Annotated in this window: 49 protein-coding genes, 1 tRNA gene and 1 pseudogene (2 of these 51 cut by a window edge); 25 read left to right on the plus strand and 26 right to left on the minus strand. The window is 71.9% G+C overall.

Translation table 11 applies throughout. From position 1 onward, the window contains the following. Positions 1-621 carry the beginning of a sodium:solute symporter family protein gene (locus tag ABZ386_RS31490; protein ID WP_355714142.1) on the minus strand. Its footprint begins 1059 nt before the window's first position, so 621 of the gene's 1680 nt are visible here — the first part of the coding sequence; the start codon lies at positions 619-621; the stop codon falls past the left edge of the window. A 164-nt stretch (positions 622-785) separates the two neighbouring features. On the opposite strand from ABZ386_RS31490, the gene galT reads away from it, so the two are divergent. The 3 genes from galT to galK are packed head-to-tail and all read left to right on the plus strand — an operon-like array spanning position 786 to position 3997. Next, the gene (gene galT, locus ABZ386_RS31495; protein ID WP_351347597.1) at positions 786-1847 is read left to right on the plus strand and encodes a galactose-1-phosphate uridylyltransferase; all 1062 of its coding nucleotides are present in this window, start codon (positions 786-788) and stop codon (positions 1845-1847) included. After that, positions 1844-2806 carry a UDP-glucose 4-epimerase GalE gene (gene galE, locus ABZ386_RS31500; protein WP_355714146.1) on the plus strand — a complete coding sequence of 321 codons (963 nt, stop codon included), beginning with the start codon at positions 1844-1846 and terminating at the stop codon, positions 2804-2806. Before galT ends, galE begins: the two co-directional genes overlap by 4 nt. Positions 2807-2833: 27 nt before the next feature. Further along, complete coding sequence (gene galK, locus ABZ386_RS31505; protein ID WP_358966966.1) at positions 2834-3997, plus strand: galactokinase; 1164 nt, start codon at positions 2834-2836, stop codon at positions 3995-3997. Positions 3998-4088: 91 nt separating this feature from the next. On the opposite strand, the gene ABZ386_RS31510 is transcribed toward galK, so the two are convergent. Continuing rightward, the gene (locus ABZ386_RS31510) at positions 4089-4547 is read right to left on the minus strand and encodes a GNAT family N-acetyltransferase (protein ID WP_351347603.1); all 459 of its coding nucleotides are present in this window, start codon (positions 4545-4547) and stop codon (positions 4089-4091) included. Between the two features lie 303 nt (positions 4548-4850). Between ABZ386_RS31510 and ABZ386_RS31515 the strand changes: the two genes are divergently transcribed. Then, a complete protein-coding gene (locus tag ABZ386_RS31515) occupies positions 4851-5618 on the plus strand; it encodes a response regulator transcription factor (protein ID WP_033312082.1) in 768 nt (255 codons plus the stop codon). Here the strand turns inward: ABZ386_RS31515 and tamR are convergent. Further along, a complete protein-coding gene (gene tamR / locus ABZ386_RS31520) occupies positions 5577-6074 on the minus strand; it encodes a MarR family transcriptional regulator TamR (RefSeq protein ID WP_114257445.1) in 498 nt (165 codons plus the stop codon). The genes ABZ386_RS31515 and tamR overlap by 42 nt on opposite strands. Before the next feature lie 145 nt (positions 6075-6219). On the opposite strand from tamR, the gene ABZ386_RS31525 reads away from it, so the two are divergent. Both ABZ386_RS31525 and ABZ386_RS31530 read left to right on the plus strand, forming a co-directional pair. Then, positions 6220-7035: a trans-aconitate 2-methyltransferase gene (locus tag ABZ386_RS31525; protein ID WP_358966969.1), complete on the plus strand. Its 816-nt coding sequence runs from the start codon at positions 6220-6222 to the stop codon at positions 7033-7035. Positions 7036-7054: 19 nt separating this feature from the next. Continuing rightward, positions 7055-7241 (plus strand): annotated as a pseudogene (locus ABZ386_RS31530) (hypothetical protein). Here the strand turns inward: ABZ386_RS31530 and ABZ386_RS31535 are convergent. Both ABZ386_RS31535 and ABZ386_RS31540 read right to left on the minus strand, forming a co-directional pair. Then, positions 7238-7915: a TetR/AcrR family transcriptional regulator gene (locus ABZ386_RS31535; RefSeq protein WP_114253471.1), complete on the minus strand. Its 678-nt coding sequence runs from the start codon at positions 7913-7915 to the stop codon at positions 7238-7240. The pseudogene ABZ386_RS31530 and the gene ABZ386_RS31535 overlap by 4 nt on opposite strands. Next, positions 7912-8931 (minus strand): fatty acid desaturase, encoded by a 1020-nt coding sequence (locus ABZ386_RS31540; RefSeq protein ID WP_351347608.1) that lies wholly within the window; start codon positions 8929-8931, stop codon positions 7912-7914. The genes ABZ386_RS31535 and ABZ386_RS31540 overlap by 4 nt, the downstream gene beginning before the upstream one ends. Before the next feature lie 294 nt (positions 8932-9225). On the opposite strand from ABZ386_RS31540, the gene ppc reads away from it, so the two are divergent. Next, positions 9226-11958, plus strand: a complete 2733-nt coding sequence (gene ppc / locus ABZ386_RS31545; RefSeq protein ID WP_351347610.1) for a phosphoenolpyruvate carboxylase — start codon at positions 9226-9228, stop codon at positions 11956-11958. Positions 11959-12024: 66 nt separating this feature from the next. Here ppc and ABZ386_RS31550 read toward each other — a convergent pair whose 3' ends face one another. The 8 genes from ABZ386_RS31550 to ABZ386_RS31585 all read right to left on the minus strand — a co-directional run bounded on the left by ABZ386_RS31550 (position 12025) and on the right by ABZ386_RS31585 (position 18500). Then, the gene (locus tag ABZ386_RS31550; protein WP_351347687.1) at positions 12025-12714 is read right to left on the minus strand and encodes an LPXTG cell wall anchor domain-containing protein; all 690 of its coding nucleotides are present in this window, start codon (positions 12712-12714) and stop codon (positions 12025-12027) included. A 138-nt stretch (positions 12715-12852) separates the two neighbouring features. Further along, positions 12853-13356, minus strand: coding sequence for a hypothetical protein (locus tag ABZ386_RS31555; protein WP_351347612.1), 504 nt, complete (start codon positions 13354-13356; stop codon positions 12853-12855). Positions 13357-13398: 42 nt separating this feature from the next. Then, positions 13399-14001 carry an aminoacyl-tRNA hydrolase gene (pth, locus tag ABZ386_RS31560; RefSeq protein ID WP_114253463.1) on the minus strand — a complete coding sequence of 201 codons (603 nt, stop codon included), beginning with the start codon at positions 13999-14001 and terminating at the stop codon, positions 13399-13401. Between the two features lie 69 nt (positions 14002-14070). After that, positions 14071-14667, minus strand: a complete 597-nt coding sequence (locus ABZ386_RS31565) for a 50S ribosomal protein L25/general stress protein Ctc (RefSeq protein WP_351347689.1) — start codon at positions 14665-14667, stop codon at positions 14071-14073. A 185-nt stretch (positions 14668-14852) separates the two neighbouring features. Continuing rightward, a complete protein-coding gene (locus ABZ386_RS31570; RefSeq protein WP_030242738.1) occupies positions 14853-15833 on the minus strand; it encodes a ribose-phosphate diphosphokinase in 981 nt (326 codons plus the stop codon). Positions 15834-15968: 135 nt separating this feature from the next. Beyond that, positions 15969-17417, minus strand: coding sequence for a bifunctional UDP-N-acetylglucosamine diphosphorylase/glucosamine-1-phosphate N-acetyltransferase GlmU (gene glmU, locus ABZ386_RS31575; RefSeq protein ID WP_358966972.1), 1449 nt, complete (start codon positions 17415-17417; stop codon positions 15969-15971). A 132-nt stretch (positions 17418-17549) separates the two neighbouring features. After that, positions 17550-17625, minus strand: a tRNA-Gln gene (locus ABZ386_RS31580). A gap of 14 nt (positions 17626-17639) precedes the next feature. After that, on the minus strand, positions 17640-18500 hold the full coding sequence (locus ABZ386_RS31585) for a hypothetical protein (protein WP_358966975.1): 861 nt from the start codon (positions 18498-18500) through the stop codon (positions 17640-17642). Between the two features lie 167 nt (positions 18501-18667). On the opposite strand from ABZ386_RS31585, the gene ABZ386_RS31590 reads away from it, so the two are divergent. Continuing rightward, a complete protein-coding gene (locus tag ABZ386_RS31590; RefSeq protein WP_351347619.1) occupies positions 18668-19969 on the plus strand; it encodes a histidine kinase in 1302 nt (433 codons plus the stop codon). Between the two features lie 25 nt (positions 19970-19994). Here ABZ386_RS31590 and ABZ386_RS31595 read toward each other — a convergent pair whose 3' ends face one another. Continuing rightward, the gene (locus ABZ386_RS31595) at positions 19995-20489 is read right to left on the minus strand and encodes an SUKH-3 domain-containing protein (protein ID WP_351347621.1); all 495 of its coding nucleotides are present in this window, start codon (positions 20487-20489) and stop codon (positions 19995-19997) included. Positions 20490-20622: 133 nt separating this feature from the next. Continuing rightward, positions 20623-21264, minus strand: coding sequence for a YwqJ-related putative deaminase (locus tag ABZ386_RS31600; protein WP_358966978.1), 642 nt, complete (start codon positions 21262-21264; stop codon positions 20623-20625). A 397-nt stretch (positions 21265-21661) separates the two neighbouring features. Between ABZ386_RS31600 and ABZ386_RS31605 the strand changes: the two genes are divergently transcribed. From ABZ386_RS31605 to ABZ386_RS31620, 4 genes are all read left to right on the plus strand, one after another. Further along, positions 21662-22666, plus strand: a complete 1005-nt coding sequence (locus ABZ386_RS31605; RefSeq protein WP_351347625.1) for an SMI1/KNR4 family protein — start codon at positions 21662-21664, stop codon at positions 22664-22666. 8 nt (positions 22667-22674) lie between these two features. Continuing rightward, a complete protein-coding gene (locus tag ABZ386_RS31610; RefSeq protein WP_358966981.1) occupies positions 22675-25956 on the plus strand; it encodes an SUKH-4 family immunity protein in 3282 nt (1093 codons plus the stop codon). 217 nt (positions 25957-26173) lie between these two features. Then, a complete protein-coding gene (locus ABZ386_RS31615) occupies positions 26174-26635 on the plus strand; it encodes a carboxymuconolactone decarboxylase family protein (protein ID WP_351347629.1) in 462 nt (153 codons plus the stop codon). Between the two features lie 143 nt (positions 26636-26778). After that, positions 26779-27663, plus strand: a complete 885-nt coding sequence (locus tag ABZ386_RS31620; RefSeq protein ID WP_356505616.1) for a cellulose-binding protein — start codon at positions 26779-26781, stop codon at positions 27661-27663. A gap of 122 nt (positions 27664-27785) precedes the next feature. Here the strand turns inward: ABZ386_RS31620 and ABZ386_RS31625 are convergent, their stop codons facing one another. From ABZ386_RS31625 to ABZ386_RS31645, 5 genes are all read right to left on the minus strand, one after another. Then, positions 27786-29399 carry a cation acetate symporter gene (locus ABZ386_RS31625; protein WP_351347633.1) on the minus strand — a complete coding sequence of 538 codons (1614 nt, stop codon included), beginning with the start codon at positions 29397-29399 and terminating at the stop codon, positions 27786-27788. Further along, positions 29396-29830 carry a DUF485 domain-containing protein gene (locus ABZ386_RS31630; protein WP_358966984.1) on the minus strand — a complete coding sequence of 145 codons (435 nt, stop codon included), beginning with the start codon at positions 29828-29830 and terminating at the stop codon, positions 29396-29398. The genes ABZ386_RS31625 and ABZ386_RS31630 overlap by 4 nt, the downstream gene beginning before the upstream one ends. A gap of 193 nt (positions 29831-30023) precedes the next feature. Next, on the minus strand, positions 30024-32531 hold the full coding sequence (locus ABZ386_RS31635) for a hypothetical protein (RefSeq protein ID WP_358966987.1): 2508 nt from the start codon (positions 32529-32531) through the stop codon (positions 30024-30026). An 81-nt stretch (positions 32532-32612) separates the two neighbouring features. Then, positions 32613-33119: a GNAT family N-acetyltransferase gene (locus tag ABZ386_RS31640; protein WP_351347639.1), complete on the minus strand. Its 507-nt coding sequence runs from the start codon at positions 33117-33119 to the stop codon at positions 32613-32615. Positions 33120-33139: 20 nt separating this feature from the next. After that, positions 33140-34633, minus strand: a complete 1494-nt coding sequence (locus tag ABZ386_RS31645; RefSeq protein WP_355725364.1) for an MFS transporter — start codon at positions 34631-34633, stop codon at positions 33140-33142. A 472-nt stretch (positions 34634-35105) separates the two neighbouring features. Between ABZ386_RS31645 and ABZ386_RS31650 the strand changes: the two genes are divergently transcribed. Further along, the gene (locus tag ABZ386_RS31650) at positions 35106-35894 is read left to right on the plus strand and encodes an ABC transporter ATP-binding protein (protein ID WP_037758751.1); all 789 of its coding nucleotides are present in this window, start codon (positions 35106-35108) and stop codon (positions 35892-35894) included. After that, positions 35891-38470: an FtsX-like permease family protein gene (locus ABZ386_RS31655; protein ID WP_358966990.1), complete on the plus strand. Its 2580-nt coding sequence runs from the start codon at positions 35891-35893 to the stop codon at positions 38468-38470. Before ABZ386_RS31650 ends, ABZ386_RS31655 begins: the two co-directional genes overlap by 4 nt. Positions 38471-38574: 104 nt before the next feature. Here ABZ386_RS31655 and ABZ386_RS31660 read toward each other — a convergent pair whose 3' ends face one another. Next, positions 38575-40014, minus strand: coding sequence for a DUF2079 domain-containing protein (locus tag ABZ386_RS31660; protein WP_358966993.1), 1440 nt, complete (start codon positions 40012-40014; stop codon positions 38575-38577). A gap of 248 nt (positions 40015-40262) precedes the next feature. Here ABZ386_RS31660 and mfd point away from each other — a divergent pair, with 248 nt between their 5' ends. Then, positions 40263-43796: a transcription-repair coupling factor gene (gene mfd, locus ABZ386_RS31665; RefSeq protein WP_351347647.1), complete on the plus strand. Its 3534-nt coding sequence runs from the start codon at positions 40263-40265 to the stop codon at positions 43794-43796. 40 nt (positions 43797-43836) lie between these two features. Here mfd and ABZ386_RS31670 read toward each other — a convergent pair whose 3' ends face one another. The 3 genes from ABZ386_RS31670 to ABZ386_RS31680 all read right to left on the minus strand — a co-directional run bounded on the left by ABZ386_RS31670 (position 43837) and on the right by ABZ386_RS31680 (position 45846). Further along, positions 43837-44208 (minus strand): MerR family transcriptional regulator, encoded by a 372-nt coding sequence (locus ABZ386_RS31670; RefSeq protein ID WP_351347691.1) that lies wholly within the window; start codon positions 44206-44208, stop codon positions 43837-43839. 35 nt (positions 44209-44243) lie between these two features. Further along, complete coding sequence (locus ABZ386_RS31675) at positions 44244-45026, minus strand: SDR family oxidoreductase (protein ID WP_351347693.1); 783 nt, start codon at positions 45024-45026, stop codon at positions 44244-44246. A 217-nt stretch (positions 45027-45243) separates the two neighbouring features. Further along, complete coding sequence (locus ABZ386_RS31680) at positions 45244-45846, minus strand: TetR/AcrR family transcriptional regulator (RefSeq protein ID WP_356617448.1); 603 nt, start codon at positions 45844-45846, stop codon at positions 45244-45246. A 134-nt stretch (positions 45847-45980) separates the two neighbouring features. Between ABZ386_RS31680 and ABZ386_RS31685 the strand changes: the two genes are divergently transcribed. Next, positions 45981-46913, plus strand: a complete 933-nt coding sequence (locus ABZ386_RS31685) for a hypothetical protein (protein WP_358966995.1) — start codon at positions 45981-45983, stop codon at positions 46911-46913. Positions 46914-47067: 154 nt separating this feature from the next. Here the strand turns inward: ABZ386_RS31685 and ABZ386_RS31690 are convergent, their stop codons facing one another. Continuing rightward, positions 47068-47253: an antitoxin gene (locus ABZ386_RS31690; protein WP_356505602.1), complete on the minus strand. Its 186-nt coding sequence runs from the start codon at positions 47251-47253 to the stop codon at positions 47068-47070. 178 nt (positions 47254-47431) lie between these two features. On the opposite strand from ABZ386_RS31690, the gene ABZ386_RS31695 reads away from it, so the two are divergent. The 7 genes from ABZ386_RS31695 (at position 47432) to ABZ386_RS31725 (ending at position 54034) form a co-directional block, all read left to right on the plus strand. After that, on the plus strand, positions 47432-48208 hold the full coding sequence (locus ABZ386_RS31695) for an HNH endonuclease family protein (protein WP_358966998.1): 777 nt from the start codon (positions 47432-47434) through the stop codon (positions 48206-48208). A 50-nt stretch (positions 48209-48258) separates the two neighbouring features. Then, positions 48259-48963: a DNA alkylation repair protein gene (locus ABZ386_RS31700; protein ID WP_358967000.1), complete on the plus strand. Its 705-nt coding sequence runs from the start codon at positions 48259-48261 to the stop codon at positions 48961-48963. Positions 48964-49069: 106 nt separating this feature from the next. After that, positions 49070-49813: an N-acetyltransferase gene (locus ABZ386_RS31705; RefSeq protein ID WP_356505596.1), complete on the plus strand. Its 744-nt coding sequence runs from the start codon at positions 49070-49072 to the stop codon at positions 49811-49813. A 180-nt stretch (positions 49814-49993) separates the two neighbouring features. Beyond that, positions 49994-50623 carry a hypothetical protein gene (locus ABZ386_RS31710; protein ID WP_358967004.1) on the plus strand — a complete coding sequence of 210 codons (630 nt, stop codon included), beginning with the start codon at positions 49994-49996 and terminating at the stop codon, positions 50621-50623. Beyond that, positions 50620-52161: a protein kinase gene (locus ABZ386_RS31715; RefSeq protein WP_358967006.1), complete on the plus strand. Its 1542-nt coding sequence runs from the start codon at positions 50620-50622 to the stop codon at positions 52159-52161. The genes ABZ386_RS31710 and ABZ386_RS31715 overlap by 4 nt, the downstream gene beginning before the upstream one ends. Before the next feature lie 141 nt (positions 52162-52302). Then, on the plus strand, positions 52303-52953 hold the full coding sequence (locus ABZ386_RS31720; protein ID WP_351347663.1) for a SurA N-terminal domain-containing protein: 651 nt from the start codon (positions 52303-52305) through the stop codon (positions 52951-52953). A gap of 67 nt (positions 52954-53020) precedes the next feature. After that, positions 53021-54034, plus strand: a complete 1014-nt coding sequence (locus ABZ386_RS31725) for a nucleoside triphosphate pyrophosphohydrolase (protein WP_356505592.1) — start codon at positions 53021-53023, stop codon at positions 54032-54034. A 36-nt stretch (positions 54035-54070) separates the two neighbouring features. Here the strand turns inward: ABZ386_RS31725 and ABZ386_RS31730 are convergent, their stop codons facing one another. Continuing rightward, complete coding sequence (locus tag ABZ386_RS31730; RefSeq protein WP_356505590.1) at positions 54071-54454, minus strand: hypothetical protein; 384 nt, start codon at positions 54452-54454, stop codon at positions 54071-54073. A 115-nt stretch (positions 54455-54569) separates the two neighbouring features. Between ABZ386_RS31730 and ABZ386_RS31735 the strand changes: the two genes are divergently transcribed. Both ABZ386_RS31735 and ABZ386_RS31740 read left to right on the plus strand, forming a co-directional pair. Beyond that, on the plus strand, positions 54570-55829 hold the full coding sequence (locus tag ABZ386_RS31735) for a cytochrome P450 (RefSeq protein ID WP_358967009.1): 1260 nt from the start codon (positions 54570-54572) through the stop codon (positions 55827-55829). Positions 55830-56010: 181 nt separating this feature from the next. Further along, positions 56011-56932, plus strand: partial view of a transglycosylase family protein gene (locus ABZ386_RS31740; RefSeq protein ID WP_358967011.1) — the 5' portion only. It continues 56 nt past the right edge of the window; only the first 922 of its 978 coding nucleotides appear in the window; it begins with the start codon at positions 56011-56013; the stop codon falls past the right edge of the window.

Here is a 56932-nt window from a genome sequence, read left to right on the forward strand (position 1 = left end):
GGTGATGGGGATGAGCGCGGCGAGGATCACGAAGAACTGCAGGACCTCGTTGTAGATCGCCGAGGACAGACCGCCGAGCGTGATGTACGCCAGCACGAAGAAGCCGGCGACCACGATCGCCACCCACTCCGGCCACCCCAGCAGCGCCTCGACGACGATGGCGAGGGCGTAGAGGTTGACGCCGGCGATGAGGATCGCGGCGAAGGCGAAGAGGACGGAGCTGAGCAGGTGCGCCGCCTTGTCGAAGCGCAGCAGCAGGAACTCGGGGACCGAGCGCACCTTGGAGCCGTAGTAGAAGGGCATCATCACCAGGCCGAGGAAGACCATGGCGGGGATGGCGCCGATCCAGTACCAGTGGGTGGTGTAGACGCCGTACTGCGCGCTGTTGGCGGCCATGCCCAGGATCTCGGTGGCGCCGAGGTTGGCGGCGATGAACGCGAGACCGGTGACCCAGGCGGGCAGGGAACGGCCGGAGAGGAAGAAGTCGAGGCTGGTCTTCACCGAGCGTCTGGCGGCGAAGCCGATGCCGAGGACGACGACGAAGTAGATGCCGAGGATGGTGTAGTCGAGCCAGTTCGTGGGGAGTCGCAGCTCGGCTGCCAGATGTGTGGGGGTATGCACTAGCCCTCGCTTAGGTGCGTGAACCGATACCTGGCGGAATCTACGCCTCTGCGTTCAGTGACTGAACACTTCTGTTGATGCTCTTTGTTGGATTGTGATGTTGACGATTGAGGAGGCTGGTGTTTTGATATGTTCGGTTATGTTTGAAGGATGAGGAGTCCGGCGTGAAGAAGACCTCGACCCGGCTGGCCGACGGTCGCGAGCTCATCTACTACGACCTGCGTGACGACAGCGTGCGCGGCGCGGCCGACCGCCGCCCGCTGGACCGCACCGTCACCACGTCCGAGATCCGCCGCGACCCCCTGCTCGGCGACTCCGTCGCCATCGCCTCGCACCGCCAGGGCCGCACCTACCACCCCCCGGCCGACGAGTGCCCCCTGTGCCCCTCCGAGGGCGACCGGCTGAGCGAGATCCCGGACTCGTCGTACGACGTCGTCGTCTTCGAGAACCGCTTCCCCTCGCTCGCCGGCGACTCCGGCCGCTGCGAGGTCGTCTGCTTCACCTCCGACCACAACGCGTCCTTCGCCAGCCTGACCGAGGAGCAGGCCGGCCTGGTGCTGGAGGCGTGGACGGACCGTACCTCGGAGCTGTCCCATCTTCCCTCCGTCGAGCAGGTGTTCTGCTTCGAGAACCGGGGCGCCGAGATCGGCGTGACGCTCCAGCACCCGCACGGGCAGATCTACGCCTACCCCTTCACCACCCCGCGCACCGCCCTGATGCTCCGCTCGGTCGCGACCCACAAGGAGATGACGGGCGGGGAGAACCTCTTCGACGCCGTCCTGGAGCGGGAACTCGCCGACGAGCGGGTCGTCCTGGAGGGTGAACACTGGGTGGCCTTCGTGCCGTACGCGGCGCACTGGCCGTACGAGGTCCACCTGTACCCCAAGCGCCGCGTGCCCGACCTGCTCGGCCTGGACGAGGAGGCGCGCACAGAGTTCCCCAAGATGTATCTGGAACTCTTGAGGCGCTTCGACCGGATCTTCGGTGAGAACGAGCCCCCGACGCCCTACATCGCGGCCTGGCACCAGGCCCCGTTCGGCGCGCTGGAGGAGTTCGACGGCGTCGTGCGCGAGGACTTCGCGCTCCACCTCGAGCTTTTCACCATCCGCCGCACTTCCGGCAAGCTGAAGTACCTCGCGGGTTCCGAGTCCGGCATGAACGTGTTCATCAACGACGTGCCGCCGGAGCGCGCGGCCGAGCGACTGCGAGAGGTAGCGAGTTCATGAGCGGGAAGTACCTGGTGACGGGCGGGGCGGGTTACGTCGGCAGCGTGGTCGCCCAGCACCTGCTGGAGGCCGGTCACGAGGTCGTCGTCCTCGACAACCTCTCCACGGGCTTCCGCGAGGGCGTCCCGGCCGGTGCCGCCTTCATCGAGGGCGACATCCGCGACGCGGCCAAGTGGCTGGACCCCTCCTTCGACGGCGTCCTGCACTTCGCGGCGTTCTCGCAGGTCGGCGAGTCGGTCGTGAAGCCGGAGAAGTACTGGGACAACAACGTCGGCGGCACGATGGCCCTGCTGGCCGCGATGCGCGAGGCGGGCGTCCGCAAGCTCGTCTTCTCCTCGACGGCCGCCACGTACGGCGAGCCGGAGCAGGTCCCGATCGTCGAGTCGGCGCCCACCTCCCCGACCAACCCCTACGGCGCCTCCAAGCTCGCCGTCGACCACATGATCACCGGTGAGGCGGCCGCCCACGGCCTCGGCGCGGTCTCGCTGCGCTACTTCAACGTGGCCGGGGCGTACGGCGAGTACGGCGAGCGCCACGACCCCGAGTCCCACCTCATCCCCCTGGTCCTCCAGGTCGCGCAGGGCCGCCGGGACGCGATCTCCGTCTTCGGCGACGACTACCCGACGCCCGACGGCACCTGCGTGCGCGACTACATCCACGTCGCGGACCTGGCCGAGGCCCACCTGCTGGCCCTCAAGGCGGCGGCCCCCGGCGAGCACCTGATCTGCAACCTCGGCAACGGCAACGGCTTCTCCGTCCGCGAGGTCATCGAGACGGTCCGCCGCGTGACCGGCCACCCGATCCCGGAAGTGGTCGCTCCCCGCCGGGGCGGCGACCCGGCGGTCCTGGTGGCATCGGCCGCCACGGCCCGCGAGAAGCTGGGCTGGAACCCGTCCCGCGCGGATCTCGCGGGAATCGTCGCCGACGCGTGGGACTTCGCGCAGCGGCGCGGCAACTAGTACGTACGGAAGGTCAGGGGTCAGGGCATGAGCGAGGCTGTTGCCGAGAAGGTCGCCGAGCGGTTCGCTGAGCTGTACGGAACCGCGCCGCAGGGCGTGTGGGCGGCGCCGGGCCGCGTCAACCTCATCGGCGAGCACACGGACTACAACGACGGCTTCGTCATGCCGTTCGCCCTCCCGCACACGGCGGTGGCGGCGGTGTCACCCCGCGAGGACGGCGTCCTGCGGCTGCACTCGGCGGACGTGGAGGGCGGAGTCACCGAACTCCGCCTCGACGACCTCGCCCCCGAGTCGGACAAGAACTGGACGGCGTACCCGGCGGGCGTGGTCTGGGCGCTGCGCGAGGCCGGCCACGCGGTCACGGGCGCGGACGTCCACCTGGCCTCCACGGTCCCGTCGGGCGCGGGCCTGTCGTCGTCGGCGGCCCTGGAAGTCGTGGTCGCACTGGCCCTGAACGACCTGTTCTCCCTCGGCCTGCGGGGCTGGCAGCTGGCCCGCCTGTGCCAGCGCGCGGAGAACGTCTACGTGGGTGCCCCGGTCGGCATCATGGACCAGACGGCGTCGGCGTGCTGCGAGTCCGGCCACGCGCTGTTCCTCGACACGCGCGACCTCTCCCAGAAGCAGATCCCCTTCGACCTGGCCGCGGAGGGCATGCGCCTCCTCGTGGTCGACACCCAGGTCAAGCACTCCCACAGCGAGGGCGAGTACGGCAAGCGCCGCGCGGGCTGCGAGAAGGGCGCGGCCCTGCTGGGCGTCGACGCCCTGCGGGACGTCCCCTACGCGGACCTGGACGCGGCCCTGGCCCGCCTGGGCGACGAGGAGGAGGTCCGCCGCCTGGTCCGCCACATCGTCACGGAGAACGAGCGCGTCGAACGGGTCGTCTCGCTGCTGGAGTCGGGGAAGACCCGCGCGATCGGCCCGGTCCTGGTCGAAGGCCACGCGTCCCTGCGCGACGACTTCCGCATCTCCTGCCCCGAACTCGACCTGACCGTCGACACGGCCCTCGCCGCCGGCGCCCTGGGCGCCCGCATGACCGGCGGCGGCTTCGGCGGCTCGGCGATCGTCCTGGCGGAGGAGGCGGACGTGGACGCCATCACCAAGGCGGTGACGGAGGCCTTCGCCGCGGCGAACTTCACGACCCCCCGCGTCTTCGAGGCGGTCCCGTCACCAGGCGCCCACCGCCTCCACTGACCCCACCACGACGAGAGCGGCGCCCTCCCTCCAACGAACTGGCGTACGGTCCAGGTGGGGGAGGGCCGGCCACGACCACCGCAAGGCGTGTTCAGCCCAGCTTCTTCACCAGCAGGTACTCCGTGATCCCCGGCGGATAGTCCGGCACCGCGCACACCACCTCGTACCCCTGCTTCTCGTAGAAGCGCGGGGCCTGGAAGTCCCAGGTCTCCAGGCGGGACGCGCGGCAGGCGCGCCGGGTGGTGGCGAGGTGTTCCGCCTCCGCGAGCAGGCGGGCTCCCAGCCCCCGGCCCCGGTGGCGTTCGTCCACCCATAGGTACGTGACGTGCAGCCAGGTCGCCCAGGTGTAACCGACCAGTCCGCCGGCCAGGTCGTCGTCCGTGTCGTTCACAGCCCACACGTGCAACGGGACGTCCCGTTCGTCCGGTGTTCCGCGCAGGGCGCGCAGGATCGGGGAGGCGGCTGTATTCGCGTCCCGCAGGCGTGTGCGGAGCAGATCACGTCGGGCCTTGTCGACTTCTGTCTCAAGACGGAACATGCGGCACACCATAAACGCGTCGGACAGTCAGTTCTGCAAATAACCTTCCGCTCCGGGCCCCCGCCCGTACCCTGATGAACAGCACCGGTGGGGGCCGGTGCCGATCAGGGGGCGAGACAGCCGGGTACGACGCCCGGGGTGGGGGTAGCGGTTTCTGCACGGCGGCGGCCGTGCGGCTGCGGCGCCCGGCCAGACTGCGGCGAGGACGGACGGACAACCGCAGCGGCTCTGACACTCCGGCGTCGTACCCGCGCGGTGTCGTCTGCCGACGATGGGGTATCCCCTGCTCTTCAGGAGCGTGGGGAAGGGGGTTACGTGGTTCGCATCCGAGTCCTGGTCGTCGACGACCATCGCATCTTCGCCGAGTCACTCGCCGCGGCCCTGGCCGCCGAGCCTGATGTCGACGTCTCCGCGGCCGGCAGCGGCCCCGCCGCGCTGCGCAGCCTGGAGCGGGCGGTCGCCGAGGGGCGCCGGTTCGACGTACTGCTCGTGGACGCCGATCTGGGCGGCAAGGTGCCGGGCGCCCGGCCGGCCGTCCCCGTGCAGGAGGGCAACGAGGACGGGCTCGTCGACGGGATCTCCCTCGTCACGGGCGTGCGGTCCGCGCAGCCGAACGTACGGATCGTCGTGCTCGCCGAGAAGGACGACCCGCGGCGGGCGGCGCTCGCGCTGCAGGCCGGGGCCTCCGGCTGGGTCGCCAAGGACTGCTCGCTGTCCCGGCTGCTCACCGTCATCCGGGGCGTGCTGCGGGAGGAGACCCATCTGCCGCCCGCCCTGCTGACCGGCGTCCTGCGGGAGCTCACCGCCGCCCGCAAGCACCGCACCGAGAGCGAACGGCTCGTGGAGTCCCTCACTCCGCGTGAGCGGGAAGTGCTGCGGTGCATGGTGGCGGGGCTGGGGCGCAAGGCCGTCGCCGAGCGCCTGTATCTGTCACCGCACACCGTGCGGACGCATATGCAGAACGTCCTGGGCAAGCTCGGTGTCCACTCGACCCTCGCCGCCGTCGCCCTGGCCCGGCGGGCCGGGGTCGGGCCCGTCGACCTAGCCGGGGATGTTGTCGAACGGGGCGGTCAGCTGGCGTAGCAGCGCCGCCAGTTCGCTGCGCTGGGCGCGGGACAGCTCCGCGAGGATCGCGCGCTCCTGGTCGAGCAGACCGGCCAGGGCCTGGTCCGCGCGGTCGCGGCCCTCGTCCGTCAGCCGGACCAGGACGCCCCGGCGGTCACTGGGGTCGGGGAGGCGTTCCACCAGGCCCTTCTTGGCCAGGCGGTCGATGCGGTTCGTCATCGTGCCCGACGTGACCAGGGTCTGGGTGAGGAGCTGTCCGGGCGAGAGCTGGTACGGCGTGCCCGCGCGGCGCAGGGCCGTCAGGACGTCGAACTCCCACGGCTCCAGGCCGTGCTCCGAGAAGGCCAGCCGGCGGGCCCGGTCCAGATGCCGGGCCAGTCTGCTGACGCGGCTGAGCACCTCGAGCGGTTCCACGTCGAGGTCCGGGCGCTCGCGGCGCCATGCTGCGACCAGCCGGTCGACCTCGTCCTCCATGACGATCAGTGTAGTGGTTGTGTCGATGTAGAGTCTCTTGACGTCCATTATCTTGACATCGAGATATATCGAGGGTCACGCTGAGTGTGCGTCCCGTCCCGTGCGCGCCGTCGTACGGGCACCCCGAAGGACACCAGGAGGACCCATGCCCGCAGCCGCCACCTGGGACCCCGCCCAGTACCTGCGCCACGCCGGCCACCGCGCCCGGCCCTTCGTCGACCTCCTCGCCCGCGTCCCCGGCCTGCCCGACGAGCCGCCCCGCGTCGCCGACCTCGGCTGCGGCCCCGGCAACGTCACCACGCTGCTCGCCGAGCGCTGGCCCACCGCCCGGATCACCGGCTACGACAACTCGCCCGAGATGCTCGACCGGGCCCACGTCGAGCACGAGGGCCCCACCCCGGGCGGTGGGCACCTGGACTTCGCCCATGCCGACGCCCGCACCTGGACGCCCGAGGAGCCCTACGACCTGATCCTCAGCAATGCCACCCTCCAGTGGGTGCCGGGGCACGTCGAGCGGTTCGGCGACTGGGTGACCGGGCTGAAACCGGGCGGTACCTTCGCCTTCCAGGTGCCCGGGAACTTCGAGGCCCCCAGCCACCGGCTCATGCGCGAACTCGCCGGCTCACCGCGCTGGCGCGGCCGGCTCGCCGGCACCCTGCGCCACGCCGACGCCGTCCTCACCCCCGAGGCCTACATGGAGCACCTCACGGGCCTCGGCTGCACGGCCGACGCGTGGGAGACGACGTACATCCATCTCCTCCAGGGCGAGGACCCGGTGCTCGACTGGGTGCGGGGGACCGGCCTGCGGCCCGTGCTGACCGCGCTCGCCGACGACCCCGAGGCGCGGGAGGACTTTCTCGCCGAGTACCGGGCGGCCCTGCGCGCTGCTTATCCGGCCGGCCCGCACGGCACGCCGTTCCCGTTCCGCCGGGTGTTCGCCGTGGCGCGCAAGGAGGGCTGATGATCACCGCCGGGAGCGGCTGCGGGCGTTCCAGGCCGGTGTCCTCGGGATGACGGAGGAGCCGAAGCCGCCCGGGCTCGCCCGACGGGGCAGGTGCGGCTGCACCTGGGGGCGGAGGAGGACTTCCGGGCGGCGCGGGTCATGAACGGTTCTACTCGCGGGACCCGGTCGGCAGCAACCGCCTGGAGTTCCTCGAACCCCTTTAGGCCTTGCGCCGCCCTATCAGATGCGGCTTGGCCTCCAGGCCGTCCAGGCCGTGCCACGCCAGGTTCACCAGGTGCGCGGCCACCTCGGCCTTCTTCGGCTTGCGCACGTCCAGCCACCACTGGCCGGTCAGGGCGACCATGCCGACCAGGGCCTGGGCGTACAGCGGGGCCAGCTTGGGGTCGAAGCCGCGGCTCTTGAACTCGCGGCCCAGGATGTCCTCCACCTGGGTGGCGATGTCCGAGATGAGGGAGGCGAAGGACCCCGTCGACTGGGGGATGGGCGAGTCACGGACCAGGATGCGGAAACCGTCCGTGTACTCCTCGATGTAGTCCAGCAGGGCGAAGGCCGCCTGTTCGCACAGTTCGCGAGGGTGACCGGCCGTGAGCGAACTGGTGACCATCTCCAGCAGGCGCCGCATCTCGCGGTCCACGACCACCGCGTACAGCCCTTCCTTGCCGCCGAAGTGCTCGTACACCACCGGCTTGGAGACCCCGGCCTTCGCCGCGATCTCCTCCACCGACGTGCCCTCGAAACCCTTCGCGGCGAAGAGCGTGCGACCGATCTCCAGCAGCTGCTGGCGGCGCTCGGCACCGGTCATCCGGGTGCGACGCACTCGCCGCGGCTTGTCATTGCTGGGGGTGCTGCTCGAGTCGGTCGCCACAGCGACCATCATGCCGCCTCGACGGGCTCCTTCCCGCGCGGGGAGCCGCCTTCCCCGGTGTTACGGCGCGAATCGATACGCGAGCGTGACGGCCAGCGCACGTCGTACGCCCAGCCGAGCATCTCGAACCAGCGGATCAGCCGGGCGGAGGAGTCCAGCTGGCCGCGCATCACACCGTGCCGCGCGGACGTCGGGTCCGCGTGGTGCAGGTTGTGCCACGACTCGCCGCAGGACAGGACCGCCAGCCACCACACGTTGCCCGAACGGTCACGCGACTTGAAGGGGCGCTTGCCGACCGCGTGGCAGATCGAGTTGATCGACCAGGTCACGTGGTGCAGCAGGGCCACCCGGACGAGCGAACCCCAGAAGAACGCCGTGAACGCGCCCCACCAGGACATCGTGACCAGACCGCCGATCAGCGGCGGCAGCGCCAGCGACACCACCGTCCACAGGACGAACTGGCGGGAGATGGTGCGGAGCGTCTTGTCCTTGACCAGGTCCGGGGCGTACTTCTCCTGCGGCGTCTGCTCCTCGTCGAACATCCATCCGATGTGAGCCCACCACAGGCCCTTCATCAGCGCCGGGAGCGTCTCGCCGAACCGCCACGGCGAGTGCGGGTCGCCCTCCGCGTCGGAGAACTTGTGGTGCTTGCGGTGGTCCGCCACCCAGCGCACCAGCGGGCCCTCCACCGCCATCGACCCCGCGATCGCCAGCGCGATCTTCAGCGGCCGCTTCGCCTTGAAGGAGCCGTGCGTGAAGTGCCGGTGGAAACCGATCGTGATGCCGTGGCACCCGAGGTAGTAGAAGAACACCAGCAGGCCGAGGTCCAGCCAGCTCACGCCCCAGCCCCACGCCAGCGGCACGGCCGCCAGCAGTGCGAGGAACGGGACGGTGATGAAGAGGAGGAGGGCGATCTGCTCGATGGAGCGCTTCTGCTCGCCGCCCAGCGTCGCGGAGTCCGCTGCGGCGTCGGTGGTCTGACCGGGCGCCTTCGGGGCGTTCTCGATCACGTCGGAACTACTGGTCATACGCGTCCCCTGGGGGGTATGTGAATGGAGAAGGAGTCGCCGGGCCACGGGAATCCGTGCAGTGCTTCCTACGGTTCCGTAACCTACGGCATCGTAAGTATGGCAGTGCGTCGCTTCGCGGCAAGAGCCCGACAGCCTGCGCGTCCCGGCCGACACCTATCCTTGAGTCGGTCGGACAGCGCGGTCCGCTCTGATTTCTTCCCGGACGTCCGGCCCCGTAAGCGGCGCCCGCCGCGCGAGACGCCGTCCGGGTTCCCTCCCAGACGAGCTTCAACACTGCAAGGAGCCGCACCTGTGAGCAGTGCCGACGACCAGACCACGACGACGAGCAGTGAGCTGCGTGCCGACATCCGCCGCCTGGGTGACCTCCTCGGGGAGACCCTCGTCCGGCAGGAGGGCCCCGAGCTGCTGGAACTCGTCGAGAAGGTCCGCCGCCTCACCCGAGAGGACGGCGAGGCCGCCGCCGAGCTGCTGCGCGGCACCGAACTCGACACCGCGGCCAAGCTGGTCCGCGCCTTCTCCACCTACTTCCACCTCGCCAACGTCACCGAGCAGGTCCACCGCGGCCGCGAGCTGCGCGCCCGCCGCGCCGCCGAGGGCGGACTCCTCGCCCGGACGGCCGACCGCCTCAAGGACGCCGACCCCGAACACCTGCGCGAGACGGTCCGGAACCTCAACGTCCGCCCCGTCTTCACGGCCCACCCCACCGAGGCCGCCCGCCGGTCGGTCCTGAACAAGCTCCGGCGCATCGCCGCGCTCCTGGAGACCCCGGTCATCGAGTCCGACCGCCGCCGCCTCGACACCCGCCTGGCCGAGAACATCGACCTCGTCTGGCAGACCGACGAACTCCGCGTCGTCCGCCCCGAGCCCGCCGACGAGGCCCGCAACGCCATCTACTACCTGGACGAACTGCACGCCGGCGCCGTCGGCGACGTCCTGGAAGACCTCACCGCGGAGCTGGAGCGCGCCGGCGTCAAGCTCCCCGACGACACCCGCCCCCTCACCTTCGGCACCTGGATCGGCGGCGACCGCGACGGCAACCCCAACGTCACCCCCCAGGTGACCTGGGACGTCCTCATCCTCCAGCACGAGCACGGCATCAACGACGCCCTGGAGACCATCGACGAGCTGCGCGGCTTCCTGTCGAACTCCATCCGCTACGCCGGCGCCACCGAGGAACTGCTGAGCTCCCTCCACGCCGACCTGGACAACCTCCCCGAGATCAGCCCCCGCTACAAGCGCCTCAACGCCGAGGAGCCCTACCGGCTCAAGGCCACCTGCATCCGGCAGAAGCTGGAGAACACCAAGCAGCGCCTCGCCAAGGGCACCCCGCACGAGCCCGGCCGCGACTACCTCGGCACCAGCCAGCTCCTCGACGACCTGCGGCTCATCCAGACCTCGCTCCGCGAGCACCGCGGCGGCCTCTTCGCCGACGGCCGCCTCGCCCGCACCATCCGCACCCTCGCCGCCTTCGGCCTCCAGCTCGCCACCATGGACGTCCGCGAACACGCCGACGCCCACCACCACGCCCTCGGCCAGCTCTTCGACCGCCTCGGCGAGGAATCCTGGCGCTACGCCGACATGCCCCGCGAGTACCGCGCAAAGCTCCTCGCCAAGGAACTCCGCTCCCGGCGCCCCCTCGCCCCCACCCCGGCACCCGTCGACGCGCCCGGCGAGAAGACCCTCGGCGTCTTCCAGACCGTCAAGCGCGCCCTGGAGGTCTTCGGCCCCGAGGTCATCGAGTCCTACATCATCTCCATGTGCCAGGGCGCCGACGACGTCTTCGCCGCCGCCGTCCTCGCCCGCGAGGCCGGACTGATCGACCTGCACGCCGGCTGGGCCAAGATCGGCATCGTCCCCCTGCTGGAGACCACCGACGAGCTCAAGGCCGCCGACACCATCCTGGAGGACATGCTCTCCGACCCCTCCTACCGGCGCCTGGTCGCGCTGCGCGGAGACGTCCAGGAGGTCATGCTCGGCTACTCCGACTCCTCCAAGTTCGGCGGCATCACCACCAGCCAGTGGGAGATCCACCGCGCCCAGCGCCGCCTGCGCGACGTCGCCCACCGCTACGGGGTGCGCCTGCGCCTCTTCCACGGCCGCGGCGGCACCGTCGGCCGCGGCGGCGGCCCCACCCACGACGCCATCCTCGCCCAGCCCTGGGGCACCCTCGAAGGCGAGATCAAGGTCACCGAACAGGGCGAGGTCATCTCCGACAAGTACCTCATCCCGTCCCTGGCCCGCGAGAACCTGGAACTGACGGTCGCCGCCACCCTCCAGGCGTCCGCCCTGCACACCGCGCCCCGCCAGTCCACCGAGGCCCTCGCCCGCTGGGACGCCGCCATGGACGTCGTCTCCGACGCCGCCCACGCGGCCTACCGCCGCCTCGTCGAGGACCCCGACCTGCCGACGTACTTCCTCGCGTCGACGCCGGTGGACCAGCTCGCCGACCTGCACCTGGGCTCCCGGCCCTCCCGCCGCCCCGGCTCCGGCGTCTCGCTCGACGGCCTGCGCGCCATCCCCTGGGTGTTCGGCTGGACCCAGTCCCGGCAGATCGTCCCCGGCTGGTTCGGCGTCGGCTCCGGCCTCAAGGCCCTGCGCGAGGCCGGCCTCGACACCGTCCTCGACGAGATGCACGAGCAGTGGCACTTCTTCCGCAACTTCATCTCCAACGTCGAGATGACCCTCGCCAAGACCGACCTGCGGATCGCCCAGCACTACGTCGACACCCTCGTCCCCGACGAGCTCAAGCACGTCTTCGACACCATCAAGGCCGAACACGAACTCACCGTCGCCGAAGTCCTGCGCGTCACCGGCGAGCAGGAACTGCTGGACGCCCAGCCCGTCCTCAAGCAGACCTTCACCATCCGCGACGCCTACCTCGACCCCATCTCCTACCTCCAGGTCGCCCTCCTCAAGCGGCAGCGCGACGCCGCAGCAGCCGGCGAACAGCCCGACCCGCTCCTCGCCCGCGCCCTGCTCCTCACCGTCAACGGCGTGGCGGCCGGCCTGCGCAACACCGGCTGAACCACACCCCCGACACGACCGTGCCCCCGAGCCCGCACAGGCTCGGGGGCACGGTCCGTTCACACCTCAGCCGCGCCGCGCACCCCGGCGCCGGAACGCCAGGAACCCGCCGGCCGCGAGCAGCACCGCCGCCACACCCGACAGCGCACCCACCGGCGCCCCACTGCCCGTCTCGGCGAGATCACCGGAGCCCTCCGTCTGTGCCGACGGCGACGAGGACGCCGGCGCACCACCAGCCGCCGAACCCGGGGACGCCGACGCGCCCGGCTCCCCGGACGGCTCCTCGGACACCCCGGACGACGGCGACGCCGAAGCCGAACCGGACGGCGCCGAACCGCCGGGCTCCTCCTCGTCCGCACAGTCCGTCCAGAACACCTTGTGCTTCGCGGAACCCTTCTCGCCCTCGAAGTTCCAGTACAGCTTGTAGTGCCCGTCGGGCAGCGACAGGTCCGCCGAGCGGCCATGGCCCTGGCCGTCCAGCGTCAGCGCGCCGGACTTCACCGTCTCCCCCTTGTTCTCACTCGGCGGGATCGCGTCGATGTGCCAGTCGACCTCCTGGACGCCGTCGAAACCGAACGCGTCCAGATAGAACGTGCACACGTGCGGCTCGTTGCGGCGCAGCTCCTCGCCCGTCGAAGCGTCATGGATCTTGACCGTGCCGTTGTCACCGGGAGGCGACGCGTACGCGCCCGGAGCGAGAACGAGGACCGCGGAAGCGGCGGCGCAGACAGCGCCGCCGCGCAGGAGGGTTCGCATCGAGAAGTCGTCCATCTTCGAGAAGGGACCGGGAAGATGTGGAGGGGGCGGCTCAGCTTCCAGCCTCGCCCGACAGCACGTCAATCACGAACGCACAACGCTCGGCCCCTCCACAGACCTGGAGAACGCCGGAACCCCTCAGACAGTCACGAAAGCGGCCGACAGCAACGCCACACCCGACAACGCCAGCACCCACGCCGCCCGCGTCCGCAGCAGCCCACCCGCCACCACCACCGACGCCAGCAACAGCGCACCGCCCAGCGGAATCCACGCGTACAGGACACCCGCCGGACCCGAACGCACCGCGTCATCACTGTTCGGCTTCATGACCACCGTGTAGGTCCGGCCCTGCTCCACCGCGACCGACTTCTCCAGCTCGACCCGCGCCCGTGGCAGCGAACCCTCCGACAACGGCGTATACCGGCCCGAACACGTCTCCGCCCCGCACCGCGTCACCTCGACCGTGCCCCGCTCCCGGCCCTTCGTCAGCATCACGTGCTGCGCCGTACCCCACGACGCCCACACACCCGCGATCAGGATCAGCACCGCGACCGTGGCCATCGCCGCGAACCGCCCGAACCGCAGCACGGCGACCGAGGCCTGACGAGAGGACGTGGCAGTGGCAGGCATGGCCGGGATCATTGGCCATGCCTGAACGACCCGTCAACCTCACCGGGCGACAAGTCAGGAGTTGTACGTGCTTTGCGCCCGCTCCAACCCCTCGATCACCAGACACTCCACCGCGTCCGCCGCCCGGTCCACGAAGTAGTCCAGCTCCTTGCGCTCCACCGACGAGAAGTCCTTCAGCACGAAATCCGCCACCGGCATCCGCCCCGGCGGCCGCCCGATCCCGAACCGCACCCGGTGATAGTCCGACCCGAACGCCTTCGTCATCGACTTCAGACCGTTGTGCCCGTTGTCCCCGCCACCCAGCTTCAGCCGCAACGTCCCGTAATCGATGTCCAACTCGTCATGAACCGCCACCACATGCCCCACCGGCACCTTGTAGAAGTCCCGCAACGCGTTCACCGGACCCCCCGACAGATTCATGTACGACATCGGCTTCGCCAGCACCACCCGCCGGCTCCCCGGCCCCGGCGGCCCGATCCGCCCCTCGACCACCTGCGCCTGCGCCTTGCCGGCCCGCTTGAACCGCCCCCCGACCCGCTCCGCCAGCAGATCGGCCACCATGAAGCCCACGTTGTGCCGGTTCCCGGCGTACTCCGGCCCCGGATTGCCCAGCCCCACGATCAGCCAGGGAGCCGCCGCATCGGTCGTCACGTCCATGTCTCCTTCATACGCGTCGGCCGCTGCCCCGCACGGGAACAGCGGCCGACGAAACGACGACGAAGAGGATCAGGCCTCGGCGGCCTCTTCCTCAGCGCCCTCCTCGCCCTCCGGGGCCTCCTCGGCCTGCGCGGCCAGGACCTGCAGGACGACGGTGTCCTCCTCGACGGCCAGCGTCGTGCCCTTCGGCAGCGGGATGTCCTTGGCGAGGACGGAGTCACCGGCCGACAGACCCTCGATGGAGACGGTCACGGACTCCGGAATGTGCGTGGCCTCGGCCACGACCGGAAGCGCGTTCAGCACGTGCTCCAGCAGGTTGCCGCCCGGAGCCAGCTCACCCTCGGTGTGCACGTAGATGTCGACGTTGACCTGCTCGCCACGCTTCACCAGCTGCAGGTCCACGTGCTCCAGGAAACCCTTCAGCGGGTCACGCTGCACGGCCTTCGGAATCGCCAGCTCGTTGGTCTTGCCGTCGATGTCCAGCGCGATCAGCACGTTCGGCGTACGCAGCGCCATCAGCAGATCGTGACCCGGCAGGGTCAGGTGCAGCGGGTCCGAACCGTGCCCGTACAGGACACCCGGAACCTTGTCCTCACGACGGATACGGCGCGCGGCACCCTTGCCGAACTCGGTGCGCGTCGCGGCGGAGATCTTCACCTCGGACACAGTCATCACTCCTCGAAGTCAGAAACGGACGTGGTCACCCGGCCACGAACGGCCTGCTACGAAGAGCGCGTCGATAACGGACCACCGCATCCCGCGAAACAACGGGAACGGCCTCCCTCGCCGAGCAACTTCAGCAGTCTACTCGGAGGGGGAGGCCGCACCCAAAACGATCTCTGCAGCGCGCTCTACTGCTCGTCGAACAGGCTCGTCACCGAACCGTCCTCGAACACCTCACGCACCGCACTCGCGATCGTCGGCGCGATCGACAGCACCGAGATCTTGTCCAGATCCCGGCTCAGCTCCGACGGCGTCGGCAGCGTGTTCGTGAACACGAACTCACTCACCCGCGAGTTCTTCAACCGGTCCGCCGCCGGACCCGACAGCACACCGTGCGTCGCCGTCACGATCACGTCCTCCGCGCCGTGCGCGAACAGCGCGTCCGCCGCGGCACAGATCGTCCCGCCCGTGTCGATCATGTCGTCCACCAGGACACACACGCGACCCTTCACCTCACCCACGACCTCGTGGACGGTGACCTGGTTCGCGACGTCCTTGTCCCGCCGCTTGTGCACGATCGCCAGCGGCGCGCCCAGCCGGTCGCACCAGCGGTCCGCGACCCGCACCCGGCCCGCGTCCGGCGACACGACCGTCAGCTTCTCCCGGTCCACCTTCCGGCCCACGTAGTCCGCCAGCAGCGGCAGCGCGAACAGGTGGTCCACCGGACCGTCGAAGAAGCCCTGGATCTGGTCCGTGTGCAGATCCACGGTCAGGATCCGGTCCGCACCCGCCGTCTTCATCATGTCCGCGATCAGACGCGCCGAAATCGGTTCACGTCCACGGTGCTTCTTGTCCTGCCGCGCGTAACCGTAGAAGGGCACGATGACCGTGATGGACCGGGCCGACGCGCGCTTCAGCGCGTCGATCATGATCAACTGCTCCATGATCCACTTGTTGATCGGAGCCGTGTGGCTCTGGATCAGGAAGCAGTCGGCACCACGCGCCGACTCCTGATAACGCACATAGATCTCACCGTTGGCGAAGTCGAAGGCCTTCGTCGGGACAACCCCGACACCCAGCTGTTGGGCGACCTCCTCCGCAAGCTCGGGGTGGGCGCGGCCGGAGAAGAACATCAACTTCTTCTCGCCGGTCGTCTTGATCCCGGTCACAGCACTGTCTCCTCAGAGGTGTCGCAGCTGGGTGTCGAGAGACCTCGCAGCCGGCTTGCCGGAGGCCGTCTCAGCTGGTGGGGGTGCGGGTGTGCACTTATCACCGTACGCCGTGTTTGAGGCACCGGTTTCCGGTCAGCCCTCGTCGGCCGGCTCCCGGGACGCCGCCTCCGCCGCCTTCGCGGCCGCGCTCCCCGGACGCTTCCGAGCCACCCAACCCTCGATATTCCGCTGCTGACCACGGGCCACGGCCAGCGAACCGGGCGGCACGTCCTTCGTGATCACGGACCCGGCGGCGGTGTACGCACCGTCCCCGACCGTGACAGGCGCCACAAACATGTTGTCCGAGCCCGTACGGCAATGGGACCCGATGGTCGTGTGGTGCTTCTCCTGCCCGTCGTAGTTCACGAACACGCTCGCGGCACCGATGTTCGTGTGCTCACCGATCGTCGCGTCCCCGACGTACGACAGGTGAGGCACCTTCGTCCCCTCACCGATGGAGGCGTTCTTCGTCTCCACGTACGTACCGATCTTGCCCTTCGCACCCAGACGGGTCCCCGGGCGCAGATACGCGTACGGCCCGACCGACGCCCCCGCACCCACCTCGGCACCATCGGCCACCGTGTTGTCCACACGCGCACCGGCACCGACACAGGTGTCCTTCAGCCGCGAGTTCGGACCGACCTCCGCGCCCTCGCCCAGGTGCGTCGCGCCGTGCAGCTGCGTGCCCGGGTGGACGACCGCGTCCTGCTCGAACGTCACGGTCACATCGACCCACGTGGTCGCCGGATCGATCACGGTCACACCGGCGAGCATCGCCTCCGTCAGCAGCCGGTCGTTCAGGATCCGGCGCGCCTCCGACAACTGCACCCGGTTGTTGATCCCGGCGATCTCACGATGGTCCCCGGCCACCGAGGCCCCCACCCGGTGCCCGGCCTCCCGCAGGATCCCGAGCACGTCCGTCAGGTACTCCTCGCCCTGGCTGTTGTCCGTCCGCACCTGCTTCAGCGCGTCCGCGAGCAGCTGGCCGTCGAACGCGAACACGCCCGAGTTGATCTCCCGGATCGACCGCTGGGCGTCGGTGGCGTCCTTGTGCTCGACGATGGCGGTGACGGCACCGGTGGCGTCGTCCCGCACGATCCGCCCGTACCCCGTCGCGTCCGGCACCTCGGCGGTCAGCACGGTGACCGCGTTGCCGTCGGCGGAGTGGGTGGCGGCGAGTGCCTGCAGCGTGGCGGCGGTGAGCAGGGGGGTGTCGCCGCAGACGACCACGACGGTCCCGTCGACGGACCCGCCCAGCTCCTCCAGGCCCATCCGTACGGCGTGCCCGGTGCCGTTCTGCTCGGCCTGCACGGCGGTACGGACGTCCGGGGCGATCTCGCCCAGGTGCGCGGTGACCTTCTCCCGCGCGTGGCCGACCACGACGACCAGGTGCTCGGGGTCCAGCTCGCCCGCGGCGGCGAGTACATGCCCCACGAGACTGCGGCCGCAGAGCTCGTGCAGGACCTTGGGTGTGGCCGACTTCATACGGGTGCCCTCACCCGCTGCGAGAACGACGACGGCTGCCGGGCGGTTGGCGCTCACGGGATGCCCTTCGGCTGTGGATGGGGTGGGGTGACATCCGCAGGATACCGGGGGGTTTTGTGGGGGAGGTGGGTGCGGGGCCTGACTGGGGGTTCACGGGGGCAGGACCCGAACCGAGGCTCTGGGGGCCGCTGGCTCCCCCGCAAGGATTCGAACCTTGTCCTGCTGGTACCAAAAACCAGTGTGCTGCCAGTTACACCACGGGGGACAGCGCCTCAGACCTTACCGGAGACGTGCCTGAGCGTGGGCAACGATGCCGCTCCACCAGCCCTCGATGCGGTTGTACAGCTCGGCACTTCGGGCAATCGTCACGACGAGGCAGCCGTGGTAGTCGTCGCCGGTGTTCTTGCGGACGGTCTTGGGGTTGTGCTTCTTCAGCGTCGGCCTGGCGAAGACGGACGCGTCGACGTCAGCAAGGTCTGCCCAATAGTGCTGGGCCGCGTCCACATCCGCTGATTCATGGATGAGCACCCGAAAGCGCAGGCGTTCCCGGCTCACCCCGAGCAGGTCGAGCCAGGCGAGGTAGACCCGGATCACTCCGGGGTCACTGTTGACGAAGACGGCCCTCTCGCGCCGATCGTATGGCTTGCTCTTGGCGCCCTCGGCCCAGTAGAGCGCGACGCCCGTCAGGAACAGTTCCCTCTCCGTGAGGTCGCCCACCTCTTGTGTTGCGCTTTCCTTGGTGCGCTTGCGCTCTTCGTTCTGCGTGGCGCGGAGGCGGGCGAGACCCGCTTGCATGAGTGCCCGCTGTTCCTCCGGCGTGTACCGGGGCTCCGGCTTCGGCAGGTCCCTCACCCACAGCGACACCGAGCTCCTCGAGCACCCCAGCTCCGCCTCGATCTGGTCGTACGTCCAGCCCTGGAGCCGGAGCTCCCTCGCCTTCTGTCGTAGGTCGTCCTTCGCGTTCGGGCGCTTCGTCCACGCCGGGGGCGGCTCCCCTTTCACCAGCTGGTTGAGGATGTCGTTGTTGTAGATCTTCAGCTCGTCGCGGATCTGGCGGAGGCTGTGGCCCGCACGCCGCAGCTCCACCGCCCGTTCCCGTAGTCCCGCGAAGTCGGCGTATTTGCCCGTGGCATGTGTCATATGCATACCGTCCGGGCGGAATGGAGGACTCCGGGGTCGAACGGTGTGCGGTTCAGCAGTTCGAGGGATATCGGGCCGTATTGCAGCCGAACGGTCACGGAGTGTGGTGTAGGCCAGTCCGGGAAACTCACCGGAAAACCGGCGGTGGGCGCCCGTAGGCTGGAGGCATGACCGCGACGGGGGAAGACCATGTGACGGCCCGGGGAGGGCCGTGGTGGTGGGCCAGGCGGCGTAGTGCCGTGTTCGATGTGAGCCTGGCCGTGGTGTCCGCGCTGGAGTGCGGGCTGGAAGGGTTTCCGTTCGCCAGGGACGCCGGGATCCCGGTGGCGGCGGGGGTGGTGTTCGGGCTGCTGGCGGGGGCCGTGCTGCTCGTGCGGCGGCGGTGGCCGATCGCTGTCGTGCTGGTCTCCATCGCGATCACGCCCGCGCAGATGGGCTTCGTGCTGGGCGTCGTCGGCCTGTACACGCTGGCCGCGGCCGAGCTGCCCCGCCGCATCATCGCCTCGCTGGCGGGGATGTCGCTGGTGGGGACGCTGATCGTGACGTTCGTGAAGACGCAGCAGGACATGGTCCGGGGGGACCTGGAGCTGGGCGACTGGTTCGTGCCGTTCGCGGCCGTCACGATGTCGCTGGGGTTCACGGCGCCTCCGGTGCTGCTCGGTCTGTACGTGGGGGCGCGGCGGCGGCTGATGGAGAGCCTGCGGGAGCGGGCGGACAGTCTGGAGCGGGAGCTTCAGCTGCTGGCCGAGCGGGCGGAGGAGCGGGCCGAGTGGGCTCGGAACGAGGAGCGGACGCGGATCGCCCGGGAGATGCACGACGTGGTGGCGCACCGGGTGAGTCTGATGGTCGTGCACGCGGCGGCTCTGCAGGCCGTGGCGCGGAAGGATCCCGAGAAGGCCGTGAAGAACGCCGCGCTGGTGGGGGACATGGGGCGGCAGGCGCTGACCGAGTTGCGGGAGATGCTCGGGGTGTTGCGCAGCGGTGGGGGCGAGCGGCGGGAGCGTGCCGCGTCGGTGCCGCCGCTGGCGGCGGTGGGGGTGGCCGCGGCGGCTGCGGCGTCGCGGGCCGTGGACGACGAGGGGCCGTGTCTGGCGGAGATCGAGGAGCTGGTCGGGCAGTCGGCTGCCGCGGGGATGGTGGTCGATCTGTCGGTGGAGGGGGATGCCCGGTCGTATGCGCCGGAGGTGGAGCAGACGGCGTATCGCGTGGTGCAGGAGGCGTTGACGAACGTCCACAAGCACGCGGCGGGGGCGAAGACGTATGTGCGGCTGGCGCACCGGGTGTCGGAGATCGCGATGCAGGTGGAGAACGAGCCGCCCGAGGAGGCGGCGTCGTCCGCGCGGTTGCCGTCCGGGGGGAACGGGCTGGTGGGGATGAAGGAGCGGGTGTCGGCGCTGGGCGGGGTGTTCGTGTCCGGGCCGACGGACGCGGGGGGTTTCCGGGTGTCTGCGGTGATTCCGGCGTCGTAGCCCGCTGGTCGCACCGGTCTTCGGGTCAGCCCGCTGTCAGGCGTAGGGGTTCGGTGCCGGCGATGAGGGTGGTCAGGGCCTGGTCGATGTCGGCGCCGAGGTACCAGTCGCCGGTGTGGTCGAGGGTGTAGACGCGGCCGGCGGTGTCGATGGCGAGGAGGGCCTGGCTGTCGGTTTCGGCGCCTAGGGGGCAGACCTCGGTGCCGAGGGCGCGGCCGAGGTCGCCGAGGGTGCGGGCCATGTGGAGGCCGTGCAGCGGGTCGAGGTGGAGGGTGGCGGGGGCGACCTGGCGGCCGGGGCCGGTGGGGGTGATGTGGAGTCCGCCGAATTCGGCCCAGGCTTCGACGGCCGCGGGGAAGACGGTGTGGCGGTGGCCCGCGGGGGAGACGTGGTCGCGCAGGGCGTCGGCCCAGATCTCGGCCTGTTTGATGTCCCAGCGTCCGGGTTGCCAGCCGGCGGCGCGCAGGGCGGCGTCGACGGGTACGGCGAAGCGGGTGGTGGAGGTGCGGTCGGTGTGCATCTGCCCTTCGTCTCGTCGAGGTCATGGGGGTGGCGCGGTGTGTGCCCGTGTGGCCGTGGTGGTGCTGCGGGGTGTGGGGGTGGGGTGGGGTCAGCCGACCTGGGGCGCCGGGTCGGCTATGACGCCGGGTCGACTATGACGCCGGGTCGACTATGCGGACGCCGAAGTGGGCGCTGAGCGCGGTGCAGGCGCGGCAGGGGGTGGCGAAGCTGCCGTGGAGGGGGTCGCCGTCCTCGCGGATGCGTCTGGCGGTGAGTTTGGCCTGCTTGAGGGCTTTGCGGGCTTCGCCGTTGGTCATGGGTTTGCGGGCGGCGCGTTTGCTGCGGGCGGCGTCGGCGGCGGCGATGTGGCGGGAGACGAGGATGGTCTCGGCGCAGCGGCCGGTGAAGCGGTCGCGTTGGGCGCTGGTGAGGGTGTCGAGGAAGTCCTGGACGAGGGGGTGCAGGGCGGGGGGTGTGTCGCCGCGGGCGGCGGTGCCGGTGAGGGTGGCGCCGCGGACGGAGAGGGCGGCGGCGACGGTGGGGAGGATGCCGTCGCGGCGGTGGTGGAGGACGGGGGTGTGGGCGGCTTCGGTGGCGCTCCAGCCGATGCGGGGGTCGCCGGCTCGGGGGGCGGCCGCTCGGGGATCGGCGGCTTGCGGGGTGCCGGTTCGCGGGCTGCCGGCTTGCGGGGTGCCGCCGCGCGGGTCGCCGTTTCGTGGGTCGCCGGTTCGCGGGTTGCCGTTTCGTGGGTCGGCGGACCTGCCGGTGTGTGGTCCCGTCTGTGTCGCGTTCATGATCGTCTTCCCCTCCGTGCATCCCCCGGGAGGTCACAGACTGCCAAATGCCGTGGCTGGTGCGGAAGCTGGGGCGGGGCGACACGCCCGTACCGGGGCGTGCTGTCACGGTGGGGTGACGGCTGGTCACGGAAGCGGAGGGGGCGGCTGCCGGTGCCGGTGACCGGTGTCGTCGTACCGCATAGGCTGTCGGCACCGCGGGCGATGCGGTGATCCGTTCGGAGATCGATGCAGTGAACCGGAGGGTGATCCGTGCGGCCGGCGCGTGCAGTGAGGTGCAGTGATGTGCGCCGAGGTGCAGTGAAGTCGAGAAAGAAGACGTGACAGTCGATACGGGCCGTAGTGCGCCAAAGGCGGTGAATACGGGTCGTACAGAGTGCCGCAGGGGGCAACCGCCATGACGACAGGTCGGCTCGGGCAGCAAGCCGCGCCGCCGAACGCGGCCTACGCCGGGCAGGTCGTGCATTTCCCGGACCCGGTCCGGGCGGCCCGTCACCCGAGAGGGGTACGGGTCGACGAGCGTGGTTACCCCGACTTCTCGCCCTACGCGCGCGCGGCCGCGGAGATCGCGGAGCCCCCGGAGGGTTTCGGTGTCGACGAGTTGCGGCTGACGGACTACGTGTCGGCGAACACGGCGCTGTCGGCGTCCGGGCACGAACTGTGGGACACGGTGCCGGCGGTGGCGACGCCGCACGGCTGGACGTGGCACCACGTGGTGGGCACGCGGCGGCTGGAGCTGGTTCCCGTCGAGGTGAAGGCGCTGCTGCGGCACCACGGCGGCGTGGCGACGTCCGGTGTCGACCAGGCCAAGCGGGGCACGCGGCCGCTGCAGGAGACGCGTCCGGCGCACTTCGGGCTGCCGAAGTCGGGGGTGGCGGTGACGGAGTCGCAGGTGCAGGGCGTCGAGGAGGACCTCGGCTACCGGCTGCCGGGGGCGTACCGGTCGTTCCTGAAGGCGGCGGGCGGTTGCGCGCCGGTGGGTGCCGCGCTGGACGCGGAGCTGGGGCTGCTGGTGGACCAGCCGTTCTTCACGGTGCGCGACGAGGCCGCGGTCAATGACCTGGTGTACGTCAACAAGTGTCTGCGCGACCATCTGACCAAGGACTACCTGGGTGTCGCGTTCGTCCAGGGCGGGCTGCTGGCCGTGAAGGTGAAGGGCGAGCGGATCGGTTCGGTGTGGTTCTGCTCGTACGACGACGCGCGGGACGTGGATCCCTCGTTGCCGCCGGCGGAGCGGGTGGAGCGGTTGCTGCTGCCGTGCGGGGACGACTTCGACGTCTTCCTGTCGCGACTGGCCGGTGATCCGCCGGAGTTGGAGACGGTGGCGAACCTGATGGTGGACGGCGGGTTCGCGCGTGTGGTGCCGGTGGGTGCGGTGTCGTCCTCGGCCGTGGGGGAGTGACTTCAGCGATGGTGACCTTCGCGCAGGCGCAGGAGCGCGCGGAAGAGTGGATCAACGGGGACGTGCCGTCGTACCAGCATCGTGAGGTGCGGGTGCGGGAGTTCGACCTCGGGTTCGTGGTGTGGGCCGAGGACCGGGCGGACGGGCCGCGTTCGGACGGGGGCGCGCAGCGGCTGGTGATCGCGCGGGACAGCGGCGAGGCGACGCTGTGGCCCGGGCTGCCGGTGGGTGAGGTGATCCGCCGGTACGAGGAGGAGTACGGCCGCCCGGACGCGGCGGAGGAGCCGGCACCGGCGGCGCCTGCCGCACGGGTGGATCTGAACCAGACGTCGTTCCTGCTGACTCCGCCGGAGTGGTTGCAGGACGCGGCGGACAAGCTGGGGATTCCGGATCGGCGGGGGGCCGGGGCCGGGGCTGGCGCCGGGGCCGGGGCTACCTCTGGTGGGGCTGCGGGTGTGGCTTCCGGGGTGGCTTCGGGTGCCGCTTCGGGTGCCGCTTCGGGGGCGGATGCTGCTTCTTCCGGGGCTGGTGGTGCCTCTTCGGGGGCTGCCGCTGCTTCGGCCGGTGGTGGGGCTGCTTCCGCGCAGGGGGCGCCGCCCGTCGCGCCGGGGAGTGGTGCGTCCTGGCCGGCTGCCGGGGGGAGCGACGAGGGGGCCGGGCCGGGGGCTTCCGGGGCTTCGGGAGCGCCGGCCGCTCCTGCCGCTCCTGCCGCTCCTGCCGGGGCGACGCCCTGGGCCGGTACGGACACCAACGCCGATGCCGGTGACGACCGTTCCGTGCCGCTGCCCGCGACGGTGTTCGCGCCGCCGCTGAGTGAGGCCGGTGACGATACGCCGCCGTCGTCGTCGACCGCTGATGCAAAGACGGCCCTGATGTCGGGCGGCAGCCAGTTGCCGCCGACTGCGGTCACGCCGGCGGTGGATCATCCGGGCGCTCCCGGTGCGGGGTCGGCCGGGGCTGGCCAGGCTGGCGGGGCTTCCGGGCCTGCTGGTTCTTCTGGTTCTGCTGGTTCTTCTGGTCCGGGGTACGGCTATCCGCCGGGGTCGGGTGCCGCTCCTGGCGTGCCGGGGGCGCCGCAGGGCAGTACGCCTCCGCCCGGGCCGGGTGGGCAGCCGTACGGGTATCCGCAGGCGGCCGACGGGGCTGCTGGTTCTCCCTCGGGTCCTGCGGGGTCTGTCGGTTCCGATGGTCCCGCTGGTTCCGATGGTCCCGCTGGTTCCGCTGGTTCCGCCGGTGGGTCGCAGCCGTCGGCCGGGCCGGGTACCGCCGGGCGGCCGCTCGCTCCGAACGCCGGGGACATCGCGGAGGCCGCCACCAGCAAGGCGACTCCGCCGCCGGGGCGTGGCCGGGGCGCGGGTGCGACCACGCCGCCTCCGCCGGGTGCCCCTGGGGCGCCGGGTGCGCGGCCGGGAGCGACGCCTCCGCCGTCGGGGCCCGGGGCGCCGGGTACTCCGGCGGGCGGTTACGTGCCCACGCAGCTCGTGTCGGCACTTGGCCCTGAGGGGCCCGGGGGTCCGGGTGGCCCGGGCGGGCCGGGTGGTCCGGGCGGGCCGGGTGGTCCGGGCGGCCACGGTGGTTCCTCGGGGGGCGGGGCCGCGCAGGGGCAGGGCGCGCCGCAGCCTCCTGCCGCGCCTGGAATGCCGCAGCCGCCTGGCCCTCCTGGTGCTCCTGGTGCTCCTGGTGCTCCTGGTGCGCCGAACCCGCTCGGTCCGCCGGGTGCGCCGCAGCCGCCGGGAGCGGGGAATCCGCCTGGTGCACCCGGCGGTACGCCTCCGGGCGGTGTTCACCATGCCGCCACGGTGCTGGCCGACCCCGGTCGGATGGGCCCGGGAGCGCCTCAGCCTCCGCAGCCCCCGGGGCCTCCGGGTGCGCCTGGCACGCCTGGCGCCCCTGGTGCGCCGCAGCCGCCGGGTGCCCCGAACCCGCCTGGGCCGCCCGTGCCCCCTGGTCCCCCCGGTCGTCCTGGCGTGCCGCAGCCTCCGGGCGCCCCGGGTGCGCCCGGCGGGCCCGGGCCCGTGCACCACGCCGAGACGATGCTGGCCGCGCCCCCGGCGGGCGGCCCCGGCGTGCCTCCGCCGCCGCAGGCCCCGGGCGCACCACCTGCTGCTCCGGGTGCTCCGGGCGCCCCTGGCGTGCCCGGTGCGCCGCCGATGCCTCCCGGTGCGATGCCTCCCGGTGCGATGCCGCCTGGCGCGGTGCCGAGCGGGATGCCTCCGGGGGCGGTGCCTCCCGGTGCGATGCCGCCCCCCGGGCAGCCCGGGCAGCCCGGCCCTGGACGGCCGCCGGCGTACGGCTATCCGCAGCAGCCCACCGGGCAGCCGACGGTCGGTCCCGGCTACCAGGCCGTGCTGCGCTACCGCGCGCAGGACGGTTCCGAGCAGCAGCTGATCCGGCGTTCGGCGCCGGGCACGCCGCACCCGGAGTGGCAGATCTTCCACGAGCTGCGGGCCATGAACGTGCCCCCGGACCAGGTGCTGGAGCTGCACACCGAGCTGGAGTCGTGCGAACTGCCGGGTGCGTACTGCGCGCGGATGATCCGGGAGCAGTGGCCGCAGGCGCGGATCACGAGCATCGCGCCGTACGGTACGGACCACGCGAGCCGGCAGCAGGGCATGCAGCAACTGCTGGCCCACCAGGGCGAGTTGCACCAGGTGGCGGACGGCCCGGCACGTCCGGCGCCGGTGCGCGCCCCGCTGCCCCCGGTGCAGGCGGCGCCGCCGATCCCGCCGGAGGGCATCGCGCAGGAGCTGGCGGCGGCGTTCGGGCCGGGGGTTTTCCGGTTCGAGCAGGCCGCCGTGTCCCGGCAGGGTGTGCCGCCGGTGGTGGCGCACACGCTGGTCGCGGCCGGTCTGCCGCTGGACATGGGCCCGTTCTTCTGGGCGCAGGCGCAGCCGGGCCGGCCCGTTCCGACACTGGCGGAGCTGGCGGCCGAGCGCGGTGTGCAGCCGGCTCCGGACGCGGGTTCCTACCTGGTGATGGGCAGCGACTTCGGCAAGGCGATCTGCGTGCAGTACGGCACCGCGAACATCGTCGCCGTGCCGGTGGAGGCGGGGCCGGGCGGGGCGCCCGTACCGCCGCAGTTCGTGAACACCGGGCTGCCGGAGTTCGCGCGCTGCCTGGCGCTGTTGGGCCGGATGTGGCGGCTCAGGTTCGGGCTGAACCAGGAGCAGGCGGGCCGCTGGACCGTCGATTTCCAGGCCCAGTTGGCCGCGCTCGACCCGGCGGCGCTGGGCTCGCCGGAGAGCTGGTGGTCGGTGCTGCTGGAGCAGATGTGGGACGGGTTGCTGTGACGCCGTGTCCCCGTGCACCCGTCATGCCGTGATGCCGTAACGCCGTGACGCGTCGCGGCTGACGTGCCGTGAGGAGCCGGGTCCGGTCGCTCGTACGACCGGGCCCGGCTCTTTTTCGTGCCCGTACGAGAAATCCTCGGCCGGGCTGTCACATCTCCCGCCGCCGCTCCGTCAGTGCAGTGACAGCGACGCACCGCCGACACAGGAGGCAGAGATCATGCAGGCACGGATGAAGAACCCGGCGTTCGTCCTTCCCGGCGCGATGAAGGGCATCGGCACCCTGTTCCAGGCGATCGGGGAGGGCGGCCTGGCGCAGGACGTTGCGGAGATCGTGGGGCTGCGCGCCAGTCAGATCAACGGCTGCGGCGCCTGTGTGCACGGGCACGTCGAGAACCTCCGCAAGGCCGGGGTGAGCGAGGAGCGCATCGCGGCCGTCGCCGCCTGGCGGCACGCCCCGTTCTTCTCGGACGCCGAGCGGGCCGCGCTGAAGCTGACGGAGGCGATGACGCGGCTCTCCGACCTGTCGGGGGAGTCGGTCCCGGACGCGCTGTGGGACGAGGTGGCCGACCACTTCGACGAGAAGGAACTCTCCGCGCTGATCCTCACCGTCGCGGTCACCAACCTCTTCAACCGCATCAACACCACCATCCAGGAGCCCGCCGGCACCACCTGGGGCTGACGGCCGTACGGCCCGGTCGTGGGCCCGTGACCCCGGTGCGGAGTGTCGCGTTATGAACACTTCCGTCTGATCCACCAAGATGTGCGCGAAATCATCCCATTTCTTGCGCGGTGTCGCGTCGGTGTGGTGGAGAGGGGTCCAGGATGAGCAGCGCATCGGTGTCGCCGCACGGCTTCGTGGCCGTGCGGGGGCGCGGCTACCGTCCCGAGCAGGTCGACGCGTACGCCGAGGCCCTCTCCGCGGAACGTGACGCGGCCTGGGAACGGGCCGCCCGGCTGACGGTGCTCGCCCGGGAGATGGGTGAGGAGCTGGGGCGGCTGCGGGAGGCCGCGGCCCGACTGGCCCCGCAGACCTACGAGTCGCTCGGGGAGCGAGCCCACAGGCTCTTCGAACTCGGTCGGGACGAGGCCGCGGCCGTGCGGGAGGGGGCGCGACGGGAAGCGCGGGAACTCGTCGACGGGGCGCGGGAGTCCGCGGCGGGCGTGCGCGAGTCCGCGCAGGCGTACGCCGATGCCGTGCGCGCCGACGCCGATGAACGCGCCCGGCAGCGGCTGCTCGCCGCGCGCGCCGAGGCCGACGAGGTCCGGGGCTCGGCCCGGAGCGAGGCCGAAGCACAGCGGGGTGAGGCACTGGCCGCGCTGCGGGAGATGCGGCAGCGCACGTCCGGGATGCTCGCCGAGCAGGCCAAGGAACGCGAGGAGCGGTGGGCCGGGGTGGAGCGGGAGGAGGCCGGCCGTGCGGCGGCGCTGGACGCGGACCGTGCGCAGGCCGTGGCGCGCGCCGAGGCCGCGTTGTCCGAGGCCGAGCTTGCCTTCGCCGACGCGGAGGACTCCGCCCGGAGCCTGGAGGAGGAGGCACACGCCCGTGCCGCGGAGTTGGTGGACCGGGCCCGGGCGCGGGCGGCGGCCGTCGAGCAGGAGACGGAACGGGTGCTCCGCGAGCACGCGGAACGCGCGGACGACGTACGGGACCACATCGAACGCGTCCACACCAGCCTGACGGCGTGGGCGGGGCAGACCGCGGAGTGACGGGCGGGACGTGACTGTGGCAGCCTGCCCGCCCCCAGCGTGTAGGGGCACGCCTGACCTCGTATGCCGCCGCGGCGGTACCGCAGGCCGTACCGCCGCCGCCCCGCCCCGTGCCGTCCGGGTCAGCGGTCCCTTCGTACCGCGCCCGCGAGGATCCAGGCCTCCACCGCCTCGTACTGATGGCGCTGTTCCTCCGACTTGCGCCGGCCCGAGGCCACCGTGCCCAGCCAGCCGCAGGCGAAGCCCAGGGGTATGGAGAGCAGGCCCGTGGTGGTGAACGGGAACCAGTTGAAGTCGGCCTCGGGGAAGGCGGAGACGGGCGAACCGGAGACCAGGTTCGTGCCCGGCATCAGCAGCAGGACTGCCAGTGAGCCGCCGATGAGCGTGCTGAGCAGCCCCGTTCGGGTGTAGCGGCGCCAGAAGAGGCTGTAGACCAGCGCCGGCGCGATGGCCGAGGCGCCCAGGCAGAAGGACAGCGTCACCAGGGGTTGCAGGCTGCGGTGCTGGACGAGCGTGGCCAGGAGGATCGCCGGGACGCCCACCGCCAGGGCCGAGATCCGGGCCAGTGCCATCTCGCGGCGCGGCGACATCTCCCGTACCCGGGCCGCGAACACGTCGTGCGCGAGGGAGTTGGCGCAGGCCAGGATCATCCCGGCGACGGAGGCGAGCAGCGTCAGGAAGACCGCGGTGGTGACCGTCGTGAACAGGAACGTCTCCGCCGTCGACACGTCCGCGCCGAACGCCGCCTGGGAACCCAGCAGGTAGGCCGTGTTGCCCTGCGGGTCGACCTGGGCGATGACCTCCCTCCCGACCAGCGCGGTCGCGCCGAAGCCGACGACCGTGATGACGAGCACGAACAGGGCCACGCTCGACACGGCCCAGGACATCGAACGCCGTACCTGCCGGGCGCTGGAGGCGGTGTACATGCGCATGGTGACGTGCGGCAGGCAGGCGCCGCCGAGGACGATCGTCAGATGCGCCGTGATCATGTCCAGGTCGGGGCTGGCGGCGCCCGTGAACTGCAGGCCCGACGAGAGGAACGCCGAGCCCACACCGCTGTTCCCGGCGGCCGCGCCGAACAGGGCCCCCGGGTCCCAGTCGAAGCGGTGGAGGATCAGCGCCGCGACCACCAGGCCGGAGCCGAGCAGCATCACGATCTTCAGGATCTGGATGAGAGCGGTGCCCTTCATGCCGCCGATCGCCGCGTAACTGATCATCAGCGCGCCGACGCCGATGATGCAGCCCGTCTGCAACGACTCGCCGGAGAAGCCGAGGATGAACGCCATCAGCTGCCCGGTCCCCGCCAACTGCACCAGCATCAGCGGCAGCAGCGCCGCCAGGGTCACCGCACAGGCCGCGATGCGCACCGCGCGCCCCGGCATCCGGCGGGCCAGCGCGTCGCCCATGGTGAACCGGCCCGCGTTGCGCAGCGGTTCGGCCAGCAGGAACATCAGCAGCATCAGCGACAGGGCCGTGCTCAGGGCCAGGACGGTGCCGTCGTAGCCGAACAGGGCGATCACGCCGCCGGTGCCGAGGACCGTCGCGGCGGAGATGTAGTCGCCGGCGATCGCCAGGCCGTTGCGCATGGGGGACAGGGAGCTGTAGCCGGTGTAGAACTCGTCGAGGTCGTCCCGGTCCGGGCCGGTCATCACGCACAGCAGCAGCGTGATCGTGGCGACCGTGGAGAAGCCGACCAGGGACATCGCCTGGGCGTTTCCGCTGAACTCGGTGGTCACCGCGCCCCCTCCCGCTTGGCGTCCAGCGCGGCCTGCTTGCGGATCCGGTCCGCTATCGGGTCGACGCGGCGGCGGGCCGTCTGCTCGTACAGGGCGATCGCCACCCAGGTCACGGGGACCTGGATGAGCGCGAGGAGCAGGCCGGTGGGGAGGCCGTCGGTGACGGTGCTCGTCATCAGCGACGGGGCGAACGCCGACAGGAGCAGGAACATGACGAAGTAGCCGAGCGCCGTGAGCGTGGCCACGCGCCGCTGCCAGCGGTAGGCGCCGCGCAGCACCCGCAGGTCGCTGTGGTGCCCGAGGGAGGCGTGGCGCCGGGGAGGCCTCCCGGCCGGCTCAGGCTCCTGCCGCGGCACCCAGGGGTAGGTGTCGTAGGAGGGCGACGAATCGGGCGGTGGGTACCGGTGGGGCGGGGGTGGGTCGTAGGACATCCCGGTGCTCCTTGCGAGGGTTTATCCGGTGCGGCGGACCGCAGGGAGGTTGGGGGGTGAGCGGCCACGCACGTTACTTCGGAGTACCGGTGCCGCGCGAGGGTTTCGCCAAACTGATCGGTCGGTATGCGCTTACCTTTCCGACCTCTGGTGTTACCGGCGTTGACTCAGGCTTGTGGGCACCCCCGGTGGGCTACTTGAGGTGGATCAGCGCCACGGACGCCGGCACTTCGCTGTGATCGTCGAGCGTCGCGCCGAACGCCAGCCGCCGGTCGGTCCGACGCCGCACCGAACTGCCGGCGCGGACCGTGAAGCCGATGCCGACCCGGCCTCCGGCGGGAACGCGTATGCGTACCTCCCGCCGCCCGGACTCCGCCCGCACGGACCACCCGTCGCCCACCGGCCGGGCCGCGAGCGTCACATGGCATGCGGTGGCACCGAAGTTGTAGACGTCGACGACCATGCGCGTACGGCGGCCGAGGCGGTAGCCGTACGGCGGCGGCGCGTCACCGTCGTCCTTGCCGGGGGCGGCGTTTCGGGCGGGGAAGCGCTGGGCGAGGACGATGTGCTCGGCGGGGGAGAGGCGGGCCCGGGGGCGAGCGGCGGCTCGTACGGAGGGAGCGGAGATCACGGAGTGCGCGGAGGCCACGGGGGTCGCCAGGGCCACAGGGGTCGCCGGGGCCACGGGGGTCGCCGGGGCCACGGGGGTCGCCGGGGCCACGGAGGGCGCCAGGGCCACAGGGGCCGGGCCGGTTGCGGAGGCCGAGGGGGAGACGACGAACAGAGGGTCACGTGAGACGGTCACCGGCCCCGCCCGCAGACGGCGGCCCATCAGGTCGTACGCGACCCCCGCCACGTCCACGCGCACCGGCCGCTCCGCCCACAGCACCATGACCCGCTCTCCACGTCCGCTGTCGAAGACGAACCCCCGGGCGCCGTCCGGCAGGCCGGGCGCGAAGCCGGTGAAGTGTGCCGCGCCGAGCAGCGAGGTGAGGGCCGCGAAGGCGCTGTAGGCGGGCAGCGGGCGGAAATCCCTGTCCAGCAGCCCGAAGTAGACGCCGTCGTCGTGCAGCGGCGGGCCCGCGAACCAGAACTGCCGGTCGTTCCCGGCCGCCAGCCCCTCCACCATGGACCGCACCACGTACCGCGCCTGCACCATCTCCTGCTCCGGCGTCAGGTCCTCTCCGGGCCGGGCCTTCTGGAACGCACCGCACTCCGTCATCCACAGCGGTACGCGTGCCTGGTGCCGGCGGGCCAGTTCGTGCTGCTCCTCCGCGGCGCCCGGGAAGCGCGGCTCGCCGGGCTCGGTCGGGTCCGGGTAGCCGTGGAAGGCCCAGACATCGGCGTACCGCACGACGTCGTTGGCGAGCATCAGGTCCTGGAAGGGGCCGGTCTGCGCGATGCCCGGCAGGACGACGAGGCAGGGCTCGGGCGCGGCGTCCTTGATTCCGAGGGCGGCGGCCTTCACGAACGCGGCGTGGGCGTCGCCGGTGCTGCGGGTGGTGTCGACGTCCGGTTCGTTCGAGAGCTGGAGTGCCTCGGGGGCGGCCGCCGCCAGGTGCCGGGCGTAGCGGTAGGCGTGCCTGAGGTCCGCCGGGAGCGGAAGCGAGGCGTCGGTCATGGACCACTCGGGGGCGGGGGAGAGCACGTCGAGGACGGCCAGGCCGTGGGCGCGCAGGGTACGGGTGCGGCGGTCGTGGTGGGAGGTGTCGTACGCGCCGGGGGCCGGTTCGGCCGCGGGCCAGGACTGGCCGTCGCGTACCCAGCCGGCTCCCATGTCCCGCACGGCCGCGGCGAAGTCCGCCAGCCGGGACGGCGGCACGAGGGAGGACGCCCAGACGTTGACGCCGAAGCGGCTGGCGGGGCCGGTGACGGCGGGGCGCGCGGGCAGGCGGGCGAACCGGCCCGTCACGCCGTCCGCGCTCACCCGGTAGTGACCCGGGGGCAGGGCGGGCAGCGTGACCGTCGCACTCGTGGCCCCCGCGGCGATGGTGGCCCGGCCGGCCGCTGCCTGCCTTCCGCGGTGGTCGCTGACGACGTACCGCACGCGGTACGCGCGTGTGGCGCGCCCGTCGAGGGTCAGTCGCAGCCGGGCCGGTTCGCCCACGCGGTGCCGGGGCACCGACAGTTCGCACAGGGCCGGGTGACCGGCCAGGTGGCGCAGGGTGAAGCGGTCCAGGGACAGGGCGTACGCCGTCGTGTCGTCGAGGACGGCCGGTTCGGCGACGCGGAACGTGAGCGTATGGGCACCGGCGTCCAGTTCGACCACGCCCAGGTCCAGGACGGACAGGTCGCCCCAGGCGGGCCGCGACTCGTACCAGTGCGGTTGCGAGCGCGCGATCTCCGCGAACGGGCCGTCGTCCACGGACAGTAGCGGGTAGGAGGCGACGGCCTCGGTATGCGGCGTCTCCATCGGCGCGGTGGCGACGGCGGTCAGCGCGTACACCCCGGGCCGCGGTACACGCACGACGTACGTCGCGTACCAGCCGGTCCCCGCCGGGGGTTTCCCGGCCGTCCGTAACCTCAGGTACCGCCCGCCGGACGCCCGGCGGTCCCTGACCACCGGGATGTTCGTCCGTACCGCGGCCTCACCCTGCACCGTCACCGCCGTGGGCGCGGCCGCCCGGGCCGCGGGCGTGCCGTGCGCCGCCGCCACCGCTCCGAGTCCCGCCGCCATCGCCGTGCGCCTGTTGAAGTCCATGCCACCAGCAGACACGCACCGGCCGTCACGGCGCGTCACCCGCACGAGTGTCCGGTCCCGGAAAGGCGTCGGGGTCGGGCCTTAGGGGTTGCCGGGGGCGGCGGTGAGGTGTTCGCGGACGTAGCGGATGCCGGGGCGGCCGCCGACGGTCGTGTTCTCCACCCGCGTGAAACCGTTGCGGGTCAGGACCTTCATGGAGGCGGGATTGTCCAGGGTCGTCCGCGCGGTGAGGGACGTCAGCCCGTACTCGGCGGCGGCCAGCCGGCACATCTGTGCGACGGCGGCCGTGGCCACGCCCCGGCCCGAGGCGCGCTCGCCGATCCGGTAGCCGAGTTCGGCGCTGCCGTCCGCCGCGTCCATCAGGTTCACCCGGCCCACCAGCGCCTCATCCTCCAGGAGGACATGGAAGTGGCACACGCGCGCGTGCTGCTCCTCCAGGAGCGCCCGGTGGCGTTCGGCGAACCCGGCCGGGGTGAAGTAGGCGTCCCCGCGGTCCGGGACCGTCCGTGCGAAGTACGCCCGGTTCTCCCGCTCGAAGGCCAGCAGGGCGTCCGCGTGGTCGGCGCGCAGCCGTTCCAGGGTCAGCATGGGCCGGAGGATACGTACCGTCAGTCCTTCAGCACCGGGAATTTCCGGGGCGCGAGGAACAGCAGCACCAGGAACGCCAGGGCCGCCGCGCCCGCCGCGCCCAGGTAGACCGCGTGCACCGCGTCCGCGATCGCCCGCCGGGTCGCCTCCGGGGCGCTGCCCGGGTCCAGCGCCCGGGTCACCGAGTCGAGGTCGCCCGCACCGCCGAGCCGGGAGGCCAGCACCCCGTTGGCGACCGCGCCGAAGAGCGCCGCGCCGATCGTCTGGCCGGTCTGGCGGCAGAACAGCACGGACGCGGTCGTCGTACCGCGCTCCGCCCAGCCCACCGTCGACTGCACCCCGACGATGAGGGGCAGCTGGAACAGGCCCAGCGCGCCACCGAGCAGCAGCATCAGCAGGGTCGGCTGCCACGCCTGCCCGGGGTACGGCAGGAGGGGGAACGCGAACAGGATCAGCGAGGCCGTTCCGATGCCCAGCATCGCGGTGTTGCGGAAGCCGATCCTGCGGTACACGTGCTGGCTCAGCGCCGCCGACACCGGCCAGCTCAACGTCCACACGGAGAGCACGAATCCGGCGGCCACGGGCGCGAGGCCCAGCACCGACTGGGCGTAGGTGGGCAGGAACACCGTCGGCGCGACCATCAGCAGACCCAGCGCCCCCAGGGCCAGATTGACCGCGGCGATCGTGCGGCGCCGCCACACCCAGCCCGGGATGATCGGCTCCGCCGCCCGGCGCTCCACCAGCACCACCACCGCGACCAGGACGAGTCCCGCACCGAACAGGGCCAGTGAGGGCGCCGACAGCCACGGCCACGCCACCCCGCCCTGCACCAAGGCCGTGAGCAGCACGCCGCCGCAGGCGAACACCGCGAGCGCGCCCGCCCAGTCCACGCGCGCGTGGGGCGCCGTTTCCCGCTCCGGCTCGTGGAGGTGACGGACGATCAGCCACAGGGCGACCGTGCCGATCGGCAGGTTGACCAGGAAGATCCAGCGCCAGTCCGCATAGGCGGCGAGCACACCGCCGAGGCCCGGGCCGGCGACCGCGGACAGCGCCCACACCGTCGAGAGTTTCGACTGGATCTTGGGCCGGTCCTTCAGCGGGTACAGGTCGGCGGCGAGCGTCTGCACGGTCCCCTGGAGGGCGCCGCCGCCCAGGCCCTGCACGATCCGGAAGGCGATGAGCGCCCCCATGTTCCAGGCCAGCGCGCACAGCAGGGAGCCGACGAGGAACAGGGCCGAGCCCGCTATCAGGACCGGTTTGCGGCCGAAGGTGTCGGAGAGCTTGCCGTACACGGGCAGGGTGACGGTCACGGCCAGCAGGTAGCCGGAGAACAGCCAGGAGAAGACGGAGAAACCGCCGAGGTCCCCGACGATCTGCGGGACGGCCGTCGAGACGATGGTGGCGTCGAGCGCCGCCAGCGCCATCGAGAGCATCAGCGCGGCGACGACGGCTCCGCGCCGGTCGGTCGCGGCCGGACGCGCGGTCTCACGTGCCGCGGAACTGGTGCTGCCCACCCCGGGTTCCTCCCCCTCGCCGTGGCCACGCCGCCGTCCCGCGCCGTCGCCGCTGTGCCTGCCCCTTGCACCTACCTGCCGCCGACAGCTTCCCACTTGACCCTGACGTCGCGGGAGGGTGGAGCCTGACTGGACCGACGGGTGGAGCCAACCCTGAGACGGCCTCCACCCTTCGGTGGACTGCCCCTAGGGGTACCTCCGTACTACGACCTGGGGAGGGTTCGTACCGGCGGAGGACGAGACGCGGAGGCGGCGCTCCTTAACCTGGCTTTACGCCGCCGGGGGGCGGTTCTCACACCGGCGGGGGTGGGGTTTTCCACAGGAAAAGACTGCGCTGAACACCAGGGCGCGGGGCCCCTCCCCGCGGCGAGACTGAAACGCGTCGGACGGATTCGTGGTCCGGCAACGCGTACCGCGGCTGTCGACCAGGCGACCGCCTTCACCATCTGCTGACCGATATAGGAGACATACCGTGACTTCGGCTGTGACCATTCCCAGGCACGGGGGTACTGGAGGGCGTACGGCCGTTGCCGCGCGGGCGCGGCAGGTCGTGAAGGCGTACGGGTCCGGAGAGACCCGGGTCGTCGCCCTCGATCACGTCGACGTGGACATCGCACGCGGCCAGTTCACCGCGATCATGGGCCCCTCGGGCTCCGGCAAGTCCACGCTCATGCACTGCCTCGCCGGGCTCGACACCGTCACCGGCGGGCAGATCTACCTCGACGAGACCGAGATCACCGGCCTGAAGGACAAGAAGCTCACGCAGCTGCGCCGGGACCGCATCGGGTTCATCTTCCAGGCGTTCAACCTGCTGCCGACGCTCAACGCCATAGAGAACATCACGCTGCCCATGGACATCGCGGGCCGCAAGCCGGACAAGCAGTGGCTGGCCCGGGTCGTGGAGACCGTCGGCCTCGCCGACCGGCTCAAGCACCGGCCCACCCAGCTCTCCGGCGGCCAGCAGCAGCGCGTCGCCGTGGCGCGGGCGCTCGCGGCCCGGCCCGAGATCATCTTCGGTGACGAGCCGACCGGAAACCTCGACTCGCGCGCGGGTGCCGAGGTCCTCGGCTTCCTGCGCCGGTCCGTGGACGAACTGGGCCAGACCATCGTCATGGTCACGCACGACCCGGTGGCCGCCTCGTACGCGGACCGCGTGCTGTACCTCGCCGACGGCCGCATCGTCGACGAGATGTACAAGCCGACCGCCGAGGCCGTCCTGGACCGCATGAAGGACTTCGACGCCCGGGGGCGCACGTCATGACCGTCATGAAGACCTCGATGCGCAACTTCCTCGCGCACAAGGGCCGCATGGCGCTCTCCGCGATCGCCGTCCTGCTGTCGGTGGCCTTCGTCTGCGGGACGCTCGTCTTCACGGACACCATGTCCACCACGTTCGACAAGCTCTTCGCGGCCACCTCCTCGGACGTGACGGTGAGCGCCAAGGGCGCCTCCGACAGCGGTGAGACGACCGCCGACAACGGCAAGCCGCCCGTGATGCCGGCCTCCGTGCTCGGCGAGGTGCGGGGGGCCGACGGCGTGAAGTCCGCCGAGGGCACCGTCTTCTCGACTTCGGTCACCGTCGTCGACGCCGACAAGGACAACCTCTCGCCCACCAGCGGCGGCCCGACCATCGTCGGCAGCTGGAACGCCACCGACGCCCGCACCATGAAGATCACCTCCGGTGCGGCACCCAAGGGCGGCGACCAGATCATGGTCGACGCCGACACCGCCGACAAGCACGGCCTGAAGCTCGGCGACGAGATCGCGGTGATCAGCGCGGTCGGCACGCACCAGGCGAAGATCTCCGGCATCGCCGACTTCACCGTCACCAACCCCGGCGCCGCGATCTTCTACTTCGACACGAAGACCGCCCAGCAGGCCCTGGTCGGCGAGACCGGCGTCTACACCAACGTCAACGTCACCGCGGCCGCCGGGGTCAGCGACGCGCAGCTGAAGAAGAACGTCACCGCCGAACTCGGCGGCGGCTTCCAGGTCAAGACGGCCAAGGAGACCGCCGACGCCAACCAGAAGGACGTCGAGGGCTTCATGAACGTCATGAAGTACGCGATGCTCGGCTTCGCCGGGATCGCCTTCCTCGTCGGCATCTTCCTGATCATCAACACCTTCTCCATGCTGGTCGCCCAGCGCACCCGGGAGATCGGCCTGATGCGGGCCATCGGCTCCTCCCGCAAGCAGGTCAACCGCTCGGTGCTGGCCGAGGCGCTGCTGCTCGGCTTCGTCGGCTCGGTGCTCGGTGTGGGCGCGGGCGTCGGCCTCGCCGTCGGCCTGATGAAGCTCATGGGCCAGATGGGCATGGAACTGTCCACCGACGACCTGACGGTGGCCTGGACGACCCCGGTGGTCGGCCTCGTCCTCGGCGTGGTCGTCACCGTCCTCGCCGCCTACCTGCCCGCCCGGCGCGCCGGCAAGATCTCCCCGATGGCCGCCCTGCGCGACGCGGGAGCCCCGGCGGACGCCAAGGCCGGGTGGATCCGCGGCATCATCGGCACCGTCCTCACCGCAGGCGGCGTCTTCGCCCTGTACCTCGCGGCGGCGGCCGACAAGGCCACGGACGGCTCGCTGTGGCTCGGCATCGGCGTGGTGCTGTCGCTGATCGGCTTCGTCGTGATCGGCCCGCTGCTCGCCGGCGGAGTGGTCCGCGTCCTCGGCGCGGTCCTGCTGCGGATGTTCGGCCCCGTGGGCCGCATGGCCGAGCGCAACGCCCTGCGCAACCCGCGCCGCACCGGCGCCACGGGCGCCGCGCTGATGATCGGTCTCGCCCTGGTGGCGTGCCTGTCCGTGGTCGGCTCCTCCATGGTGGCCTCCGCCACCGACCAGCTCGACAAGACCGTCGGCACGGACTTCATCGTCCAGTCCGACAGCGGCCAGCTGCTCACCCCGCAGGCCGTCAAGGCCATGAAGTCGACGCCGGAACTGGAGCGGGTCACCGAGTACAAGTGGACCCAGGCCGACTTCACCACCCCCGACGGCGAGACCCTCAAGGACACGGCGATCACGGCGGCCGACCCGTCGTACGCGACCGACCTGCGCACCGAGACGGTCGCCGGCAAGCTGCCCGACGCCTACAAGCCCGACTCGATGTCCGTGCACGAGAAGTTCGCCAAGGACCACGGCATCAGCCTCGGCTCGAAGATCAAGGTGGCCTTCAAGGACGGCTCCGCCGCCGACCTGACGGTCCGGGCGATCACCAGCAGTGACGTCGTGATCGACGCGGGAGCGATGTACACGTCCATCGCCACGATGGCCAAGTACGTCCCGGCCGACAAGATGCCGCTGGACTCGCTGGTCTTCGCCACTGCCAAGGAAGGGCAGCAGGACGCGGCCTACAAGTCCCTGAAGTCGGCACTGCACGACTACCCGCAGTACACCGTGCGCGACCAGACCGACTACAAGGAGGCCCTGAAGGACCAGATCGGCCAGCTGCTCAACATGATCTACGGCCTGCTGGCCCTGGCGATCATCGTCGCCATCCTGGGCGTCGTGAACACCCTGGCCCTGTCCGTGGTGGAGCGCACCCGGGAGATCGGCCTGATGCGGGCGATCGGCCTCTCCCGCCGCCAGCTGCGCCGCATGATCCGCATGGAGTCCGTCGTCATCGCCCTCTTCGGCGCCCTGCTGGGCCTCGGACTGGGCATGGGCTGGGGCGCCACCGCACAGCAGCTGCTGGAGCTGGAGGGCCTGATGATCCTCGACATCCCCTGGCCGACCATCTTCGGCGTCTTCATCGGCTCGGCGTTCGTGGGCCTGTTCGCGGCACTGATCCCGGCGTTCCGGGCGGGCCGGATGAACGTCCTGAACGCGATCGCGACCGAGTAGCCACCCGAGAACCACCGCACACGGGGGTTGCGGGGGACGGCCCGCCCCGGAGGTCTCGGCCTCCGGGGCGGGCCTCAGCGCTGTCCGGCCGAACGCGAGGCGCGTCAGCCGCCGGTCGCCGTCCGCCGCTGGAGGACCACGTACCCGTTGGCCTGGCCCGCCACGGCGTACTCGGCGTCGGGGTGCAGCACCCGGGCGTAGCCCACCGGGTCCCGGTACGTGCCGTCGACGTTCTCCAGGGCGATGTACTCGGGGGTGACGCCCCGGGTGTTGCCGAGCCAGAAGACCCGGCAGCGCGAGGTGAGGCGGCTGATCGGGCCGACGTTGGCCTCGACGGTGGCGCCGTCGGGTATCCGCGCGAGCAGGCGTTCGACGCCGGACACCGCGGCCGGCTTGCGGTAGATCTCGGCCCCGGTGAGCTGCGCCAGCGGCAGCGAGGTGGTCAGCGCCAGCGCCGCGGCGGCGACGGCGGCCGGCAGTTGGGCGGCGTACGACCGCAGCCACGCGCGCGTGCTGAGGCGGGCGGTGGTGAGGGCGTCGGCGAGAGCGAGCACGACGACCGGCATCAGGACCGCGCTGTAGTGCCAGTCGGTGCCCCAGTAGTGCGCGTCCCCGGACAGGAAGCGCCAGCCGAGCGTCGGCAGCGCGACCACCAGCAGCGGGGAGCGCAGGGCCAGCAGCCCGGTGGTGGGGATCAGCAGCCAGGCGAGGGTGCGCAGCTTGGTGTCGAGGCCCTCGAAGGGGCTGCCCGCCTCGCTGACCTTGTTCCAGTAGTCGTAACCGCCCGACGGGCTGAACGACGGGATCACCACGGTGAGGACGATCACCGTCGCCGCCACGCCGAACACCGCGACACCGAGCGCGTACCGGACCGCCCGGGGCGACCGGCCGCGGGCCCGCCAGGCCACGACCAGCGCGATCGCGGCCAGTGTCAGCCCCAGGTCCTCCTTGACCAGCACCAGGGGAAGGGCCCAGCACAGGGCCGCCCGGCGGCGCTGTGCGAGGAGGGCCTCCAGGGAGAAGGCGATCAGCGGGACGGCGAAGCAGATCTCGTGGAAGTCGAAGTCGACGGCGCGCTGGACGCCCCAGGACAGCCCGTAGGCCAGGCCGAGCGCCAGACCCCGGCGTCGGCCCAGGAGCCGGGCGGCGGCGCGGGTGACCGGCACGGCGGACAGCGCGAAGAGCGCGGCCTGCGCGACCAGCAGCGTGACCGGCGAGGGAAACAGCCGGTACACCGGCGCGAGCACGGCGGTCACCGGGCTGAAGTGGTCCCCCAGGATGTCGAAGCCCGGCCCCTTGAGATCGGCGACCGGCGCCCGCAGATGCGCGTAGGCGCGCACGGCCTGCTCGAAGATGCCCAGGTCCCAGGAGAGGGTCGCCATGTGCCGGTAGCGGCCCACGGAGACGGTCGTGTAGGCGGCGAAGAGGACGGCGGCGAGGAGCCAGGGGTCGCATCGCGCGCCGAGACGGCGCCGGCCACCCGGGGTGCGGGTGACCGGCGTCGGTATCCGGGGCGACGGGGCCCGGAGGGTGGAGGCAGGCATGACGTGCCTTACGCAGGGGCGGGAATCGGACAGATCATGCCGTGGTGAAAACAACGGGTGGGGGTGAAGTTGTGAAGATTGGGCGGCTGATTCCCCCGTGACCGGCGGGACTGGCCACGGCCAGGGGAGAACGGGCGTTATCCACAGGCCCGCCGCGCGGGCGCGCATCGTCGTACGCTGGAGACCCCCGGCCCGCAGCGCGCGTCGGGCCCGTCGTGTTGCCCACCCCTGGACGGAAAAAGCCCCGTATGAGCCTGCACGGTCTGCTCGACGCCGTAGTCAAGGACGCCGCGCTCGCGGAAGCGATCAAGGCGGCCGCAGACGGCAACCGCATGCACGTCGACCTGGTCGGTCCCCCCGCGGCCCGCCCGTTCACCGTCGCCGCCCTGGCCCGCGACACGGGCCGCCCGGTGCTGGCGGTGACGGCGACGGGCCGCGAGGCCGAGGACCTGGCCGCGGCCCTGCGCTCCCTCCTCCCGCCCGAGGGGGTCGTGGAGTACCCGTCGTGGGAGACGCTCCCGCACGAGCGGCTCAGCCCCCGCAGCGACACCGTCGGCCGCCGCCTGGCCGTCCTGCGCCGCCTGGCCCACCCCCGGCCCGACGACCCCGAGACGGGCCCGGTCTCCGTCGTCGTGGCACCGGTGCGCTCCGTGCTCCAGCCACAGGTCAAGGGCCTCGGCGACCTGGAGCCGGTCGCGCTGAGGACCGGCCAGAGCGCCGACCTGAACGAGGTGGTCGACGCCCTCGCGGCCGCCGCCTACGCGCGCGTGGAGCTCGTCGAGAAGCGCGGCGAGTTCGCCGTCCGCGGCGGCATCCTCGACGTGTTCCCGCCCACTGAGGAACACCCCCTGCGCATCGAGTTCTGGGGCGACGACGTCGAGGAGATCCGCTACTTCAAGGTCGCCGACCAGCGCTCCCTCGAAGTCGCCGAGCACGGCCTGTGGGCGCCGCCGTGCCGCGAGCTGCTCCTCACCGAGGACGTCCGCACGCGCGCGCGTGCCCTGGCCGAACAGCACCCCGAGCTGGGCGAGCTGCTCGGCAAGATCGCCGAGGGGATCGCCGTCGAGGGCATGGAGTCCCTCGCTCCGGTCCTCGTCGACGACATGGAGCTGCTGCTCGACGTGCTGCCCAAGGGCGCCATGGCCGTCGTGTGCGACCCGGAGCGGGTGCGCACGCGCGCGTCGGACCTCGTCGCCACCTCACAGGAGTTCCTCCAGGCCTCCTGGGCGGCCACCGCCGGCGGCGGCGAGGCGCCCATCGACGTCGGCGCGGCCTCCCTGTGGTCCATCGCCGACGTCCGGGAACGGGCCCGCGAGCTGGACATGATGTGGTGGTCCGTCTCGCCGTTCGCCGCCGACGAGGAGTTGGACGACGACACCCTCAAGCTCGGCATGCACGCCCCGGAGACCTACCGCGGCGACACCGCCAAGGCCCTCGCCGACACCAAGGGCTGGCTCGCCGACGGCTGGCGCGCGGTGTACGTCACCGAGGGGCACGGCCCGGCGGCCCGTACGGTCGAGGTGCTCGGCGGCGAGGGCATCGCCGCCCGGCTCGACACGGACCTCGCCGAGATCTCCCCGTCGCTCGTGCACGTGGCGTGCGGCTCGATCGAGCACGGCTTCGTCGACCCGGCCCTCAGACTCGCCGTCCTGACCGAGACCGACCTGTCCGGCCAGAAGGCGTCCGGCCGCGAGGGCGCCCGGATGCCGGCCCGCCGCCGCAAGACCATCGACCCGCTCACCCTGGAGCCGGGCGACTACATCGTCCACGAGCAGCACGGCGTGGGCCGCTACATCGAGATGGTGCAGCGCACCGTGCAGGGCGCGACCCGCGAGTACCTGGTCGTCGAGTACGCGCCCGCCAAGCGCGGCCAGCCCGGCGACCGCCTCTACATCCCCACCGACCAGCTGGAGCAGATCACCAAGTACGTCGGCGGCGAGGCCCCCACCCTGCACCGCCTCGGCGGCGCCGACTGGACGAAGACGAAGGCCCGCGCGAAGAAGGCCGTCAAGGAGATCGCCGCCGACCTCATCAAGCTGTACAGCGCCCGCATGGCGGCCCCCGGGCACGCCTTCGGCGCGGACACCCCCTGGCAGCGCGAACTGGAGGACGCCTTCCCCTACGCGGAGACGCCCGACCAGCTCACCACCATCGCCGAGGTCAAGGAGGACATGGAGAAGTCGGTCCCCATGGACCGCCTGATCTGCGGCGACGTCGGCTACGGCAAGACCGAGATCGCGGTCCGGGCCGCCTTCAAGGCCGTCCAGGACGGCAAGCAGGTGGCCGTCCTGGTGCCCACGACGCTGCTGGTGCAGCAGCACTTCGGGACGTTCAGCGAGCGGTACGCGCAGTTCCCGGTGAACGTGAAGGCGCTCTCCCGCTTCCAGACCGACACCGAGGCCAAGGCGGTCCTGGAGGGCCTGCGCGAGGGCTCGGTCGACATCGTCATCGGCACCCACCGGCTGTTCTCGTCCGAGACGAAGTTCAAGGACCTGGGCCTGGTCATCGTCGACGAGGAGCAGCGCTTCGGCGTCGAGCACAAGGAGCAGCTGAAGAAGCTCCGCGCCAACGTCGACGTGCTGACGATGTCCGCGACCCCGATCCCCCGGACGCTGGAGATGGCGGTCACCGGCATCCGCGAGATGTCGACCATCACCACCCCGCCGGAGGAGCGCCACCCGGTCCTGACCTTCGTCGGCCCCTACGAGGAGAAGCAGATCGGCGCCGCCATCCGCCGTGAGCTGCTGCGGGAGGGCCAGGTCTTCTACATCCACAACCGCGTCGAGTCGATCGACCGTGCGGCGGCCCGGCTGCGCGAGATCGTCCCCGAGGCGCGCATCGCCACCGCGCACGGCCAGATGTCGGAGTCGGCCCTGGAGCAGGTCGTCGTCGACTTCTGGGAGAAGAAGTTCGACGTGCTGGTCTCCACGACCATCGTCGAGTCCGGCATCGACATCTCCAACGCCAACACCCTCATCGTGGAGCGCGGCGACAACTTCGGCCTGTCCCAGCTGCACCAGCTGCGCGGCCGGGTCGGCCGGGGCCGCGAGCGCGGCTACGCCTACTTCCTCTACCCGCCGGAGAAGCCGCTGACGGAGACCGCGCACGAACGGCTCGCGACGATCGCCCAGCACACGGAGATGGGCGCCGGCATGTACGTCGCCATGAAGGACCTGGAGATCCGCGGCGCGGGCAACCTCCTCGGCGGCGAGCAGTCCGGTCACATCGCGGGCGTCGGCTTCGACCTGTACGTGCGGATGGTCGGCGAGGCCGTGGCCGACTACCGGCGGCAGCTGGAGACCGGCGAGATCGAGGAGGAGCCGCCGCTCGAGGTCAAGATCGAGCTGCCGGTCGACGCGCACGTCCCGCACGACTACGCGCCGGGCGAGCGCCTCCGCCTCCAGGCGTACCGGGCCATCGCCTCCGCCAACACGGAGGAGGACGTCAAGGCCGTACGCGAGGAACTCGCCGACCGCTACGGCAAGCTGCCCGAACCGGTGGAGAACCTGCTGCTCGTCGCGGGCCTGCGCATGCTCGCGCGCGCGTGCGGGGTCGGCGAGATCGTGCTGCAGGGCAACAACATCCGGTTCGCGCCGGTGGAGTTGCGCGAGTCGCAGGAGCTGCGGGTCAAGCGGCTGTACCCGGGGGTCGTCATCAAGCCGGCGGTGCACCAGGTGCTGGTGCCGCGCCCGAAGACCGCGAAGGTGGGCGGCAAGCCGCTGGTCGGGCGGGACCTGCTGGCGTGGGTCGGGGAGTTCCTGACGTCGGTGCTGGGGTCTTGACGGCCAGGGGTGTCTGACGTCGGGGTCCGCTGAAGGTTCGTCAGGCCACCGGTCTCACCCGTGTACCGGTGGCCCGGCGCAGGGCCCCCGCCAGTCGGTCGCGGACCGCGACCTGCGCCGCGATCCGCGCGTCCAGCACCGCGAGCCGGTCGGCCGCGACCCGGAGGGCCCGGTCCGAGGCGGGCCCGGCCGTGACGTCGCCGTCCAGGCACGGCAGGAACACCCGCACGTCGTCGAGGGTCAGCCCGACCTCCAGCAGGCTGCGGATGTTGCGGACGCGGACCGCCGTACCGGCGTCGTACAGGCGGTAGCCGTTCGCGGCCCGTTCGGAGGTGATGAGCCCCGCCTGCTCGTAGTGGCGCAGGGCGCGCGCCGTGGTGCCGGTCGCCGCGGCGAGTTCGCCGATCCGCATACTCCGCATACGAGGTGCTGCCATGGGCGCCAGTCTCAGCCGACGACCGCGCCGCCGTCCACCGGAAGCACCACACCGGTGACGAACGACGCCTCCGGCGAGGCCAGTTGAGTGATCGCCCACGCCACCTCCCCGGGGCGGCCGATCCGGCCGAGCGGCGTGTGGTCGAGCTGCCACGCGCGGATCGCCGCACGCTGCTCGGGGGTGAGGCCCGAGTGGTCGGCGATCGGAGTGTCGATCGCACCGGGCGCCACGGCGGCGACCCGGATCCCCAGGGGCGCGAGCTCCACCGCCCAACTGCGCGTGAGGACCTCCAGGGCCGCCTTTCCCGCCGCGTACAGGGAGTTGCCGGGCCAGCCCCGCTGCCCCACCGAGGTCGTCACGTTCACGATCACACCGCGGCTCTCCTCCAGCGCCGGGAGCGCGGCCTGGACGAGCAGCACCGGTGCGAGGAGGTTCGTCGCGAGCTGGGGCTCGACGGCGGCACGCGTGTACGTGCGCAAGGACTGGGTGGTGACGATTCCGGCGTTGTTCACCAGCACGTCGATGCGGCCGTGCCGGTCGAGCACCGTGCGGACGATGGTCTCGGGGCCGTCGTCGGCCGTGATGTCGGCGACCAGCGGGCTGATACGGGACGGGTCATGGGCGGCGGTCTCGGCGAGGGGCGTCGCGCGGCGGCCCACGGCCACGACGTGCGCGCCCTCGTCGGCGAAGGCGCGGGCGGTGGCACGGCCTATGCCCGTACCGGCGCCGGTGACCAGCACGGTTCGGGGTGTCTCGGTTCGGGGTGTCGTCGGCGAAGTCCCGCGCCGATTCATCGAGGTCGAGGTCGGGGTCGACTTTGAGTTCGAGGGCGGGGTCGGGGTCGAGGTCGGGCTCGGGGGCGAGGTCGAGGTCCGGTTCGGGTTCGCGTTCGGAGAGTCCATGCGGGGATCGTCGGACCCTGACGCCAGCGTCAAGGTCAAGCGCGTGACGACGGTGTCCCCGCTGGCGTTCGCCGGTGCCACGGCGGCAGCCCCGTGCGCGCGGCCGTCGCTACTCGGCGTGCCGGAACAGCATCTCCGTCAGCTCGCGGAACACCTCCTCGGGATCACGGTCGCCCACCGGGCCGTCCAGGTTGTGGCTGAGCAGCAGCGTGGCGAAGCCGTGGGCCAGGGACCAGGCGGCGACACCGGCCAGGCGGGCGTCGGCGCCCCGGCCCTCCGGCGGCACCGCGGTGACGGCTTCGCGCAGGGCGTCCGAGGCGAGGGCCCGGGCCGTGGTCAGCTCCAGGTCGCCGGCGCGCAGCAGCTCGGGGGCGAACATCACCTGGAAGTGCGCCGGGTGCTCGCGCGCGAAGCGTACGTAGCGCACGCCCGCCTCCTTCAGGTCCGCCGCCTCCCGCAGCGCGGTCGCGAGCAGCCCGAAACCCTCGGCGGCGATCGCGGTGAGCAGCCCGGCGCGGTCCTTGAAGTGGTGGGCCGGCGCGGCGTGCGAGACGCCCGCGCGACGGGCCAGGTCGCGCAGGCTCAGCCCGGACGGACCGTCCACCGCGATCGCGTCGAGGGCGGCCGTGAGGATGGCGCGGCGCAGGTCGCCGTGGTGGTACGGACGGTTCGTGGTGCCCTTGCCGTCCGCTGATGCCTTGCTGGAGCTCATGGTCAGGAGCGTACGCAGAATCTAGCCATTGACAAGTTGGGGGCGGTCGAGGCAATCTTGTCATTGTCAAGTTGTGCGGGATCGGGTGCCGTCCGGTCTCGTGCCGAGGGGGCGGACGAGAGTGGAGGCACGCCATGCCGGAACAGGTCGACGAGACCGCGCAGGTCAGCGAGAACGGCGAGGGCGCGGTGCCGCAGGGCGGCAGCGTGGAGCCGGCCCGCGTGCGGCAGCTGTGGCATCTGCTGGAGCCCTTGCACGCGGTGCTGTACTACGCGCCGGAGGCTTTCGAGGAGGCGGCCGCCCTGGGTTTCGATACGCGGGAGCGCTGGCCGAGCTACTTCCCGTACCGCGCCGCCCCCTTGGGGGAGGCCGGCTCGCAGCGGGTGGCATCGGCCTTCTACAGCTTCAGCCCGCGCATGGTCGCGGAGCATGTCGAGCCGGCGTGGCGGATCGCGAGTCCGGGCGCCGTGCTGGAGGCGAGGACGCGGGCGGTCGACCGGGCCTACCGCGCCCTCTTCGGAGATCAGGTGGACAGCCCTGAGCTGGCGGAGGCCGCCGCGCTCGCCCGGCGCGCCGCCGAGGCGGCGGACCCGGCCGCCCGCCCGCTCGCCGCCGCCAATGCCGCGCTGCCCTGGCCGCAGGCTCCGCACCTGCAGTTGTGGCACGCCGCGACGATCCTGCGCGAGCACCGCGGCGACGGCCATCTCGCGGCCCTGCTCCTGGCGGGCCTGGACCCCGTGGAGTCGCTCGTCTCCTTCGCCGCGATAGGTGCCGCGTCGGTGGAACGCTTCGAAAGCCGAGGCTGGAGCCCCGGCGAATGGGCGGCCGCCCGCGACCGCCTCACCGCCAGGGGCTTGGTCGAGGTGGACGGTACGGCCACGGAGGCGGGCCGCGCCCTGCGTCACCGCGTGGAGCACCACACCGACCAACTGGCCGCCGGCCCATGGCAGTCCCTCGGCCCGGACGGCGTCGACCGGCTCACCGGCCTGCTGGGCGACTACTGGGTCGCGGTCCTGGGGTCGGGCCTGCTGCCCTCGGAGACGACGCTGGGCATAGGCAAGGTCTGAGGCAAGTCCGCAGCGGTTGACCGGGAGGCCGGGTGAGGGCGTCGGGCGGTCCTGCCCGGACACGGGAAGCCGCCCGCAGGACGGGCGTTGGAGCTGACACAGGAGCTGACGCCCAAGGTGCGTCCCCGCGGGCGGCCCCGCGCTGGTGGAGGCCCTACTGCTGGTCGGGCCGCTCGCGGTCGCGGTCCATGCCGAGCGAGCCTTCGACGCGCTGCTGCCCGGTGTCGACCTGGTCCTCGTACTTGCGGCCGGTCTTCTCGTTGATCTTCTGTTCCGCGGTGTCGGAGCCTTGCTTGCCCCTGTTCCGCGCCTGGCTCTTGAACTTGTCGAAGATGCCCATGCAGAACTCCTTCCGGGGGTGACTCAGAACCGACGATACGCGTGACATGCGAGGTATGCCCATTTGGGGCCCGGTGTGGTCTGTACCTCTCCCTCGCTACCGTGGGACCAGGCGCAGCCGCCCGAGCCCGGGCGGAACGGGCAAGCAGTGGAACAGGCAAGCAGGGGAGGGGCGTACGGTGAGGCGTCTGAGGGGCGGGGCGGCAGCGGTTGCCGCGATGGTGTTCGCCGGTGCGACGCTGGCCGGCTGCGAAGGACTGACCCCGCCTGCGGACGGCGGCGGACCCTCCGGCTCCGGCGCCCCGGCCGGCGGCAACGGCCGGGCGGTGAGCCCGCTGGACAACCCGGACGGCACGAAGCCGGGGCTGGCGGCGATCACGGCCACCGCGGACCGGGCGAGTGCCCGGGCTCTGATCGAGAAGGTGGCGACCAAGGGACGCGGCCCCCGCACCGGCTACGAACGGGACAAGTTCGGTTACGCCTGGATGGATTCGGCGCCCCGCGACGTCCCCTACTCCCACAACGGCTGCGACACACGGAACGACCTGCTGCGGAGGGACGGCGAGAACCTTCGCTTCCGGTCGGGTTCGGACTGCGTCGTTCGCTCCCTCACACTGCACGACCCGTACACGGGGAAGGTCATCGAGTGGACCAAGTCCCGTGCGACGAAGGTCCAGATAGACCACGTCATGCCGCTGTCGTACGACTGGCAGATGGGCGCGTCGCGCTGGACGAAGGACAAGCGGGAGGCCATCGCCAACGACCCGCTCAACCTCGTCCCGGTGGACGGACCGACCAACAGCTCGAAGGGAGACTCCGGTCCGGCGTCCTGGCTGCCGCCGAACAAGAGCATCCGCTGCTCCTACTCGGTGCGCTTCGCCCAGGTGTCACTGAAGTACGACCTGCCCGTGACCGACGCCGACAAGCGGATGATGCTGCGGCAGTGCGGCGGCTGAGAGAGGAGAACCCGGAGAGACCCACCCGTCCTGCGCTACCGTCCGCCGACATGACGACCCATGAGCTGGAGGCCCTGCGGAGCGCGCTGCGGGACAGGGCGGAGCCGGACGTCAGGATCCAGCAGATCCGGGTGCTGCGGCCGCCGGAAGGCGACGAACTGCTCGGTGTGCGGGTGCCCGTGGTGCGCAAACTGGCCCAGACGCACCGGGAGCTGGCGTGGGAGGACGTGGACGCGCTGCTGCACAGCCGTGTTCACGAGGAGCGGTTGGCCGGAGTGCTGGTGCTGGCCGAGCGGATGCGAACGGCCCGACGTGCGCAGCGTCAGGTTCTGGTCGACTTCTACTTGGCGCGGACCGGGTGTGTGGACAACTGGGACCTGGTGGACGCCTCCGCCCACGTCGTGCTCGGGCCGTGGCTCGTGGAGGGGCCCGAGGACGCCCTGGACGTGCTGGACGAACTGGCCGCCTCGTCCCGGCTCTGGGACCGCAGGATCGCCGTCGTCGCCACGCTGGCGCTGATCCGCGAAGGGCGTTTCGAGACGACCCTCCATCTGGTGCGCGCCCTGTGCCGCGACCCGGAACCGCTGATCCACAAGGCGCTCGGCTGGATGCTGCGCGAGATCGGCCGCCGGGACGGGCCCCTGCTGGTGGCGTTCCTCGGGCAGCACCTCGCCGACCTGCCGCGCATCACCGTCCGCTACGCGACGGAACTGCTCCCGGCGGCCGAGCGGGCGCGGTTCGTGAGAACGCGGTAGAGGGGACGCGCACCGAGCCGCCCTTCCGGCCACGAGGGGGTGGGACCGGTTTTCCCGCCCGGTAATTCGATTCCCGGTGCTCCGCTCCCACACCTACCGTGACCGCATGCAGACGAAGATATCGAGCCTCGCCGACCGCCCGGACATGCTGGAGCGGGTCGTCGGGATGGCGGACACCTGGCCGGAGTTCGTCATCCAGGACCTCGTGGGCGCCGCCCACTACCCGCGGATCGCCGCCGAACTCCCGCAGTACGTCCTGTTCGCCGAGGACGAGCGGGGCGAGGTCGTCGCGAGCGCGTACAGCGTGCCCTTCGCTCTCGGCGCCGAGGGCCGCGGCACCCTGCCGGGCAACGGCTGGGACACCGTTCTCGTATGGGCCTTCTCGGACCTGCGCCGCGGCGTCCGCCCCGACACCGTCAGCGCGATCTCGGTCTCCATCGCCCCGCACGCGCAGGGCCGCGGACTGTCCGCGGTGATGCTCTCGGCCATGCGCGACAACGCCCGCGCCCTCGGCTTCAAGGAGGTCGTCGCCCCCGTCCGCCCCAACGCCAAGCACCTCGAACCGCACACGCCCATCGAGGAGTACGCCCGGCGCGTCCGCCCCGACGGCCTGCCCCAGGACCCGTGGCTGCGGGTGCACGCCCGGGCCGGAGCCACCATCGACTCCGTGGCCCCGGCGTCCATGACGGTGGCCGCCCCGCTGGCGGACTGGCGCCGCTGGACCGGGCTGCCCTTCGACACCGAGGGCGACATCGTCGTGCCCGGCGCCCTGGTGCCGGTGCGCTGCGAGCCGGCCCGCGGGTACGCCGTGTACGTCGAACCCAACGTGTGGATGCGCCACCCCTTGTGAGGCGCGGCGGGCGGACGGCCGGGGCCGCGCGGACGGGCCGTGGGGACGAAGTGATCAGGACGACAACGGTTCGGTACAACCCGTAACCGGTTGTCCGTGTCGGGCTATACGCTCGGATTCCCCATCGGGCTACGTCACTCGCACATCCGTCCTATCGGCTACACCGGTCCAGGAGCAGTCATGTACGGCCACGGCGCGGCGCCGCCTCCCCGCAGCGCGGCAACGGTCATCTCCCTGCGCGTGCTGTTCGCCGCCGCCGGCTTCCTCACGTGCGGCCTGCTGGCCTGCGTACCGCTGTTCCGGGTGGCCGTCCTGCGCGGACGGGTCCTCGACTGGGTGCTGGCCTGGGCGACCCTGCCCCTGTCCATCGTGTGCTTCGCGGTGGTCGGGGTGCTGCCGGAGAGCGACGTGCGGACCGACATCGCGCTGGCCGTGATCCTCCTGATCGGCGCGGGCGCCGGCATCTACTTCCTCGTCGTGGACATCGCCCACCACAGCGAGCAGCGGCAGTTCGCCGGTCACGCGCCGCCGCACGCGCCGACCGTCCACTCCGCGTACGGCTACCCGCACCCGACGCCGCCCTACGCCCCCACGGCCACGCCCGCCCCGCAGCCCCCCGGACCGCACACACCCACCCCCCGCGACGCCACGCCCCAGGGCCCCGGCCCGGTCCAGCCGCCGCCGGCCCCCCAGCGTCCCGCGCCCGCCCGCATCGACCAGGTACGCGCCGAACTCGACGAGCTCAGCGACTACCTGCGCCGGCACGAAGGCGAGGGCCGGCGGGACGGCCACCCCGAGGACGGCAGGTGACCATGGCGGCAGGACGTGTCGTCGCCGGCCGCTACGAACTGTCCGCGCTCGTCGGGCAGGGCGGCATGGGACAGGTCTGGACGGCGTACGACCAGCGGCTCGACCGGCGCGTGGCGGTGAAACTGCTACGCCCGGACAAGGTGGCCGGTCAGGACGCGGAGGAGCTGCGCCGCCGCTTCGTGCGCGAGTGCCGGGTCACCGCGCAGGTCGACCACCCGGGCCTGGTCACGGTGCACGACGCGGGCAGCGAGGGCGAGGAGCTGTTCCTCGTCATGCAGTACATCGACGGCGCCGACCTCGCCGGCCATCTGGCCGAGCACGACCCGTACCCCTGGCCGTGGGCGGTCGCCGTCGCCGCGCAACTGTGCGCCGTGCTGAGCGCCGTGCACGCCGTGCCGATCGTCCACCGCGACCTCAAGCCGCGCAACGTGATGGTGAAGCAGGACGGCACGGTCACCGTCCTCGACCTCGGCGTCGCCTCCGTCATGGACGCCGACACCACCCGCCTCACCCACACCGGCACGCCCATCGGCTCGCCCGCCTACATGGCCCCCGAGCAGGCGATGGGCGGCGCGGTCGGCCCGTACACGGACCTGTACGCACTCGGTGTCGTCCTGCACGAACTGCTCAGCGGCGACGTCCCCTTCTCCGGTTCCACGGCCCTCGGCGTCCTGCACCGGCACCTGTACGAGCCCCCGCTGCCCGTGCGCCGCATCCGCCCCGAGGTCCCCGAAGCCCTGGAGACCCTCGTCCTGCGGCTGCTCGCCAAGGACCCGCAGCACCGGCCCGCCTCCGCGCAGGAGGTCTACGAGAACCTGGAGCAGCTCCTGCCCGCGCGCGGGACGCCCACCGGGGCAGCCCTCGACCCCACCCGCCCGTTCCTGCGCCCGCACGCCCCCTGGCCGGACCGGGCCCGCACCCCGGCGCCCCAGCCCGCGCCGCCCGCCGCGCCCGTCGCCGGGACCACCGGGAAGACGGACATCGCCCGCGCCGTCGACGAGGTCAAGCGGCTCCTCGGCGAGGGCCGCATCACCCAGGCCGTCGACATCCTCGGCGCGATCCTGCCCGCCGCCGCCGAACAGCACGGCGAGCACTCCCCGGTCGTGCGCACCCTGCGCAAGCAGTACGCGGCCACCCTCCTGGACGACGGCCAGTTCCGGCGCGCCCTGCCCGAGCTGCGCCGCCTCGCCGACGAACGCGCCGCCGAGGCCGGCCAGGCCGACCCGCAGTCCCTGCGCTTCCGCTACGAGGCCGCCCAATGCCTCGAACAGCTGGGCGAGCCGGCCGCGGCGCTCGCCGAGTACCGGGCCGTGCTGCCGTACTACGAGAACCAGTACGTCGCCGCCGGCGGCCCCGAACTCGCGCACGACGTCCGCCGCCGCATCGGCCACCTCCTGCTCGCCCTCGGCGACCGCGGCGCCGCCCACGACACCCTGGCCCGGCTGCTGCACGACGTGGAGCGCACCCACGGGCCCGGCCACCCGCTCGGCGCGGAGATCCGCAGGACGCTGCAGTGGCTGGGGCAGGTCCGCGGCTGACGGCAGCCCCGGGGCGGCGCGGCGGTGCCGGAAGTCCCGGTGAATCGTTGGTCGAATGGGTTGGCCAGAGCCTGGCCACTGCCTACCATCGATCACCGCAAGACTTTGTGCACCGTCGCACAATCTCCTCGGGAGGTCCCCTTGCACCGCCGCCGTCGCACCGCGCTCGTCCTCACCGCCGCGATCGCCGCAGCGGCGCCCCTGCTCACCGCCTGCGGGAACGACGCGCATCCCGGCGCGGCGGCCGTGGTCGGCGGGCAGCGGATCACCGTCTCCCAGCTGGAGGACCGGGTCGGCGAGGTCCGCGCGGCCCAGCGGGCGGCCGTGCGGAACGACGCCCAGTACCAGCAGGCCATCGCCAGGACCGGCACCCTCACCCGCGACACCCTGCACACCATGGTCCTCGACCGGGTACTGCACCGCGCCGCCGAGGACGCCGGGGTGACCGTCACCCGCCGGGAGATCCAGGGCATGCGGTCCGCCCTGGAGGAGCAGGCCGGCGGAGCCAAGGCGCTGGAGACGACCTGGCTGCAGCAGTACGGCATCCCGCCGCAGCGCCTCGACGACAACCTCCGCCTCCAGCTGGAGGCCCAGAAGCTCGCCGAGAAACTCGGCACCGACACCAACCGCCCCGAGTTCTGGAAGGCCCTGTCCAAGGCATCCAAGGACCTCAAGGTCGACCTCAACCCGCGCTACGGCACCTGGGACGTCCAGAAGAGCAGCCGCGCCGACGCCAAGACTCCGTGGGTGCGGGACGTGACGGCGGCACAGACGCAGCAGCAGCCCATGTAGGACAGCCCGCCCGCCGGGGCTGTGGATAACTTCCGGCACTGTCGGCGGCGTGGGATAGCTTCGAACCGTGAACGCCAACAGCTCCGAAGCCACCCCGGGCCCCGAGCAGACCGCCCCCGGCGCGGCCGCCGCCCCCGGCCGCGTCGTCCTGCTCACCACCAGCCACCGCGTCGCCCCCGGCCTGCTGTCCTGGCCCGCCTGGCAGGCCCTGCACGCGGCCGACCAGGTGCTGTGCGCGGACGGCGCGCACCCGCAGCTGCCGTACCTGCGCGAGGCCGGGATCACGGTCGACGAGGCCTCCCCGACCGCACAGGAGCTGGTCGACGCCTGCGCCGGCGGGCGCACGGTGGTGGTCGTGGCGACGGGCGAGGGCGAGCCGGCCCTGACGGACGGCCTGGCCCGCCTCGCCGGCACCGGCCGCGTCTCCATGCCCGAGCTGGAGCTGCTGCCCGCCTCATACGACCTGCCCGGCGCCCGTCTCCTCGACCTCGTCCAGGTCATGGACCGCATCCGCGCCGAATGCCCCTGGTCGTCCCGGCAGACCCACAAGGGCCTCGCCAAGTACGGCATCGAGGAGGCGTACGAACTCGTCGAGGCGATCGAGGAGGGCGACCGCGACGAGTTGCGCGAGGAGCTCGGTGACGTCCTGCTCCAGGTCGTCTTCCACGCCCGCATCGCCGAGGAGGACCTGGACGCGCCCTTCTCCATCGACGACGTGGCCGGCGGCATCGTCGCCAAACTGATCCACCGCCACCCGCACGTGTTCGGCGACGCGACGGCCACCACCCCCGAGGAGGTCAAGGAGCACTGGCTGCGCACCAAGGCGGTCGAGAAGCAGCGCTCCTCGATCACCGAGGGCATCCCGCTCGGCCAGCCCGGCCTGGCCCTCGCCGCCAAGCTCGCCTCCCGCGCCCGCACCGCCGGCCTGGAGATACCGCTCCCGCCCGTCGAAGGCATCGGCTACGACCTCCTCGCCCTGGCGGTCCGCGCCGAGGCGGAGGGCGTGGACCCGGAGGCAGCCCTGAGAGCGGCGGCCCGCGCCTACCGGGACGCGATCAGGGAGACCGAAGGCCGGGACTGACGACCCTGACAAAAAGCCCGGCAGGCCGGTCCTGACTCAGTCCTGCCAGTCCAGCTGCCCTTCCGGGATCCCCAGCGAGCGCGCGTGGGCCCGCGCCTGCCGACGCCCTTCCGCCCGCCCGCGGGGATCCTGCCCACGCGGATAGCGGAAGACCCGGCCGGCGAAGACCACGAACGCCTCCGCGGCGGTGTTGTAGTTGACGTACCAGCCGCCGGTCGGGGACAGACAGGCGGCGAGCCGCTCGGCCAGCGTCCCGGCGTCGGCCTCCTCCGCGGCGAAGTCCAGCAGGGTCCACTGCCGGGGCTGCCCGGCCGCCGCGTCCTCCACCTCCACCCTCGTGATCCTCGTGACGCGCAGCGGGACACCGGCCAACTCGGCCCCCAGCCGCAGGCTCTCCGCGATCAGCACGCCTTCCAGCATCCCGGCCCTCCTCCATCCAGCCCTCTTCTGTCTCGACGCGGCGAGCGTAGGGGCGCCCGCTGACAGCGGTGGCCGGTGGGTCCTGGGCGCCGCCGGCCCTGCGTAGGGTCGTCGCATGCGACATGACGTGCCCGGGGTGCCCGAACTGTTCTCGTGGGAGTTCGCGACCGACCCCTACCCCGCCTACGCCTGGCTCCGCGAGCACGCCCCCGTCCACCGGACGCGGCTTCCCAGCGGTGTGGAGGCGTGGCTGGTCACGCGGTACGCCGACGCCAAGCAGACCCTCGCCGACAACCGGCTCTCCAAGAACCCGGCGCATCACGACGAACCCGCGCACGCCAAGGGCAAGACCGGGATCCCCGGTGAGCGCAAGGCCGAGTTGATGACGCACCTGCTCAACATCGACCCGCCGGACCACACCCGGCTGCGGCGGCTCGTGTCCAAGGCGTTCACGCCCCGCCGGGTCGCCGAGTTCGCGCCGCGCGTGCAGGAGCTGACCGACGGTCTCATCGACGGGTTCGCGGCGCACGGGTCCGCCGACCTGATCCACGAGTTCGCCTTCCCGCTCCCCATCTACGCCATCTGCGACCTGCTCGGCGTGCCCCGCGAGGACCAGGACGACTTCCGGGACTGGGCGGGCATGATGATCCGCCACCAGGGCGGGCCCCGGGGCGGCGTCGCGCGGTCCGTGAAGAAGATGCGCGGCTACCTCGCCGACCTCATCCACCGCAAGCGGGAGGTCCTGCCCGCCGAACCCGTCCCCGGCGAGGACCTCATCTCCGGTCTCATCCGCGCCTCGGACCACGGTGAGCACCTCACCGAGAACGAGGCGGCCGCCATGGCGTTCATCCTGCTGTTCGCCGGGTTCGAGACCACCGTCAACCTCATCGGCAACGGCACCTACGCCCTGCTCACCCACCCCGAGCAGCGCGCCCGCCTCCAGGCCTCCCTCGCGGCCGGGGAGCGGGACCTGCTGGAGACCGGCGTCGAGGAACTCCTGCGCTACGACGGCCCTGTCGAACTCGCCACCTGGCGGTTCGCCACGCAGCCGCTCACCATCGGCGGGCAGCACATCGACGCGGGCGATCCGGTCCTCGTCGTCCTGGCCGCCGCGGACCGGGACCCGGAGCGGTTCGCCGACCCGGACCTGCTCGACCTCTCCCGCCGCGACAACCAGCACCTCGGCTACGGCCACGGCATCCACTACTGCCTCGGAGCCCCGCTCGCCCGTCTGGAGGGCCAGACCGCCCTCGCCGCCCTCCTCACCCGCCTCCCGGACCTCCGGCTCGCGGCGGATCCGGCCGACCTGAGGTGGCGCGGCGGCCTCATCATGCGCGGGCTGCGCACCCTGCCGGTGGAGTTCACCCCGGCGTGAGAGCCCGCCCTCACCAGCGGAGCGACCGGCTAAACATGACACGCCGTCAGACCTGTGATCTTCACGTGATCTGCGCGGCATGAACTTGTGACAAGTGATCGTCTGCCGATACGTTCACCCATCAGCGCGGCCCGGGCTCCTGCGCCGCGCCGGTCACTGCTGTCTCGCGAAAGGTCTCCGTATGCTCTCCGGGAACGGTCGGCACCGTCGCCCCCGCCAGGCTCCGGCTCTCCTCGTCGCGGCCGGAGTGACCGGCTCCGCCATCGCGATCCCCCTCCTCGGGGCCTCCGGCGCCAGCGCGGCCGACGGTACGACCTGGGACCGGGTCGCGGACTGCGAGACCGGCGGCGCCTGGAGCCAGAACAGCGGCAACGGCTACTACGGCGGCCTCGCGCTGTCCCAGGAGGACTGGGAGAACTACGGCGGCCTCGACTACGCCGCGAGCGCCGACCTGGCCAGCCGCTCCCAGCAGATATCCGTGGCCGAGAGAATCCTCGCCGACCAGGGGGTCGGCGCGTGGCGCACCTGCGGGCTGCTCTCCGGCCTCCAGCAGGACTCCACATCGGGCACATCGGACTCGTCCGAGTCATCTGACTCGTCCGGTCCGACCGACTCGCCCGGGTTGCTCGACTCCACCGAGCCGGATTCCTCGTCGACCCCTTCCGCGTCCCCCTCGACGTCCGCGTCCCCTGACGCGCCGTCGGCGCCGGAGGACGAACCAGCCAACTCCGACAAGTCATCCGATTCCGGGGACTCCGCGCCGAAGAGCCGGGAGCCCGACAGCTCCCCCTCGGCCGGTTCCGACAGTGGCGAGTCCGGCAACTCGCGGCAGGACGGCACCTCTTCGGCGCTGACCGACACCGGCTCCGGCCGCCACCGCGGCCCCAGCGCCGACGAGAACGCCGAGCCCGCGAACGGCCGCACGGACGAGTCCACGGGGCGGCACGCCTCGCGCGGCGGCGACGCCTCCCGCGACGCCGCGGACGGCTCCTACACCGTCCGCGCCGGCGACAGCCTCTGGTCCATCGCCGACTCCCTTGACCTCAGCGGCGGATGGCACGCGCTCTACGCCGGCAACAAGGACGCCGTCGGCGCCGACCCGA

This window comes from Streptomyces sp. NPDC006140 (assembly GCF_040628815.1).
GTDB lineage: Bacteria > Actinomycetota > Actinomycetes > Streptomycetales > Streptomycetaceae > Streptomyces.

Bases quoted from the DNA above. Each gene is read 5' to 3' on its own strand.
- galE (WP_355714146.1), top strand. From the start codon at position 1,844: ATGAGCGGGAAGTACCTGGTGACGGGCGGGGCGGGTTACGTCGGCAGC.
- galK (WP_358966966.1), top strand. From the start codon at position 2,834: ATGAGCGAGGCTGTTGCCGAGAAGGTCGCCGAGCGGTTCGCTGAGCTG.
- ABZ386_RS31510 (WP_351347603.1), bottom strand. From the start codon at position 4,547: ATGGTGTGCCGCATGTTCCGTCTTGAGACAGAAGTCGACAAGGCCCGA.
- tamR (WP_114257445.1), bottom strand. From the start codon at position 6,074: ATGGAGGACGAGGTCGACCGGCTGGTCGCAGCATGGCGCCGCGAGCGC.
- ABZ386_RS31525 (WP_358966969.1), top strand. From the start codon at position 6,220: ATGCCCGCAGCCGCCACCTGGGACCCCGCCCAGTACCTGCGCCACGCC.
- ABZ386_RS31535 (WP_114253471.1), bottom strand. From the start codon at position 7,915: ATGATGGTCGCTGTGGCGACCGACTCGAGCAGCACCCCCAGCAATGAC.
- ABZ386_RS31540 (WP_351347608.1), bottom strand. From the start codon at position 8,931: ATGACCAGTAGTTCCGACGTGATCGAGAACGCCCCGAAGGCGCCCGGT.
- ABZ386_RS31550 (WP_351347687.1), bottom strand. From the start codon at position 12,714: ATGCGAACCCTCCTGCGCGGCGGCGCTGTCTGCGCCGCCGCTTCCGCG.
- ABZ386_RS31555 (WP_351347612.1), bottom strand. From the start codon at position 13,356: ATGATCCCGGCCATGCCTGCCACTGCCACGTCCTCTCGTCAGGCCTCG.
- pth (WP_114253463.1), bottom strand. From the start codon at position 14,001: ATGGACGTGACGACCGATGCGGCGGCTCCCTGGCTGATCGTGGGGCTG.
- ABZ386_RS31585 (WP_358966975.1), bottom strand. From the start codon at position 18,500: ATGACACATGCCACGGGCAAATACGCCGACTTCGCGGGACTACGGGAA.
- ABZ386_RS31590 (WP_351347619.1), top strand. From the start codon at position 18,668: ATGACCGCGACGGGGGAAGACCATGTGACGGCCCGGGGAGGGCCGTGG.
- ABZ386_RS31595 (WP_351347621.1), bottom strand. From the start codon at position 20,489: ATGCACACCGACCGCACCTCCACCACCCGCTTCGCCGTACCCGTCGAC.
- ABZ386_RS31600 (WP_358966978.1), bottom strand. From the start codon at position 21,264: ATGAACGCGACACAGACGGGACCACACACCGGCAGGTCCGCCGACCCA.
- ABZ386_RS31605 (WP_351347625.1), top strand. From the start codon at position 21,662: ATGACGACAGGTCGGCTCGGGCAGCAAGCCGCGCCGCCGAACGCGGCC.
- ABZ386_RS31610 (WP_358966981.1), top strand. From the start codon at position 22,675: ATGGTGACCTTCGCGCAGGCGCAGGAGCGCGCGGAAGAGTGGATCAAC.
- ABZ386_RS31615 (WP_351347629.1), top strand. From the start codon at position 26,174: ATGCAGGCACGGATGAAGAACCCGGCGTTCGTCCTTCCCGGCGCGATG.
- ABZ386_RS31620 (WP_356505616.1), top strand. From the start codon at position 26,779: ATGAGCAGCGCATCGGTGTCGCCGCACGGCTTCGTGGCCGTGCGGGGG.
- ABZ386_RS31630 (WP_358966984.1), bottom strand. From the start codon at position 29,830: ATGTCCTACGACCCACCCCCGCCCCACCGGTACCCACCGCCCGATTCG.
- ABZ386_RS31635 (WP_358966987.1), bottom strand. From the start codon at position 32,531: ATGGACTTCAACAGGCGCACGGCGATGGCGGCGGGACTCGGAGCGGTG.
- ABZ386_RS31640 (WP_351347639.1), bottom strand. From the start codon at position 33,119: ATGCTGACCCTGGAACGGCTGCGCGCCGACCACGCGGACGCCCTGCTG.
- ABZ386_RS31655 (WP_358966990.1), top strand. From the start codon at position 35,891: ATGACCGTCATGAAGACCTCGATGCGCAACTTCCTCGCGCACAAGGGC.
- ABZ386_RS31660 (WP_358966993.1), bottom strand. From the start codon at position 40,014: ATGCCTGCCTCCACCCTCCGGGCCCCGTCGCCCCGGATACCGACGCCG.
- mfd (WP_351347647.1), top strand. From the start codon at position 40,263: ATGAGCCTGCACGGTCTGCTCGACGCCGTAGTCAAGGACGCCGCGCTC.
- ABZ386_RS31670 (WP_351347691.1), bottom strand. From the start codon at position 44,208: ATGCGGATCGGCGAACTCGCCGCGGCGACCGGCACCACGGCGCGCGCC.
- ABZ386_RS31675 (WP_351347693.1), bottom strand. From the start codon at position 45,026: ATGAATCGGCGCGGGACTTCGCCGACGACACCCCGAACCGAGACACCC.
- ABZ386_RS31680 (WP_356617448.1), bottom strand. From the start codon at position 45,846: ATGAGCTCCAGCAAGGCATCAGCGGACGGCAAGGGCACCACGAACCGT.
- ABZ386_RS31685 (WP_358966995.1), top strand. From the start codon at position 45,981: ATGCCGGAACAGGTCGACGAGACCGCGCAGGTCAGCGAGAACGGCGAG.
- ABZ386_RS31690 (WP_356505602.1), bottom strand. From the start codon at position 47,253: ATGGGCATCTTCGACAAGTTCAAGAGCCAGGCGCGGAACAGGGGCAAG.
- ABZ386_RS31700 (WP_358967000.1), top strand. From the start codon at position 48,259: ATGACGACCCATGAGCTGGAGGCCCTGCGGAGCGCGCTGCGGGACAGG.
- ABZ386_RS31705 (WP_356505596.1), top strand. From the start codon at position 49,070: ATGCAGACGAAGATATCGAGCCTCGCCGACCGCCCGGACATGCTGGAG.
- ABZ386_RS31710 (WP_358967004.1), top strand. From the start codon at position 49,994: ATGTACGGCCACGGCGCGGCGCCGCCTCCCCGCAGCGCGGCAACGGTC.
- ABZ386_RS31730 (WP_356505590.1), bottom strand. From the start codon at position 54,454: ATGCTGGAAGGCGTGCTGATCGCGGAGAGCCTGCGGCTGGGGGCCGAG.
- ABZ386_RS31735 (WP_358967009.1), top strand. From the start codon at position 54,570: ATGCGACATGACGTGCCCGGGGTGCCCGAACTGTTCTCGTGGGAGTTC.